The organism is Streptomyces sp. NPDC054796, assembly GCF_053611545.1.
The window spans coordinates 1-43349 of sequence record NZ_JBSHAO010000065.1 but is presented as its reverse complement, the minus strand read 5'-3'; the positions used below and the strand labels follow the sequence as shown (position 1 = coordinate 43349).

The following is a 43349-nucleotide window of genomic DNA, read 5'->3' as shown; positions in this document are numbered from 1 at the left end:
ACCGCCTTGCCCTGGTCGTCCATCTTCATCAGCTCGGTGCGCGAGGCCGAGACCACAAGACGCGTCTCGTTGTCCGCGATCGGCACCCCCCGCGCGTCCAGGATCGAGCCCCGCGTGGCGGGCTGCACCACCTGCTGCACGTGGTTGCCCGCCGCCTCCTTCTGGTACTCGTCGCCATTGCGCACCTGGAGGTACCACAGCCGCCCGCCCAGCGTCAGCAGCAGCGACATGACGAGAACCTGTATCCCCACTAACCGGATCGTGACCCGGGGCGTACGCCCGGTCTCCGGAATGTTGCTCACTCCGCCCCCGCCCTCCACCCTCGTCCTCAACCCCTTGCCCCCAGGCAGAGGTTATGCGTCCCAGGAGGTCACGGGACAGGTTCGCAAGGACGTGCGGGGGAAGGTTTAAGCCTTTTCTCATCGGGCCTCGTCAGGCCCACCACCAGGGCTACCCTCGCGCCGTGACCACCCTTCACGAGACCTGGGACCCCACCGCCACCGGAGTGCTGCGCCTGCCCTCGGGCAGGCTCGTGCGCGGCAGGGGGCTGCGCAAGCCGCTGCCGGAGGGGCCTGTGCCCTCCTTCGCGCTCCATCTACTGGGCCATGAGCCGCCCGCCGCCGACTGGGAGACGCGGTGGCTCCGCTGGCCCGACTTCCGGCTGCCGGCCGACCGTCGGGCGGCGGCCGAAGCGCTGCGCGAGGTCTGGGAGCGGGCGCGGACCGAGCGCGTCGAGGTCGCCTGCGGCGGTGGCTACGGCCGTACGGGCACGGCCCTGGCCTGTATCGCGGTGCTGGACGGGGTGCCGGGCGGCGAGGCGGTGGCCTACGTCCGGGCGCACTACGCCGCACGCGCCGTCGAGACGCCCTGGCAGCGCCGCTACGTCGCCCGCTTCCCCGGCTGACGCGTGAACGCCGCCCCGCCGCCCGCCCTCCTTGGCGACGCGGTGGCTCGGTGGCTCAGAGCGGGACGAGCGTGACCTCGGTCGCCTTGACGCTCGTCCAGACGGCGACCCCGTCGGCGAGGCCCAGCTCGGCGGCGGCCCCCGGGGTCACCTCCGCGATCAGGTCGGGGGCCCGTTCGGAGGCGACCAGTACGCGCAGGCGGCTGCCCAGCGCGGTGATCTCCCGGACGGTGCCAGGCCACACGTTACGGGGGCTGCCGCCCGGCTTGTCCCGGTGCACCGAGACGGCCTCGGGCGCGATGACCGCCAGCGCCTCCGTCCCCTCCTCCAGCGCGTCGGCGACCACGAGACGGCCGCCTCCCGTGAGCGCGAGGCCGCCTCCGGAAGCGGTTCCGGGCCACGCGTTGCTGCCGAGCATGCGGGCCACCCACGGGGAACGGGGGTGCCGCGTGACCTCGGCGGGCGGCGCGTCCTGGAGCGTGCGGCCCTCGTCGAGGACGAGGACGCGGTCGGCCAGCGAGACGGCCTCGACCGGATCGTGGGTGACGATCAGGCAGACCCCGCCGAAGCCGTCGAGGTGGGTGCGCAGCGTGTGCCGCACCTGGGCGCGCGTCGTCTGGTCGAGCGCGGCGAGCGGCTCGTCGAGCAGCAGCAGCCTCGGCCGCGCCGCCAGCGCGCGTGCCAGCGCGACGCGCTGCGCCTGGCCCCCGGAGAGCTGGGCCGGGCGGCGGCGCGCGAGGTGGCCGACGCCGAGGCGGTCGAGCCACCCCTGCGCGGCCCGGCGCGCCTCGGCACGCGGCACGCCCTGCGCCCGCAGCCCGTACGCCGTGTTCGCGAGGGCGGTCTGACGGGGGAACAGCGCGCCGTCCTGGGGCACCCAGGCCACCCCGCGCCGGTGCGGGGGCAGCGCGGTGACGTCGTCGCCGCCGAGCCGGAGCGTGGCGCGGGCGCGCGGAGTGAGGCCGAGGAGGGCGCGCAGGAGGGTGGTCTTTCCCGCGCCGTTCGGGCCGACGACGGCGACGGTGGTACCGGCGTCGGCGTCGAGGGTGAGCGTGGTGAAGCCGGTGACGTCGGTGTGGAGGGGCCAGCGGGAGGGGGCGGCGGGGAGCGCGTAGGCACCGTCGCGGGGTTCCGCTTCCGCCTCCGCTTCCGGTTCCGGCCCCGGTCCCGGACCGTGCGGCGGGCGCCGGGACGGGGGCGCGGAGTCCGCCGGTGCCGCCTCCGGCCGCCGGGGACGGGTGCCCCGGGTGCTCTCCGCTGCGCTTCCCGTCCACCGTCCGCGCATGCCGATCAGGACGGCCATGGCGATGGCGAGCAGCAGCAGGGAGACGGACGTGGCGGCCTCGGGCTCCTCCTGGAGGAGCAGATAGACCTGGAGGGGGAGCGTCTGCGTGGTCCCGGACAGGTTGCCGGCGAAGGTGATGGTCGCCCCGAACTCGCCGAGGGCCCGCGCCCAGGTGAGCGCGGCGCCCGCGGCCAGCCCCGGGGCGACCATGGGCAGCGTGACCGTGAAGAACACCCGCACGGGCGAGGCACCGAGAGAGGCGGCGGTCTCCTCGTAGCGCGGCCTGAGCCCGGCCAGGGTGCCTTCGAGGCTGATGACGAGGAACGGCATCGCGACGAACGTCGCGGCGACGACGGCGCCCGAGGTGTGGAACGGGAGCGTGACGCCGAAGGTGTCCTCCAGCCAGGGTCCCAGCAGCCCGCGGCGGCCGAAGCCCAGGAGGAGGGCGACACCGCCCACCGTCGGCGGCAGCACCATGGGCAGCAGCACCAGCGAGCGCACCAGCGCCTTGCCGGGGAAGCGCACCCGCGCGAGCAGCCAGGCCAGCGGCACCCCCAGTACGAGAGAGAGGGCCAGGGCCCAGCAGGAGACGACCAGCGAGAGGCGCAGCGCCTCGGTGACGCCGGGGCTGGTCAGCTGGCCGCCCAGCCTCGACCACGGGGTACGGGCGAGGATCCCGAGCAGCGGCAGCAGCAGGAACCCGATCGCCAGCAGCGCGGGCACGGTCAGCGCCAGGGGAGCCCGGGCACCGGGGACACGGGGACCGCGGCGGCCGGAGCCGGGGATACGGAGGCTTCTCATCGGGGTCCCTGGGTGGGGCGTACGGGGGGCATGGCCGGGAGTGAGGGGGCCGGGGTCAGGGCTTCTGGAAGCCGCCGTCCCGGAGGATCTTCTGGGCCTCGGACGAGCCGAGCCACGCCACGAACTCCTTGGCCTCCTTCTCGTGCTCGGAGGTCTTGAGGGGCGCTGCGGGGTAGGAGGCGACGGCGTTCTGGTCGTCGGGGACCGTGACGGCCTCGACCTTGCCCGGCGCGGTGGCGGCGTCCGTCTTGTAGACGATGCCCGCGTCGGCCTCGCCCAGCTCCACCTTGCTGAGCACGGCGCGGACGTTGGCCTCCTCGGAGACCGGCTTGACGTCGATCTTCTGCGCGTCGAGCACCTGCTTGCTGTAGCGGCCGACGGGCACCTCGGGCGCCGCGAGCACGACCTTCAGCTTGCTGTCCGCGAGGTCCTTGAGGTTCTCGACCTTCTTCGGGTTGCCCTTGCCTGTGGCGATCACGAGGCGGTTCTTGGCGATGACCTCCGGGCTGCCGGTGTCGGAGGAGAGCCCGTCCATGGTCTTGGTGTCCGCCGTGACCAGCGCGTCGGCGGGGGCGCCCTGCTTGACCTGCGCCGCGAGTTCCTGAGATCCGGCGTAGGAGAACTTCACCTTCGTGCCCGGGTGCTTCTTCTCGTACGCGGCGCCCGCTGTCTTGAACACATCGGTGAGGGACGAGGCGGCGAGGACGGTCAGTTCGACCTTGGGCGCGTCACCGGAGGCGCCGGACTCCGCGCCGCTGTTCCGCCCGCCGTCGTCGCCGCTGCCGCAGGCGGCCAGCGGGGTCAGGAGGGCCGCGGTCACGAGCGCGGCAGCGGTGCGTCGTCCGGTGGAGGCGAAGGACATGGGGCGGGGGCTCCTCGGGGTGGTGCGGGCCGGGGCTTGCCGGTCGCGACGGATGGGACGGACGGTCGCGGGCTTGGACGGACGTGGGCTGGGACGGTCGCGTGCTGGGGCGGCGACGCCGCGGCGGGGCCTGATCAGGGCCGGTCGATGTGCACGCTGGTGGACTTCACCCTGGCGGTGGCCTGCATGCCGACCTCCAGACCCAGTTCCTCGACCGCCTCGCGGGTCAGCAGCGACACGAGCCGGTGCGGCCCCGCCTGGATCTCCACCTGCGCGGCGACGTCGCCCAGCTTCACCGCGGTGACGATGCCGGGGAAGGCGTTGCGCGCCGAGGTGTACGAGGCGTCCTCCTCGCCGTTCCCCGCCTGGCCGACCTCGACGGAGAAGGCGGCGAGGTCCCGGCCGTCGATGAGGCGGCGCCCGCTCTCGTCGCGGTGTGTGGCGACCCGTCCCGCGTCCGCCCAGCGGCGGGCCGTGTCGGGGCTGACGCCGAGCAGGCGCGCGGCCTGGCCGATCGTGTAGGACTGCATGTGCGACAAGGTATGCCGGTTTACCTGGCATGTGCAACGCATTGGGGGATGCTACGCAGCAGATGCGACCCCTCTTGGAGAAAGGAACAGGGCGCCCGCGTGCATACTCGCGGGTAGCAACAGCCGTGTACGTCGCACCGCATGCGTCGGACCGTGACGTCGGGACGGCGCGAGCCGAGCAGGGGAGAGAAGCATGAGCCAGGGCCAGAAGACCGCCGAACGCTTCCGGGGCGCCGTCGAGAAGCGGGACCTCTCCGCGCTGACGGACCTGTTCACCGAGGACATCCGCTTCTACAGCCCGGTGAAGTTCACCCCGTTCGAGGGCAGGGACATGGTCCTCGGCCTCTTCGGCGTGCTGCTGCGCACCTTCGAGGATTTCCGCTACGTCGGCAGCTTCGAGGGCGCGGCCGAGACGAGCCGCGACGGTGTGGAGACCCCGGCGGAGATCCTGGAGTTCCGCGCGACGGTGAACGGCAAGCAGATCCACGGCATCGACCTGCTGCACTTCGACGAGGCGGGCCTGATCAAGGAGTTCACCGTGATGGTCCGCCCGCAGTCCGCCGTGCGGGCGCTCGGTGACGCGGTGCTCGACGGACTGGTCGCGGACGGCCTGGTGCCCGCGCCCTAGGCTCCGTTCACGGCCGGCGCGCGGTGAGCCGGTGGCGGGCCGCCTCATGGGACCCGCCCATGGGGCCCGCCCGCCCGTCCAGCCCCGTTCAGTCGCGTACCAGCGCGGGCCGCTTCGCGTCGAACCGCCAGTCGGGGACCAGGAACCGCATGGCCGCCGCGTCGTCACGGCCGCCCAGGCCCAGCGAGCGGTACAGCTCGTGCGCCTCCTCCACCCGCTCCATGTCGAGTTCGACGCCGAGGCCCGGGCGTTCGGGGACGGTGAGGGTGCCGTCCTCGATGCGGAAGGGCTCGGCGGTCAGGCGCTGTCCGTCCTGCCAGATCCAGTGGGTGTCGATCGCGGTGATGTCACCGGGCGCGGCGGCTGCCACGTGCGTGAACATCGCGAGCGACACGTCGAAGTGGTTGTTGGAGTGCGAGCCCCAGGTCAGCCCCCACGCGTCGCACAGCTGGGCGACGCGCACCGAGCCGTGCAGGGTCCAGAAGTGCGGGTCGGCCAGCGGGATGTCGACGGCGTCGGCGCGCACCGCGTGGCCCAGTTGCCGCCAGTCCGTCGCGACCATGTTGGTGGCCGTCCGCAGTCCCGTCGCGCGGCGGAACTCGGCCATGGTCTCCCGCCCCGAGTAGCCGCCCTCCGGGCCGCACGGGTCCTCCGCGTAGGCGAGGACGTCGCGCAGTTCCCGGCCCAGAGCGATCGCCTCGGCCAGCGGCCACGCGCCGTTGGGGTCCAGGGTGATGCGCGCGTCGGGGAAGCGCTCGGCCAGCGCGCGCACCGCCCGCGCCTCCTGCGGGCCCGGCAGTACGCCGCCCTTGAGCTTGAAGTCCTGGAAGCCGTACCGGCGCTGGGCCGCCTCCGCGAGGCGCACGACGGCCTCGGGCGTCAGCGCCTCCTCGTCGCGCAGCCGCAGCCATTCGTCCTCGGCGCCGGGGTCCGAGCGGTAGGGCAGGTCGGTACGGGTGCGGTCGCCGACGTAGAAGAGGTACCCGAGCACGGGGACCCGCGTGCGCTGCCGCCCCTCGCCCAGCAGCGCGGCGACGGGCACGCCCAGGTGCTGGCCGAGCAGATCCAGCAGCGCCGCCTCGACGGCCGTCACCGCGTGCACGGTCACCCGCAGATCGAAGGTCTGCGCCCCCCTGCCGCCCGCGTCCCGGTTCCCGAAGCGCTCCCGCAGCGACCGCAGCACGGCGTGGAGGTCGCCGACGGCCGCGCCGACCACCAGGTCCCGCGCCTCCTCCAGTGTCGCCCGTATGGGTTCGCCGCCCGGCACCTCCCCGACGCCGGTGCGGCCCTCGGAGTCGGTCAGCACGACGAGGTTGCGGGTGAAGTGCGGGGCGTGCGCGCCGCTGAGGTTCAGCAGCATGCTGTCGTGCCCCGCGACGGGGATCACCCGCATCGCGGCGACGGCCGGACGGTCGGCGGACACGGGAGCGGAGGCGGGGACGGGGGCGGTCGCGGCCATGCGGAGTCCTTCGGTGCGTACGGACAAGGCGGGACGGAGAGGGGACGGGCGGAGTGCTCAGGAGGCGGGGTGCGGCGAGGCGGGCCCCGCCTCGGGACCCGGCCGGGACTGCGGGGCCTCCGGGGCCTCCGAGGGCGGCGTCGGCCCGATGAGGGAGCGGTCGCGGCGCACCAGCAGCACCAGCGCGGCCCCCACCAGCGAGGAGAGCGCCAGCGCGTACAGCCCGTACGTCACCTGCCCCGTCGCCTCCTTGACGAGCCCGAAGCCGTACGGCGCGACGAAGCCGCCGAGGTTGCCCAGCGAGTTGACCAGCGCGATGGCCGGGGCCAGCACGGCCGGGTGCATCGTGCCCTGCGGGATGGTCCAGAACAGCGGGCTCGCGCTCTTGAAGCCCATCGCGGCGACGCACAGGAATACCAGGGCGACCACGGGCGAGGCGATGGCCGCCAGATAGGTGCCGCCGGCGGCGACCAGCAGGGAGAAGATCAGCAGCGGCTTGCTGCGCCCCATGCGGTCCGAGGCCCGCCCGGCCAGGTACATGGCGATGACCGCGCAGATCCAGGGGAGCGAGGAGAGCAGGCCGACGGTGACGTCGTTCGTGCCGTCGATGCGCCGCACGATGCTGGGCAGCCAGAAGGTGTTGGCGTAGATCGAGAGCTGGATGGCGAAGTAGATCCCGCAGAACACCAGCACCTGCGGGTGCAGCAGCAGCCGCCACCGCGACACCGAGGCGGCCTTGGCGCCCGCCTCCGCACGCCTGGCGTCGTCCTCCAGCCGCACGCTGGCCGACAGGGCCTCTTGCTCGGGCGCGTTGAGCCACTTGGCGTCCTCGATCTTCGAGTCGAGCAGCCGGTAGGCCACGCAGCCCACGACGATCGACAGCAGCCCCTCCAGGCCGAACAGCCACTGCCAGCCCGCGAACCCCATGAACCCGTGCAGGGAGAGCAGCGGCCCCGAGACCGGGCCCGAGACGGCGGCGGCGATCGATGAACCGGCCACGAACATTGCGGTGGCCCGGCCGCGGTGCGAACCGGGCAGCCAGCGTGAGAAGTAGAAGATGATCGCGGGGAAGAAGCCCGCCTCGGCCACGCCCAGCAGGAAGCGCAGCACGTAGAACATCTCGGGCCCGTTGACGAACGCCATCGCGGCGGACACCGCGCCCCAGCTGACCATGATCCGGGTCAGCCAGACCTTCGGCCCGTACCGCTCCATCAGCACGTTGCTGGGGAGTTCGAAGATCGCGTACGCGACGAAGAAGAGCCCGGCGCCCAGCCCGTAGGCCGCCGCGCCGATGCCGACGTCCGTCTCCAGGTGCGTCTGGGCGTAGCCGATGTTGGAGCGGTTGAGCTGATTGCAGATCAGCATCACGACGAACAGGGGGACGACGCGGCGGAAGACCTTGGCGACCGCGCTGTCCAGGGGGGAACCGGAGCGCGGGACATGAGCGGAGGGCATCGGCGACCTCTCTCCTCATCGGGCACCTCGCGGGTGCGGCGCGGCCAGGCTGTCCGCCCGGCCGGAGCGGGAGCCGCACGCGTGCCGTCAGCGCTCGTACGAGGCCCTGACCAGGGGCACCGTCGCGACTCCTGCCTCACAGGAAGCTAGAAGTGATGCGCGGTCAGGTCCAACACTCATTTCGTATGGTCCGATGCCGGAATTGAATCGATGACTCCGCTACGGGCGCCCCTACGGGCGGGGGTGCCGCTACGGGCGGCGCGAGGCGTCCTCGGGGGCGCGGTAGCGCAGCCCGTCCAGCAGCAGATCGAGCAGCCGGCGCGCCTGCTCACGCTGCTCCGGCCGCCCCGCGGCGAGCGAGACACCGCTGAGCGCGATCAGCACGTCGACGGGATCGACGTCCGGGCGCAGCGCACCGGTCCCGGTGCCCGCTTCGAGGAGCAGGGTGATCGCGGCGGTGAGCTGTTCCCTGCTGTGCGCGAACGGGTTGCCGCCGGAGGCGATGACGGCGTGCAGCGCGTCGGCCATGCCGCGCTTGGTCGTCATGTACTCCAGGCAGCGTTCCATCCACGCGCGCAGCGCCTCGTCGGGTGCGTGCTCCTCCAGGAGCCCGGGGACGGCGCCGCACAGGCGGGACAGCTCGTTGCGGTACGTCTCCTCGATCAGCGCCTCGCGCGTCGGGAAGTGCCGGTAGAGGGTGCCGATGCCGACGCCCGCCTCCTTGGCGATGGCCTCCAGCGTCGCCTCGGGCCCGTCCTCGGAGAAGGCGCGCAGGGCGGCGGCGAGCAGACGGTCGCGGTTGCGCTGGGCGTCGGCGCGCAGCGGTCGGGGGCCGGTGGCCGGCACGTCGTTCTCCCTCGGGGCGGGGTCGCTTGCAAAGCGGAGGATCCTCCGGTTACCGTCGGGGTGAACGGAGGGCCCTCCGTTTCTCATTCTACGGGCGCGGCCCATGCGCCGCGCCATCGAGACGGGAAAGAGCCATGACCTCCACCGAGCGCATCACCACACCCTTCGGCGCCACCTCCACGGCCGCCGAGGTCATCGACGGCATCGACCTCACCGGGCGCCGCGCCCTCGTGACCGGCGCGTCCTCCGGCATCGGCGTCGAGACGGCCCGCGCCCTCGCGGGCGCCGGGGCCGAGGTGACCCTCGCCGTGCGCGACACGGCCGCCGGCGAGCGCACGGCGCGCGACATCTCCGCCACCACGGGGAACGCGAACCTCCGCGTCTCCCGCCTCGACCTCGCCGACCCCCGGTCGGTCGCGGCCCTCACCGGCGCGTGGGACGGGCCGCTGCACATCCTCGTCAACAACGCGGGCGTGATGGCCGCGCCCGAGACTCGCACCCCTCAGGGATGGGAGTCGCAGTTCGTCACCAACCACCTCGGCCACTTCGCGCTGGCCACGGGGCTGCATGGCGCGCTCACAGCGGCTCAGGGAGCCCGCGTCGTCTCCGTCAGCTCCAGCGGGCACCTGCGCTCGCCCGTCGTCTTCGACGACATCCACTTCCAGGAGCGCCCGTACGACCCGTGGTCGGCCTACGGGCAGTCCAAGACGGCCAACGTGCTCTTCGCCGTGGAGGCCACCAAGCGCTGGGCGTCCGACGGCATCACCGTCAACGCGCTGACGCCGGGATCGATCGCCACCAACCTCCAGCGGCACGTCTCGCAGGAGGACCTGGAGCGCATCCGGGCCCAGGCGGGCGCCACGGGACTCACGCGCAAGACGCCCGAGCAGGGCGCGGCCACATCCGTGCTGCTCGCCGCCTCGCCGCTCCTCCAGGACATCGGGGGCCGCTACTTCGAGGACTGCGCCGAGGCCCTCGACCACCAGGGGGGCTTCCTCTCCGGCGTCGCCCCGTACGCGCTCGACCCGGAGGCGGCCGGGCTGCTGTGGCAGGTCTCCGAGGACACGCTGGCCTCGGCACGCTGACGGGGCACGTGTCGGCGCGCCGCGCGTGGGGGAGTGGGGAGGTGGGGGTGAGGGAGTGCTCACGACACCGCTGTGCACGACGCTGGGCATCGAACTGCCGGTCATCCAGGCCCCGGTCGGCTCCGCGACGACGCCCGCGCTGGCCGCCGCCGTCACGGAGGCGGGCGGCATGGGAACCCTCGCGCTGACGTGGGACACCCCCGCACGGGCCGTGGCGAGGATACGCGAGGTACGACGGCGCACGGCCGGGACGTTCGGCGTCAACCTCGTGCTGGACTTCCCCGTCGAGGAGATCCTGACGGCCTGTCTCGACGAGGGGGTGCCCCTCGTCTCCACCTTCTGGGGCGACCCGGCGGGACTGCCCGACCGCGTGCACGCCGCGGGCGCGCTGCACTTCCACACCGTCGGCGGCGTCGAGGAGGCCCGCCGCGCGGCGGAGGCGGGGGCCGACGCGGTGGTGGCCCAGGGCTGGGAGGCCGGGGGCCACGTCAGGGGAGAGGTCTCCACCATGGCGCTGGTGCCCGCCGTGGTGGACGCGGTGCGGCCCCTCCCGGTCGTCGCGGCGGGCGGCATCGGCGACGGCCGGGGGCTCGCCGCCGCGCTCGCGCTCGGCGCCCAGGCGGGCTGGCTCGGCACGCGCTTCCTGACGGCGCTGGAAGCGGACACCCACCAGCGGTACCGGGCCCTGCTGCGGGACGCGACCGAGGCGGACACGGTGCACACCCGCTGCTTTGACGGTGGGTGGCCGGACGCGCCGCACCGGGCGCTGCGCAATGCGACGTCGCTCCGCTGGGAGGACGCCGGGTGTCCACGTGGTCCCGGTCGCCCCGGCGAGGGCGAGGTGGTGGCCACGGACCGGCACGGCCGTGACCACCTCCGCTACGCCGACATGGTCCCCACCGCCGACGCGACGGGGAACGTGGACGAAATGGCCCTCTACGCGGGCCAGTCCGTCGCCCTCACCACCGGCCCCCCTGCCCCGGCCGGGCGACTCGTCTCCACCCTCATCAAGGAGGCCGAAACCGCACTGGGCCCCCTCCACTGAACGCCCAGTCGGGGCGCGTACCCGGGGTGCCCTTTCGGGGTTTCGTTCGCGGCTGCGGCCCGGTGGCCGGGTTGTGCCCACCCTCCCCCAGCTACCGCTGGGAGGTGCCCCCTCGCCATGCGGAACGCCTGCCCACAACAGTGGTGGCCGGAGCCCCTCCGGCACGGTGCCGGGGCGGGTCCACGGTGCTGGCGAAGTGCCGTCCACAGCGTGGGAACAACCGGCACCGGCCACCGGCCGGGAGTTGGTCACCGGGTGGGAGGCGACGTGGTGGGGTGTCCCCGCAAGTGGTGGCGACGAGTGCCGGGGGAAACCCGTAAACGAGACCCGCCCTTGTCGCCGCCCGAGGAGACACCCCACCACGGCACCGACCCCCACCACACAGCACCCCACACGCCCACCGGCCGAAACCCGGAACCACGCGGCGCCAGCCGCGAACGCACCGCCACCACACGCCGCGCCGAAGCCACCCACCCGCACCCGAAGAACGGCGCCCCGCCACCCCACTGCGTGCAGCGGCACAAAAACCAGCGCGGGACCCTACAGCACCCACCACACCGGCCGACCGTCCCGCGCAACACCCCCGTGAAGAGGGCAACCCACCCAACGGCGAACCGCCCAGCGCAGCGCCTCAGCCGCGTGCCTGCCGCGCCGGGTCACCCTGCGAACCGGACGCGTCCAGGCCCGGCGCCGCGCGGCGGGGCAAGCGGCCCTGGGTCGCCGCCAAGGCCGCGCCCGACAGAAGCACCAGCGCCCCCACAGCCTGCATAACCCCGAACGTCTCACCGAGCAGCAACGTGCCGCACACCGTGTTGACCACCGGCACCGTGAACATCATCAGCGAGGCCGAAGCGGGGCCCACGGCGTGCACGCCGCGGTAGTAGAGGAGGTTGGCGAGGGCGGCGGCGCCCACGGCAAGGTACGCCGCGTTCGCCCAGACGCTCGCGGGCAGTTCACCCCAGCGCACGGCGGGCAGATCGGGCGCGGCGACCAAGCCGAGGAGCACCGCACCCGCGCAGGTCGCGTACGTCGTGGCGCGCAGCGGATCCGTACCGGCGAGCACACGCGGCCCGGCGAGCGTATAGGCGGCCCAGCAGACCGCGGCGAGCAGGAACAGCGCGTCCCCGGCCAGCCGGGCCGGGCTCCCGTGCGTGCTGCCGCCCGCGCCGAGGAAGAAGACCACGGCTCCCGTGACCCCCAGTCCCAGCCCGGCCAACCGCGCCCGCGAGGCCCGCTCCCGGCCCGTCACCAGCAGGAAGGCGCTCGTGAGCACCGGGCTCATGACGGGGATGAGGATGCCCGCGTCCAGGGAGGGAGCGAGGGAGAGGCCCCAGAAGAACAGGCCGTTGTACGCGAAGACCCCCAGCACGCCCGCCAGCGCCGCACGCGCCCCCGCACCCGCACCGCCGCCCCCACCCGCGCCCCCACCCCCGCGTCCGCGCCCGAAAAGCGCCAGCGCCACGAGGAGGGCGAGGGCCGCGCCTCCGAACCGCAGCAGCGCGGCCACCGGGTGCGGCACGTGCTCCACCACGGACTTGGAGCTGGAGAAGGCGCTCCCCCAGAGCACCATCGTCACGGACAGCATCAGATACGGGCTGTTCAAGCCCCTCTTCGTCGCCATGGCCCGACTCTGGCGCCCCGGACATCCGCCCGTCTTGAACGCTGGTGCGGGAGCGATAATGCGCCCATGGGATCGTCGGACGCGAGCCTGGACACGGGCCCGGACGCGGGCGGCTGGGTGCGCTACTGGCGGGACGGCGCGCGCCCCGTCGAGGCCATGCACGCGCACTTCCTGGACCACGTCTATCCGCCGCACAGCCACGACACGTACTCCTTCGGCATCACCGACGCCGGTGCCCAGCGCTTCCGTTGCCGGGGCGCAGCGCACACCAGCGGCGCCGGGATGGTGATGGCCTTCAACCCGGACGAGGTCCACGACGGGCAGGCCGCAGCCGAACTGGGCTACCGGTACCGCATCGTGCACCTCGGCCCCTCCGTGGTGAGCGAGGTGCTCGGCGACGCGACGGGCGGGCGCTCCGGCGGACTGCCGCTGTTCCGGCAGCCGGTGCTGACCGACCCCGTGCTCGCCGGTGCCCTCGCCCGCCTGCACGCCGTGCTGACCAAGGACGCGCCCGCGCTGGTGCGGGACGAACGGCTCACGGCGGCCGTCACCGCCGTCGCGCGCCGTGCCGCCGTCACCGCGCCCACCGGCCTGCTCCGGGCCCCGTCCGAGCGCGCGGGGCGCCAGGCGGCCCGCCGGGCGCGGGCGTTGCTCGACGAGACCTGTCCTGAGCCGGTGACGGCCGAGAGTCTGGCGGAGGCGGCCGGGTGCAGCCGGTTCGCGCTGTACCGCGCCTTCCGCGCCGCGTACGGCCTCGCGCCCAGCGACTACCAGCGTCAACTGCGCCTGCGCCACGCCCGTACGCTGCTCGCGGCGGGCACCCCGCCGTCCGAGGCGGCAGCGGTCACCGGCTTCGCCGACCAGGCCCATTTCAGCCGCTGGTTCCAGCGCGTCTACGGGATCACGCCCGGCACGTTCCGGCGCGCCTGAGCGGCGTCGGAGCCACGTCGGAGCACCCTCAGCGCTCCTTGCACATGCCCCTTTCGGGTCCGAGTCGGCGGCAAGGGGGTGCACAAGCGTGCGCGGGCCCCGATAGTGGGACGAGGCTCTGGGGTGCTGGACGGTGACCCCCCGGAGCGAGCGGGCCGCCGCCGCGCTCATCGGCGGCGGGCCGCGGCGAAGCCGGTTCCGCCCCCCGCCTCCGCCCTCCGTCTCCGCCCCCGTTTCCGGCCCCCACGTCAGACGACGCCCTGCGCGAGCATTGCCGCCGTGACCCGTTCGAACCCCGCGATGTTGGCGCCCAGCGCGTAGTTGCCGGGGGAGCCGTACGCCTCGGCCGTCCCGGCGCATGTGTCGTGGATGCCGTGCATGAGGTCGGCGAGCCTCTTCTCGACCTCGGCGAAGGGCCAGGTCTCGCGCCCCGCGTTCTGCCGCATCTCCAGCGCGCTGACCGCGACCCCGCCCGCGTTGGCGGCCTTCCCCGGGCCGAAGGCCACCCCGGCCTGGTGCAGCATCCGCACGGCCTCGGGCGTGGCGGGCATGTTCGCGCCCTCGGACACCGCCCGCACCCCGTTGCGGACGAGGGTGACGGCGGCGCTGGCGTCCAGCTCGTTCTGCGTGGCCGAGGGGAGGGCGACATCGACGGGCACGTCCCAGACGCTGCCGTTCGGCACATACCGCGCCGCGCCGCCGCGCCGCTGCGCGTAGTCGCTGATCCGGCCGCGTTCGGTCTCCTTGATCTGCTGGAGCAGGGGGAGGTCGATGCCCTTCTCGTCGAGCACGTAGCCGCCGGAGTCGGAGGCTGTGATCACCTGGGCGCCCAGTTCCCGCGCCTTCGCGATCGAGTGGAGTGCCACGTTCCCCGAGCCGGAGACGGAGACCCGGCTGCCCTCGAAGGACGCGCCGCGTGCCTCCAGCATGCGCGCGGCGAACAGCACGTTCCCGTAACCGGTGGCCTGTGTGCGCACGGCGGAACCGCCCCACGCGGTGCCCTTGCCGGTGAGGACGCCGGACTCCCAGCGGTTGGTGATCCTGCGGTACTGGCCGAAGAGGTAGCCGATCTCCCGGCCGCCGACGCCGATGTCGCCTGCCGGGACGTCCGTGTGCTCGCCCAGGTGCCGGTGCAGTTCGGTCATGAACGACTGGCAGAACCGCATCACTTCGGCGTCGGAGCGTCCCCTGGGCGCGAAGTCGCTGCCGCCCTTGCCGCCGCCGATGCCCAGCCCGGTGAGGGCGTTCTTGAAGATCTGCTCGAAGCCCAGGAACTTCACGACGCCCAGATCCACCGAGGGGTGGAAGCGCAGACCGCCCTTGTACGGGCCGAGCGCGCTGTTGAACTCCACGCGGAAGCCCCTGTTGACGTGTGTCGTGCCGGAGTCGTCCTGCCACGGCACGCGGAAGATGATCTGCCGTTCGGGCTCGGTGAGACGCTCGATCAGTCCCGGCTCGGCGAACTCCGGGTGCCGCTCCAGCACCGGCGCGAGCGACACCAGGACCTCGTGCACGGCCTGGTGGAACTCGCTCTCCCCGGGGTTGCGGCGCTGGATCTCCGCGTACAGGTCCTTGAGGCGGGAGTTCCGGGCGCGGGGGACGGCGGGGGCGGCGGGGGCTTCGGGGGTGAGGATGGGCATGGGCCTTCCTTCTGTGGAGCGAGCCTTCTGCGGGGAGCGGGCGGGCCGGAGGCTTTTGCGCTGCGCTGCGCTGCGCTGCGCTGCGCCGCACCGCACCGCACCGGAGCGCCCCTGCCTTCTTGCCCTCCCTCCGATTCAACAACGGAGTACGCGGCGCCGGCCGCGTCATGGTCGCCGCGGGTGATGAAGCGCGTGAAAGGGCGGCGGTGCGCGCCTCGGCAAGGGCGCCGCTCAGCCGCGGTGGTGGAGCGCGGACGCCGCCGCGCGGTCGAGAAGCTGCTCGGCCGCGCGTACCTGGCGGAACGGGGCCAGCAGTTGACGCAGCCGCTGGAAGGCGGAGTCGGCCGTGCCGGAGCGCAGGGTCGGGTAGTGGTCGAGGAACTTCCGCCAGGAGCCGCAGGCTTCCTCCACGTGCCCCGTCGCCACGAGGATCTCCGCCTTCCGCGCGTGGCTCAGGGCCAGCCCCCTGCGGTCCTCGGCGGGCCGTCGCGCCAGGGAGCGGGACAGCGCCTCGCGCGCGGCGGGGACGTCGCCCGTCTCGCGCAGGACCGCCGCGCTCTGGTACTCCAGCGCGGCGCGGGAGTAGCGCTCGAACGGGCCCCGTGCGCGCGCGTTCTCCTCCTCAGCCGCCACGGCGCTCTCCGCGCGGGCCAGGGTCTCGCGCGCCGCTGTCTCCATGCCGCAGGTCGCCTGCGTGACCGCGAGCTGCGCCAGCAGATAGGCGCTCGGCCTGCCGTACTCGCTCCCGCCGGTCTCCGCCGCGGCCACGGCCGCGTCCAGCGCCGTGCGGCGGTGCCCGAGGGCGAGGGCCTGTGCGCTCATGCCGCGCAGGGCGATGCTGCTGGCCGTGGGGTCGCCGGACTCCTGCGCCAGGCGCAGGGCCGTGAGGAAGTGGCGCTGCGCCAGCCCGTGCACCTCCGTGTCCTGATACATCCTGGCCAGCAGGAACGAGAGGTGCGACGCTTCCACCAGCAGGCCCCGGCGCACGTCCTCGCCCCTCAGCTCGCGCAGCCGGGGCGCGATGTCGTCGGCGAGATAGGCGGAGAGCGCTGAGCGCGCGTTGCCGCCGCCGTGCGCGTCGAAGGAGGCCGCGTAGAAGCGCACGGCGTAGCGCACGATGCCGAGTTCGCCGGGGGCCTCCCCGTTCTCGTTCCCGTACAGGTACAAGTACCCGTTCGTGTTCCCGCCGCCGCCCTGCCCGTTGCCGTTCCTGTTCCCGTTGACCCGCCCGTTCGTGTTGTCGCCGCCACGGCCGTGCCCCGGGGCCTTGTACGGCCGGGAACGGGGCGCGGGGACCCGGCGGCACGGCCTGATCTTCAGCGCCTCGACGAGGTCCGCCTCGCGGTAGGGCTGCTGCTGGGAGGTGAGCCTCTGGGCGGGGTCGGCGTCCGCCTCGCACAGCTCCTGAAGGCTCGTCTCGGTCCGCTGCGCGCCCATCGCGTACAACTCGTGGGGCGCGGAGGGCGTGCCGGAGCCGAATCCCGCCGCCGCGGGGGCGATGGTCCGTCCCAGGCGCCTGGTCAGCGCCTCCGCCACCAGCTCGGGCACCGGGGGGTTGGGCTGGGTGCCGCTGAGCCAGTGCGCCACGGCGGTGCGGTCGTAGCTCAGCTCCATGTTGACCTCGGACGCGAGCGCGTTCACGGCTCGTGCGAGCGAGACCTGGGTCCAGCGGGCCTCGGCCAGCAGGGTCCGTAGCCGGGTGTTGGGACGTCGGGGTGACGGCACTGTTGCTCTCCTGGGGGAACGGCTGTGGGGGACGCGTACGGGGAGGCCGTACGTCCGCTTTCCGTGACGGCGCCCCGTCACGCGGTATCGGCGAAGAGAGCGGGGGAGGCCGGCGGAGGGCGACGCTCCGGGTACCTTCCACCGCTTCCCGCTCCGGATATGCGCGTGGGACCCGTATGCGGGAGAGAGAGTGTGGGCACCAGTGAATTCCTGTGAGTCGCTTGAATGTCAGCAGCTTGCGCACCACGTGACGGGGCCCAGGAATTCCCCCGAGGTTTCTGCCGTGAGCGGCGGGGCGCCGGAGCGCCGAGAGCCGGATCATCTGTCCGGCTCGGAACCGTCGGCCCCCACTGGCGTATTTCACGGGAGAGGAGGGCGAAGTCAGCGGTTCCATCAACGCAATCACGAATCAAGGGGATTGGGAACCACGCCTGGGGGGCGGGCTGCGTGAAAGCGTTGAATTTTGCGGTTCTCCGTCGGGTTACCCGCTCGGTCGCCGTCGGTTCTCCGGCCTCTTCCGACGGGCGCTATGGGTCAGTTCACGGACGGCGGCGCGAAGGAGGCGCGCAGGTAAGAGGCGTCCAGCGGGCGGGGTTCGGGGGCGCCCAGCGCCGTGCACCGGCTCCTGTCGTAGGTGCGGTGCAAACACGCGTAGGCGGCTACACCGGCGCTCTCCCGCATCAGCGCGCGCTCCAACGAACTTCTCCGCGCGCCCCCTGCACGCCCGCGCCCTTCGTACCCCCGTTCCCGCCCCTCGCCGTCGAGCCGCAGCCGCAGCCACGGCGTGTGGTGCGTCAGCGCCTCCAGCAGGCTCTGGACGGGGGTCTGGCGCGGATGGACCACGTGATACGTCGTCACTCCGCCCCCGCCTTCGCCCCGGTCCGCGCCCCCGGCGCGGGAGGCGGCGGCCTGGCCGAGGCCGATGTGGAGCATCGTCTCCGCCGCGTCCTGCACCGGCAGGATGTTCATGTGCGCGTCCGGATCCCCGGGCATGCGGGCCGTCAGCACGCCGTCGCGCACCGCACCGGAGCGCGCGGCGGGAAGCGCCGGCAGCCTTCGGCCCAGCATGGCCAGCCTGGCCGCCAGCACACTGTGCGGGCCCCGTGGCGCGCCCGGCCGCGGGGGTCTGTGATCCGTCAGCACGCTCGGGCGGAAGACGGTGACGCCGCCGCCGACCTCCTTGGCCAGGCCGCGCACCAGCCGCTCGGCGCGGTGCTTGGAGCCCTCGTACTCCGTCAGAAAGCCCTCGCCGCCCCCGATGTCGTCCTCGGCCACGTGCCCGTGCGTCAGCGCGCCCGCCACATAGGCGGTGCTGGTGTGCAGCAGGTGGGGGCGGCGCGGGGCTGTCGCCGCGAAGCGCAGCATGTGACGGGTGCCCTCCACGTTGACGCGGTCCAGCGCGGAGGGGCGGTGCACCAGGCGGATGTCGCCCGCCATGTGCCATACGGAGTCGGCGTGCCGCGCCAGTTCGCGGTAGGCGCGAGAGGACAGGCCCAGGTGCGGGTCGGTGAGGTCGGCGCGCACGGTGCTGACCCGTTCGCGCAGGTCACGGGGCAGCGGTACCCCCGTGGCCCGCAGCGCCGTCGCCAGCCGGGCCGCCGCGAGGCCGGGCTCCTGGCGGGTCAGCGCCACCACGGAGGTGTTCGCGTTCCGCAGCAGCATTCCGGCAAGCACGTGTGAGCCGAGAAAACCGGTGGCACCCGTCATCACCACAGTCCCGGAGGCGCCGTTCGTCGTTCCGGTGTCCCGCATGCGCGTTTCCCCTCTTCCCCTCTTCGTCTCTTCGTCGCCCCTGTGGCAGAAGTGCTGCTGAGGATTGATCGGCGACAACACGCTGTCAAGCAGGAGAAAGCGCGCAACAGAGGTATGGAGGAATTCACTCCAGGGAAATTCCGGCCGTCCGTGGAAAGCGTGGTACGACCGGCCCACGCGGGTGCGTGTCTTGGCCGTCGAGGACTTTCCCGCTGCTAGTTTCGCTGTTGGCGGCGCGATCTTTCGTTCCGTCGTAATCCCGTGCGTCCAGGAAATGTGGAGTTCGCGATGGTGGACATGTACCGCACGCTGGAGGAGCAGATCACCCAGCACTTCAACGTCCCGGCGGAGGAGCTGAGCCCGCAGACCACGCTCGTCGAGGCGGGTCTCGATTCGCTGGCGCTGCTGGAGCTGATGACGATCCTGGAGAGCGAGTACGGGCGCTCGGTGGCGATGGAGGACGACGCTCCCGGCCCCCACAGCACGCTGGGCGAGGTGGCGGCCTGGCTGGAGGAGGCGTTCGCGCCCGAGGAACTGGGCGGCCTCGAATTCGTCCCGGCCCCCGCGGCCGGTGCCGAGCAGACCGCTCCGTGAAGCGGGACGCCGTGGTGGTCACCGGGCTCGGCCTGGTGACCCCCGCCGGGACGGGCGCCGAGGAGAACTGGCACACCCTGTGCGCGGGGGTCTCCACGGCGCGCACCGACCCGCTGCTGGCGGGCATGCCCGTCGGCTTCTCCTGCCAGGTACCGGACTTCGACCCGGTGCGCGACGTGGGGCGTGCCGCCTGGCGGATGGACCGCTTCGTCCAACTGGCGGTGTGCGCGGCGCGTCAGGCCGTCGCCGACGCCGGCCTGGACACCGGCTCCTGGGACGGCACCCGCGTGGGCGTCGTCATCGGGGTGGGCGCGACGAGCATGGAGACCTGGCGCGTGGAGTTCGCGCACCTGGAGGCGGGACGGCTGCGCCGGGTCTCCCCCCTCGCGATGCCGCGCAGCGTGCCGAACATGGCGGCCGGCGAGGTGGGCATCGACCTGGGCGCGCAGGGCCCCAACCTGGCGGTCAGCACCGCCTGCGCCTCGGGCGCCACCGCCATCGGCACGGCCAAGGCCCTTCTCCAGGCGGACGCCTGCGACATCGTCATCGCGGGCGGCAGCGAGTCCCCGCGGAACAGCGCCATGACGGGGCTCTGCTTCTCGCGGATGACGGCGCTGTCCGCGCGCGGGGACGATCCGGCCACCGCCTCCCGTCCCTTCGACGCGGACCGCGACGGCTTCGTCCTCGGCGAGGGCGCCGGGCTGCTCGTGCTGGAGCGCGCGGAAGGGGCACGCGCGCGCCGCGCGCCCGTACGGGCCAGGCTGGCCGGGTACGGGCTGTCAGCCGACGCGCACCATCCCACCGCACCCGAGCCGCGGGGCGAGGGGCTGGAGCGGGCGCTGCGCGCGGCGCTCGGCGACGCCGGGATGACCCCGGCCGACATCGGCCACGTCAACGCGCACGGTACGGCCACGCGCACCAACGACGCCGTCGAGGCCAGGGTGCTGAGCCGCGTCTTCCCCGCCGCGCCGCCGGTCACCGCGTCCAAGAGCGTCATCGGGCACGCCATCGGCGGCGCGGGGGGCATCGAGGCGGCCTTCAGCGTGCTGGCCCTGGAGCACCAGCTCGTGCCGCCGACCGCCAACCTCGACCGCCTCGACCCGGACATGGACCTCGACGTCGTCGCCAAGGCGCCCCGGCCGGTGCGGATGGAGGCCGTCGCCTCCAACTCCCTCGGCTTCGGCGGCCAGAACGCGGCCCTGGTCTTCTCCGCGCCCTGACCCCGGCTGTGCCGATGCCGGTGGCTGGGCCGGTCGCTACGAGGTGTAGTCCGCGTTGACGCGGATGTACCCCTCTGTCAGATCGCAGCCGTAGACGGTGCAGGTGGCGTCGCCGAGGCCGAGGGAGACGGTGATGTCGACCTCGTCCCGCCGCATGGCGGCGACGAGCCGGTCGAGGGTGTCGGCGCCGGGTTCCTCGGGATAGACCTCGGTCTCCCCGAAGGACACGGTCACCAGGCCGGGGTCGATGTCCATGTCGTCGGTGTTCTTGCCGACGGCCATGACGACGCGGCCCCAGTTCGGGTCGGCGCCGTGCACCGCGGCCTTCACCAGGGGCGAGTTCACGACGCTCTTCGCGACGCGCCTGGCCTGCTCCGCGTCCCTGGCCCGGCCGACCGTCACGCGCAGGAGCTTGGTGGCGCCCTCGCCGTCGCGGGCCAGCTGGGTGGTCAGGTCCAGGCACAGGCCGGCCAGCGCGTCGGCGAACTCCGCCTCTTCGACGGGTCCCGCGGCGCCGTTGGCGATCAGGGCCACGGTGTCCGAGGTGGAGGTGTCGGTGTCCACGCTCAGACAGTGGAAGCTCTTGTCGACGGCTGCACGGAGAGCGGCGTCGGACTGGGCCGGGGACAGCTCCGCGTCGGTGAAGACGTAGGCGAGCATGGTGGCCATGTCGGGCTCCAGCATGCCGACGCCCTTGGCGACGCCGACGACGCGGGCGCGGCCCACGGTCCGCACGGCCGTCTTGGGCCGGGTGTCGGTGGTCATCATCGCGCGGGCCACGTCGAGGGGCCCGGCGTCGAACGCCGAGGGGCCGCGCCGCGTGGCCTCGTCCAGATGCGTGCGGAGCGCTTCCATCGGCAGCGGGCGCCCGATCACGCCCGTCGAGCCGAGCAGCACCTCGTCCTCCGGTATGCCGAGGATCCCGGCGATGCGGTGCACGACCTCGGCGGCGTTCTCCTCGCCCTGGCGCCCCGTGGCGACGTTGGCGTTCTGCGCCAGCGTGCCCAGCGCCCTGACGCGCTGCCCGGCGGCGTTGACGCGGCCGAGCCGCACGGCGGGGCCCGCGAAGCGGCTCCGGGTGAACATCGCGGCGCTGACGGCGGGCCTGTCCGACGCCACGACCGAGACATCGTCCCCCTGGTCGCGCAGCCCCGCGTGCCCCGTGTAGGCGCGGAAGCCCTCCGGCCAGGTCAGTGGGGGTTCGTCGGGTGATGCTGCATGAGTATGTGACATGTGGAATAGATTTACAGTGGGGCTCGTGGCGTGTCCACTCTTTTTCATGTGACCGGGCCAGACCGGGCCAGGGGAGGGGGAGTGGACGGCACGGTAATGAACGGGCGTCACAGGGGCACCGTGCTGGTAGGAATCGGCCGGGGTGCCGCAGGGCACCGGCGCGCGGAGCGGATGCGGAGGACGCGAGGCAGATGGGTGTGAAGAACGAGAGGGAAGCCACGGCAGGGGAGCACGGCGCGTACGGCGTCGGCGGGCCGCTGTCGGGATGCGTCGCGCTGGTGACGGGTGCCTCCAGCGGCATCGGAGCCGCCACGGCCTCCGCGCTCGCCCGCCAGGGCGCCACCCTGGCGCTGGCGGCGCGGCGCACGGACCGGCTGGAGGAGCTGACCGGTGTGCTCAGCGGCCAGGGCGCCACGGCCGTGCCGCTCACCGCCGATCTGCGCGACGCCGGGCAGGCGCGGCGGGCCGTCGCGGAGACCGTGGAGCGCCTGGGGCGGCTCGACGTGCTGGTGAACAACGCGGGTTACGGGGCGCGCAGCGCCGTGGAGGAGAGCGACCCGGAGGACTGGGACAGGATGGTCGACCTCAACCTCAAGGCCGTGCTGGCCACGTCGCGAGCCGCCCTTCCCCATCTCCTCGGCGCCGTCGCCGACGGCCCGCGCGGGGTCGCCGACCTCGTGACCGTCAGCTCGGTCGCGGGCCGCGTGCCACGCAAGAACAACAGCGTGTACTCGGCGACGAAGCACGCGGTCGGCGCGTTCAGCGAGGCGCTGCGGCAGGAGGTGACGACGCGCGGGGTGCGGGTCGGCCTCGTCGAACCGGGCATGACCCGGACCGAGATGACCATGGGAGCCGCCTCCTCGGCCTCGGCCGCGCGCGGCATGCCGGAGGAGACATGGCTGAGGGCCGACGACATCGCGCGAGCCGTCCTCTTCATGGTCACCCAGCCCGCGCACGCGGCGGTCAACGAGATCATGGTGCGCCCGACGGCCCAGGAGCACTGACCGCCCCCCCGCTGGAGCGCCGGAGCGCCGGGCCGCTGTCCGAGCGGCCCGGCGCCCCGTGTGCTTCCGGCCCCGACGCAGGTCAGCGGCTGCTGTGGAAGGGCGTGCGGCGGCCCCCGTCGGCGTGCGGGGGAGCGGCCGGGGCGCCATCGGCCGGTGCGGCACCGGAGCCCCTCGCCGGGTTCCCCTCCCCGCCCTCCAGGGCGCTCCCGGCCTCGCGTCCCTCGCGTCCCTCGTGCTCGGGTTCCCGCAGCGCCCCGTTCGCCCCGTTCGCGCCGTCCGTACGGCGGACCGACACCGGGCAGACCATGCGGCGCCCGTACCCCACCCTCCGCTCGGGCCCGGTGAGGCGGAGCGCGAGCCGCCGGCGGACGTCGGCGCTGGAAGCCGCGAGCCGCAGCTCCAGCGCACCGGGCTCGACGACGCGGTGCCCCTCGCGCACCGTGTACGAGGCGAGGTCGGGGTGGAAGGCGAAGCGCACCTCGGCGGACTCGCCGGGGGCGAGCGGGACCCGCGCGTAGCCGACGAGCCGCTGCACGGGGCGGGCCGTGCGGGCCACCGGGTCGTGCAGATAGAGCTGCACGACCTCGGTGCCCGCGCGCTCGCCCGTGTTCGTGACGGTGACCCGCACCGTCGCCTCCTCGTCCGTGTCCAGCGGCACTTCGCCGACCGCTTCACCCCGTACGCGCCCGCTCTCGCTCTCGCCCTCGCCGCCGTCCGATTCCGGCGCGACGACGGCCGCGTCCCGCCAGTGGAAGTCGGTGTAGGACAGGCCGTGCCCGAACGGGTAGAGCGGGGTCGGGTCGAGCGAGCTGGCCTCGCCGCGGTGGCCGAGCGGCGGGGCGAGGTACGTCCACGGCTGCCCGCCGGGCCCGTACGGCACGCTGACCGGCAGCCTGCCCGACGGGTTCACGCGTCCGGCCAGCACACCGGCCAGCGCGGTGCCGCCCTCCTCGCCGGGGAAGAACGCCTGCACGACCGCGGCGGCACCATGGCCCGCGCCGCGCCCCGCGCCCTGCTCCGTAGCCGCCGCGTACCGGCCCAGCGCGTAGGGACGGCCCGACAGCACGACGAGCACGAGCGGCGTACCGGTGGCGAGCAGCGCCTCCACCAACGCGCCCTGGCTGCCCGGCAGGTCGAGGTCGGGCGCATCGCAGCCCTCGCCCGAGGTGCCCCGCCCGAAGAGCCCGGAGCGGTCCCCGACGACGGCCACGCACACCTCGGCCTCACTGGCCAGCGCGACGGCCTCGGCGAGCTGTCCCGCGGCGGCGTCCGCGTCCGGGCCTGGCGCGGCGGAGGCATTGCCCGTCGCGGGGCCCGGCGGCGGGCAGCCCGGCGCGTGGGTGATCTCCGCGTCCGGCAGCGCGTCCCGCAGGGCGGCGAGCAGCGTCGGGATCTCCACGCCCAGTGGCAGTCCGGGGTGCTCGACGCCGACGTGACGGGGGAAGGTGTAGCAGCCGAGCATCGCGGCGGGGTCGTCGGCCTGTGGCCCGATGACGGCGATGCGGCTGCCGGGGCGCGCGGTCAGCGGCAGCACACCGCCGTCGTCGGCGAGCAGCACCACGGACTCCTCGGCCAACTGCCGTGCCACGTCCCGCATCTCCGCCGGATCCAGGTCCAGGTCCGCGTCCGCGTCCGCGTCGGAACCGGGGTCGGCCCCGGACGCGACCCCGGGGCGCGGGTCCCAGCCCGGATCGAGCATGCCCAGCGCGCACTTCTGGCCGAGCACCCGCGCCAGCGCGCGGTCCACCAGGGCCTCCGCCACCTCGCCCGCCCGTACCGCCTCCCGCAGCGGTTCCCCGTAGCAGCGCACGGCGGGCAGTTCCACGTCCACGCCGGCCGACAGCGCGAGCGCGGCGGCCTCGCGGGGCGATCCGGCCACCCCGTGGGCGAGTTCGAGGAAGGAGACGCCGAAGTAGTCGGCCACGACCGTGCCGGTGAACCCCCACTCCTCGCGGAGCAGCCCCGTCAGCAGCGAGGGGTCGGCGGCGGCGGGGACGCCGTCGATGTCGTTGTAGGCGTGCATCACGGAGCGGGCGCCGCCGTCGCGCAGGGCGAGTTCGAAGGGCGGCAGCACCACGTCGGCCAGCTCGCGCGGGCCTGCCGCGACGGGCGCGTGGTTACGGGCGCCGCGCGAGCCCGCGTACCCAGCGAAGTGCTTGAGCGTCGCGATGACACCGCTGTCCTCCAGGCCCCGCACATACGCCGTGCCGACGGTCGCGACCAGGTACGGATCCTCGCTGACGGACTCCTCCGTACGGCCCCAGCGGGGGTCGCGCACCACGTCGAGCACCGGCGAGAGGCCCTGGTGGACGCCGGCCGCGCGCAGCGAGGCGCCGATCAGCCCGGCGGCCCGGCCCACGAGTGCGGGGTCGAAGGAGGCACCCCAGGCGAGCGGGGTGGGGAAGACGGTCGCGCCCCAGGTGGTGAAGCCCGTGAGGCACTCCTCGTGGGCGATCGCCGGAATGCCGAAGCGGTTCCCGGCCATGACGCGGGCCTGGGTGGCGGCCAGCGCGCGCACGCCCTCGGCCGCCGTCACCGGCGCGGTGCCGAACGGGCGCGTCAACTGGCCCAGCCCGTGCGGGAGCAGCGCGTCGAGCCCGCCGTGCGGGGAGGCGGCCGTCACCTCGTGCTGGAGCGGCGCGACGTCCTCGCCCTCCGCGTCGGCGCCCGGCCACACGCTGGAGAGCTGGGCGAGCTTCTCCTCCAGCGTCATCCGGGAGATCAGGTCGCGGACGCGGTCGGCCGCGGGCTGCGAGATGTCCCGCCAGGGGCCGTCGGTCTCGTGGTGCATGGGACTCCTGTCCGGCTGGTTTCGCGCGGTTTTCCCGCTCTTCCCGCTCATTTGCCGCCGACGCCCATCAGGCCGCTGACGAGCTGGCGGCGGGCGAAGAGGTAGACGGTGAAGAGGGGCACGATGGAGAGGACGACGGCGGCGAGCAGTGCCGGGATGTCCACCCGGAACTGGCCGACGAAGTCGTACAGGCCGAGGGTCAGCACGCGGGTGCCGGGCGACTGGGTGAGGATGAGGGGGAAGAGGAAGTTGTTCCACGCCTGGAGCGCCGCGTAGACGCCGACGGTGGAGATCCCGGACCGGCACAGCGGTACGACCAGTTGCCACAGGATCCGCGCGGGACCCGCGCCGTCCAGGGCCATCGACTCGTACATCTCCTCGTCGATGTCGCGCATCGTGCCCGTCAGGACGAGGACGCTCACCGGCAGCGAGAACGCGGCGGTGGGCAGGATGACGGCGAGCAGGCTGTCGTACAGGTGCAGTTGGGTGATGACCAGGTACACGGGCACGATCACGGCCTGTGCGGGGATCGCGAGGCCGAGCAGGAAGACCTGGAAGATCCGCCGGGAGAAGCGGCTCCTGTTGCGCACCACGGTGTAGCCCACCGTCACCGCGAGCACGAGGACGATCGCGACGGAGGCGGCGGTGACGACGGCGGTGTTGGCGAGGTAGCGCAGGAAGTCGCTGCCGAGGACGCGCTCGTAGTTGTCGAGCGTGGGGTCGCCCGGCAGGGAGAGGGGGCCGTTGTCGAGGTAGTCGTCGCGGCTGCGGAAGGTGGAGCCGACGAGCGCGTACAGCGGCAGCCCGACGATCCCCAGCCACAGCAGCGCGCCGATACCCGCCGGGATGTTGGGACGGCTCCGGCGGGGGCCTCGGCGTCGGCCTCCGCGGGTGCCGGGCGGCGTGCCGGAGCCGGGTGGCCGGGCGTCCTCCGTACGGGCGGCGCGGTGCAGCACGTCGGTCACATCCCCTCCCGGGTGCTGCGCATGGCGCCGAAGCCGGTCAGCCGCACGAGGAGCAGCGAGACGCCGGTGGCGACCACGACCAGGGTCGTGGCGACGGCGCTGGCGTAGCCCATGTCGAAGGCGTCGAAGCCGGTCTTGTACATGAGGTAGGGCACGATCGTGGTGTCCGTTCCGGGGCCGCCCTGGGTGAGGATGAGCACGGTGTCGAAGAACGTCAGCGCGCCGACGACCATCAGGACGGACGAGGTGATCACGGTGTTGCGCAACTGGGGCAGCGTGATGTGGAAGAACTGCCGCACGGTGCCCGCCCCGTCGATGCGCGCAGCGTCGTAGAGGGACGCGGGGATCTGGCGGGTGCCGCCCTGGTAGAGCAGCGTGTGGAACGGGATGAACTGCCAGGACGCGACGAAGAGCACCGCCGCGAAGGCGCCCTGCGGATCGCCCAGCAGATCGCCGTCGGCGAAGCCGATCCAGGGCCCGATGTCCCCGATGATCCCGAAGTTGGGGTCCAGCAGCGACTTCCACAGCAGGGCCAGCGCGACGGAGGAGGCGAGCAGCGGCAGGAAGAACACCGCGCTCAGCACGGCGCGGGCCCGCTGCCGCCCCGCCGCCCAGACGCCGAGCAGCAGGGCCAGCGGCGTCTGGACGAGCCAGGAGAGCGCGGTCAGCAGCAGGCTGAGCCAGACGGCCTGACGCATCGTCGGGTCGTTCCACAGCCGGGACCAGTTGGCGCCCCCGCTCCAGGAGGGCACGCCGATCCCGTCCCAGGAGGTGAGGGAGAGCAGAGCCACCAGGCCCATCGGCAGCATGGCGAACAGGGTGAAGAAGACCAGCCCCGGCAGCGCCCACAGGGTGCCGGGGCGCCCCGCGCCACCGGGGTGCGCCACGACGGCGGGAAGCGGCATCACAGGCCCTTCATGGCGGTGACGAACTCCCGCGCCGTGGACTGTCCGTTGAAGAGCTTCTGGATCTGGGTGAGCATCGCGCTGGACTGCTCGGCCGGGAGCGCCTGGTCCCAGGAGAGGGTGAAGTGCGGTGCCTGGTCGACCATGTCGTACTGGAACTGCGCGTACCCCGGGTTCTCGTGGGCGCCGAGCCGGGAGCCCGCGTCCCGGGTGGTCGGCACGTCGCCGTTGGCGATGAGGTCGTCGGCGTACTTGTCCTCGGCCGCCATCTTGACGAAGTCGAGCGCGGCCTCGCGCTCCTCGGCCTTCTTGTTGACGGACCAGTAGTTGGTGGGGTTGCCGACGACGTTCTTCGGGTCGCCCTCTCCTTCGGGGTAGGCGGGGAAGGAGGTCCAGCCGAGCCCGGACTTGGCGAACTCGGGCTGGTTCGCCTTCTGGTTGGCGTACTCCCAGCTCCCCATGAGGTGCATGGCGGCGCGGTCCTTGGCGAAGAGGGTGGAGGCGCCGTCGGCGGTGTAGTTGACGGAGGAGAAGTTCTTGCCGAACGCGCCCCGGTCGACGAGGTCCTCGATGGTCTGCGCGGTCTTGAGCACCGCCGGGTCGCCCCAGCCGCTCATGTCCCCGTCCTGGATCTTCTGGAAGACCTCGGGCCCGCCGATGCGGTCGAGCAGGTACTCCACCCACATCAGCTCGGGCCAGGCTTCCGAGCCCGCGAGCGCGAACGGGGTCACGCCCTCCTTCTTGAACGTCCCGATGAGGGAGATCAGGTCGTCCCAGGAGCGGGGCGGTTCGGCGTCGGCCTTCTTGAAGACGTCCTTGTTGTAGAAGAGCATCACGGGCTGCATGCCGCGCATCGGCACGCCGTAGAGCTTCTTGTCCACCTTGCCCGCGTCGAGGATCGGCTGGAGGAACGCGTCCTTCAGCTCGGCGTCCTTGGCCAGTTCGGGGCCGAGGTCGACGAGCATGTCCTTGTCGACGAAGCTGGCGATGCTGCCGCCGCCCCAGTTGAAGAACACGTCGGGAGCGTTCGGGGTGCCCATGGCGGTACGCAGCTTGTCCTGGTAGTTGTCGCCGGGCACCTTGGTCAGTTCGGCCTTGACGTCGGAGTGCTTGTTGAAGCGCTTGACGACTTCCTCCTGCACCTTGGCCGAGGCGTCCCCGTAGACCCAGACGTCGAGCTTCCCCTCGCCGCCGGCCCCCGCGGGACCGCTGCTGCCGCAGCCCGCCAGGGCCGAGGCGCTGAGAAGCGCCGCCGTGAGCACGGAGAGGCCCCGTCCGCGCCGTCGAGACAGATTGGTCCGCATGCCAGCACACCTTCCGGAAGAATCCCGAGAATTCTCGGTCGATGCCGCTGGAAGTTACGGAGAGGCGCGGGAGTTGTCAACGCTTAGGACGTGATCGGGCCGCGCGGGGCACGTGAGGCCACGCGGGGCGCGGGGCAGGGGTGGACGCGAAAGCGGCGCGGGGCGCGCCGTCGCCCGGCGCGGACACGGGCCGACGGGGCCGAGGCGCGCCGACGTGACCCGGGCACGCCGACGCGGCCGCCGACCGTGCGCGGGCGGTCCCGGCCCAGGGGCGCGGTGTGGTGCGGTGTGATCCGGGGCGCGGTCCGTACGAGGCGGCGCGCCCGTCGCGCCTCCATCTGCCGGTCCCGGCCCTCCCCGCCGGGCGTGGGTCAGCCCGCGGGCGGCGCCGAGCTGGCCCGTACGATCAGTTCGGTCGCCAACTCGACCCGAGGGGAGTCCAGTTCCTCCTCACGGGCCAGCCGCAGCACCGTGCGCGCCGCCACCTTGCCCATCTCCGCGAGCGGCTGACGCACCGTCGTCAGCGGCGGGGACGCCCAGCGCATCTCCGGCAGGTCGTCGAACCCCACGACGCTGACGTCGTCCGGCACCCGCAGCCCGCGGCGGCGCAGCGCCTCGATCGCGCCCATGGCCATCTGATCGCTGGACGCGAAGATGGCGGTGGGCGGGTCCGCCAGGTCCATCAGCTTCTGGCACCCGGTGAACCCGGACTCGTGGTAGAAGTCGCCGCGCACCACGAGCGCGTCGTCCGCGCTGATCCCGGCCGACTCCAGCGCCGTGCGGTAGCCGTCGGCGCGCGCCCTGCTGCACAGCAGCCGCTGCGGCCCCGCGACGAGCCCGATGCGCCGGTGCCCGAGGCCCAGCAGATGCTCCGTCGCGGCGAGGCCGCCCGCCCAATTGCTGGCCCCGACCGTCGGCGCGTCCAGCGAGGGCGAACCCGCAGGATCCACGACCACGATGGGCACCTCCAGGCGCCGCAACTCCCGCTGGTGCGGGGGCTCCAGGGCCGACGTCACCAGGATGACCCCGTCGGAGGCCCGGTCCCGCAGGTTCTCCAGCCACTGCCGCGTGGCACCGGCGCGGCCGTGCGTCGCGGAGACCACCGTGCCCATCCCGGACGCGTGCGCGACCTCCTCCACACCGCGGATGATCTCCACGGCCCAGGGGCTGTCGAGATCGCTGAAGACCAGGTCGAGGAGTCCGGCCCGCTCGCGCGCCGCGGGTGCGCGGCGCCGGTACCCGTGCAACCGCAGCAGGTCCTCGACCCGCGCGCGGGTCTCGGGCGCCACGTCGGAGCGGCCGTTGACCACGCGCGAGACCGTGGGCACCGAGACCCCGGCCTCCTGCGCGATCGCGCTGATCGTGACCTTGGGCCGCGACTGTCCGGTCTCCTCGACCGCCATGGAACCTCCTCGCACCGCACGCCGACACCCGTCGACGGGCTTCCCTGCCGCCCCTGCCTTGCCATTTCCGGCGCACCCTCCGATAGCTTGCGGCAGTGTTCCGGAACATCCGGTGCCAAGTGAAGCAGAGAGGGAGCAGCACGAATCTACTGCGCGCCGGGTACGGGCCGCCGCGACGGCTCCCCGGCCCGGGCGCCTCGCTGTGCGGAGGCGTCGGCCGGTGACCGCAGGACCCGGGCCGCGCAGGCCGCGACGACGCAGAAGGCGACGGGCAGGAGAAAGGTGAGGTTGAGCGGGACGAGGTGGGTGAGCGGGCCGATGACGGTGGGGCCCGCGAGCATGCCGAGGTAGCCGAGCCCCGCGACGCGGGAGACGTTGACGCCCGCGGCCTGCGGGTCGGCGTGGCCCGCCGCGCTGAACAACTGCGGGACGCACCCCGAGAGGCCGACGCCGAACACCGTCCAGCCCACCAGGGCCAACGGAATCCACGGGGTGAGCGCGGCGGCGGTGAGGCCCAGCGCGGCGAGAGCCGCGCCGTAGCGGACGATCGCGACGGGGCCCCAGCGCGCGGCCACCCGGTCGGTGAGCAGGCGGCCGACGGTCATCGCGGTGGCGAAGGCGCCGTAGGCGAGCGCGGCGGTGGCGGGCGGCGCGGCCAGGACGTCGCGCATGGCCAGCACGCTCCAGTCGTTGGCGACGCCCTCGCAGAGCATGAGCATCAGCGCGAGCACGGCCAGCGCCCAGATGCGTCCGGGTGTGCGACGCCGGGCCACCGCCGCCTCGGGTGTCCCCTCGGCCGTCCGGGACGCCCCCTCGCCCGTGGACGCGGCGGCGTCCCGCGCGCGGCGTCCGGCCGGTCGCAGCAACGCGGGCGCGGCGAGCCCGGCGACGAGCACGCCGAGGACGCTCACCAGCCCCAGGGCCGTCGCCGCGCTCCAGCCCCAGGTGAGCGTGCGGGCGCCGACCAGGGCCGCGAGCACGCCGCCGACCGAGAACACGGCGTGGAACGCGGACATGACGGGCCGTCCGTAGCCGCGCTCGACCTCGACGGCATGGGTGTTCATGCTGACATCGAGGCAGCCGTTGCCGAAGCCGAGCACCAGCAGCGCCGCGCCCAGTGACCAGGGCCCGGCGGCCAGGCCGGGCAGCACGAGCGCCGCCGCGCACAGCGCCGCGCCGAGCGGGACGGCCTTGCGCGCGCCGAAGCGGTCGGTGAGCGGCCCGGCCAGCCGCATGCCTGCGAAGGCGCCGCCGCCGAGCAGCAACAGCAGCCAGCCCAGCACCGCGTGAGTGATTCCGGCGCGGTGTTCGACGATGGGGATGTGGACGATCCACATCCCCATCACGAAGCCGTTGAGGGCGAAGTAGATGAACGTGGCCAGCCGGGCGGCCCGCAGCGATCTTTCCATGACCGCGAACCTAGCGAACAGATAACGTGTTCGTAAGATGGCAATACGCGCAGATGTGGTGTTCAATCGCATCCATGCCGAGCACCGACCGTCTGAGAACGATCACGGAAGCCGTCCGCGAGGCCGGGGAGTTGAGCGTCGCGGAACTCGCCGCGCGCACCAGCGCCTCGGAGATGACGATTCGCAGGGACCTCGAAACGCTGGCGGGGCAGGGCGTGCTGGAGCGCTACCGGGGCGGTGCCAGAAGCCTGCTGCTGCGCGGCGAGGAGCCGCCGTTCGCGCTGCGCGCGGGGGAGAGCGGGGAGGCGAAGCGGCGCATCGCCGCCGAGGTCGCGGAGCTGCTCGCTGACGGCGAGTCCGTCGTCCTGGACAGCGGGACCACCTGTCTGGAGGTCGCGCGCCTGCTGGTCCACCGGCGGCTGACGGTGATGCCGCTGTCCCTCCACGCGGTCAACGCGCTCACGGGGGCCGCCCGGCTGAAGCTCGTGCTGCCCGGTGGTGAGCCGCGTCCCGGCGAACTCGCGCTGACCGGCCCGCTGACCGAGTCGTCGCTGGCCGCGCTCCGCTTCGACACGGCCGTCATCGGCTGCTGCGGCCTGAGCGCGGACGACGGGCTCACCGCCTACGATCTGGCCGACGCCGCCGTCAAGCGTGCCGCGATCGCCTCGTCCCGCCGCGTGATCGCCGTCGCCGACGCGGGGAAGTTCTCCCGCACGGCACTCGCCCACGTCGTGCCTGTCACCGCGCTCGACGCGGTGGTGACGGAGGAGTCGGCCCCCGAAGACGCCACCGGCGCGCTGACGGCGGCGGGCGTGACGGTGCGGATGGCGGTGTGACGGTGTGACGGCGCGCAGCGTGTGATGGTGCGCAGCGTGTGACGGTGCGGGCGTCGCGTCCCGCGCACGGCGCCACCGCGTCGGACGGGGGCGAGGGCAACCGTGCCGGGTCGGGGACAATGGAGGCTTGTCCCGCGCGCGGCCCGAGGCCGCGCCCCCTCGCGGCAGGAGCGCACGCACGGTGTCCCAGAAGTCCCCCGCCCCCTCTGGTCCCGACGCGGGTCCCGCACCGGGCCCCGCCACCCCGGACAGCGCAGACCGTTCCGCCCTCCAGGCGGACTGTGCGAACTGTTTCGGCCTGTGCTGTGTCGCGCTGCCCTTCGCCGCCTCCGCCGACTTCGCCGTCGACAAGAAGGCCGGACAGCCCTGCGGGAACCTGCGCGAGGACTTCCGCTGCGGCATCCACGCGCGGCTGCGCGAGGAGGGCTTCCCCGGCTGCACCGTCTTCGACTGCTTCGGCGCGGGCCAGAAGGTCTCCCTGACCACCTTCGGCGGGCAGGACTGGCGGCAGGCCCCGGACACGGCGCGGCAGATGTTCGACGTGTTCCCCGTCATGCGCCAGCTCCACGAGCTGCTCTGGTACGTGACCGAGGCGCTGGCACTCACCGCGGCGCGCCCCCTGCACGGCGAGCTGCGCGAGGCGCTGGAGAACACCGAGCGGCTCACCCTCGCCGACGCGGCGACCCTCGCGGCCACGGACGTCCCGGCCGTACGTGAGGAGGTCAACGCGCTGTTGCTGCGCGTCAGCGAGCTGGCGCGGGCCGGTGTCCCGGGCCGCAAGAAGAACCGCAGGGGTGCCGATCTCGTCGGCGCCCGGCTCAGGGGTGCCGACCTGCGGGGCGCCAATCTGCGCGGGGCGCTGCTCATCGCGGCCGATCTCCAGGGCGCGGACCTGCGTGGCGCCGATCTCATCGGCGCGGACTTCCGGGACGCCGATCTGCGCGGCGCCGACCTCACCGGGAGCATCTTCCTCACCCAGGCCCAGATGAACGCGGCCAAGGGCGACGCGGCGACCGTCCTGCCCCGGGACCTCGCCCGCCCCGCGCACTGGTAGGTGGGGAGGGCCCCTAGGGGATGGCGGGACGGCCGGATGGCCGACGGGCTGACCCGGGGTGGTCGGCCGGAGTACGCCCGGTGAACGTACGAGCGGTGCCGGGTCAAGTTCGCTCAAACGATCAGCAAGGGGGGTTCCCAGGGCCCTCATGATCCGTAAGGGTCGGATCATGGACGACCGCACCACCCACGCCCACGCCCACGCGCCCGCCACCACCGCACCCGCCCGTTTCCCCGCGCAGCGCAACACCGAGAGCTGGACGTTCCTGACCGAAGCCGTGCGGGACTTCCGTACCACCGGGGCGATAGCCCCCAGCAGCCGCCGTCTGGCGGGGCTGCTCACCGACGGGCTGCGGGAGCGGACCGGCCGCCCCCTCACCGTGCTGGAGGCGGGCGCGGGCACCGGTTCGGTGACCCGTACCCTCATCCCGCTCCTCGGCCGCGAGTGCCACCTGGACATCGTGGAGGCCAACGAGCGTTTCGCCGCCCGCCTGCGGCACCTCGTGCACGGCCACCCCCATCTGTCGGACCGGCCGGGCGGGGCAGGGCGGGTGCGCGTCCACCCCACCCTCGTCGAGGAGCTGGACACGGGACGGCGCTACGACGTGATCGTCTCCGGGCTGCCGTTCGCCAACCTGGAGCCGGACCAGGTCGAGACGATCATGGACCGCTATCTGGAACTGCTGCGCCCTGGCGGGACCCTCGCCTACTTCGCCTACCTCGGCACCGGAGCCGCCCGTACGCTGCTGGCGCCGCGCGCCGAGGCCGCCCGGCACCGCGAGGTGGAGTCCGTCCTGGAGCGCTACCAGCGGCGCTACGCCACCGGCTGCTGGAAGGTGTGGGGGAACCTGCCCCCGGCCAAGGTCTGGCAGCTCAGCTCCCCGAGGACCCCCGCGGCACCCGCACCGGCCGCCGCCGCGACCGTCTGAGGGAAGCCCGGGTGGTGGAACCCGCGTCAGGGGTCGGCATCAGGGAGGAACCGGGGGTTTTCCCCATGGCAGCGCCCGCGCGGCCTGCCGTAATCTCGTCGCGAATGGTCAGGAAAGCACCTGTGACCAGCGCATTCTCGACGTGACGGGGGAACTCATGAACCGGCGGCTCCGCATTCTCACGGCCTTCGCGGCGGCCGGTATCGGCGTGGGCGCGCTGAGCGCCTGCGCCCTGGGGCCCGCCTCGACAGCCGAGGACGATGCCTCGGTCACCGAGAAGATCACCTCGGTGCGTCTCGACAACAGCTCCGGCGGGGTCGAGCTGCGGGGCGAGCGGGGCAGGGCCGGCGCGTCGGTGCACCGCAGGCTCGAGTACCAGGGGGACAGGCCCGAGGGCGCCACGCACCGCGTCGAGGACGGCGTCCTCGTCCTCGGCGGCTGCGGCGACGACTGCTCGGTCACCTACACCGTCGAGCTGCCCGCAGGTCTCCCGGTGTCGGGCAAGACCTCCTCGGGCGAGGTCGCCCTCTCCCGGGTCGGCGCGGTGGACGTGGCCACGGACTCGGGCGGCATCGAGCTGGACGGGGTCGCGGGCGCGGTCGAGGCGCGGACCAGCAACGGCCGCATCGAGGGGCGCGGCCTGCGGGGCGGGCACGTCAGGGCCGAGACCAGCAACGGCGGCATCGATCTCGCCCCGGCGAAGGCGCAGGACGTCACCGCGAAGACGTCCAACGGCGCCATCGAGGTGACCGTCCCCGCCGGGGCCTACGAGGTGTCCTCGCGGACCAGCAACGGCGAGAAGGACATCGGCATACGGGACGAGCGGGGCGCCCCGCACCGTCTCGACCTGGTCACCAGCAACGGGGACATCACCGTCGGAACCTCCTGAGAGCCGCCGCCCGCGTCTCCCGCTCCCGGTGGGCCGCACCGTTCGCGCACCGTTCGCGCACCACTTGCGCGGCGCTGCCACGGCGCATAAGTTACCGCTTAGTAATCCGTACGGAAGCCCGCTCGCCGACGTCGGGAAGCGGTACCCACGTGCCACGGCCGTGCCCCGCCCGACCCGGCTCCGCCCGCCCGCCCGAGTCCGAGGGAGCCACCAGCCACCATGCCCGCACTCGACCGCCATGACGACGTCTTCGTCCTCGACATCGGCGACAGCGAGAACCGCTTCCACCCGGACTGGATCGCCTCCGTCAACGCCGCGCTCGACGAGGTGGAGAACGCCGAGGGCCCCCGGGCCCTGGTGACCGCGGCCACGGGGAAGTTCTTCTCCAACGGCCTGGACCTGGACTGGCTGTTCGCCCACGCGGACCAGCACCAGGACTACGCCGTCTCCGTCCAGGAACTGCTCGCGCGGGTGCTGGCGCTGCCCGTCATCACCGTGGCCGCACTCCAGGGGCACACGTTCGCCGCTGGCGCGATGTTCTCGCTGGCCCACGACTTCCGCGTCATGCGTGCCGACCGCGGCTACTGGTGCCTCCCCGAGGCCGACATCAACATCCCCTTCACCCCCGGCATGTCCGCGCTGATCCAGGCCCGGCTCTCGCCGCAGACCGCGCACACCGCCATGACCACGGCGCGCCGCTACGGAGGCCACGAAGCCCTCGCCGCCGCCGTCGTCGACCACGCCGTGGACGAGGACGCCGTGCGCGCGACCGCGGTGGAGATCGCGGGGTCGCTGACGGGCAAGGCGGGGCCCACCCTCGGCACCATCAAGGCCCGCATGTACGCGCCGGCCCTGGCAGCGCTGCGGGACAAGGACAACCCCCTCGGCTGAGACCGGTGAGACCGGCGCCGGGCCGGGTGACAGGACCGTCCGGGGTCGCCTCCGCACACGGCGGCCCCGGCACCCCCTTGCCCGGACTACCCGCGCGCGCCGCGCCCCGCCGCGGTGGCCGGAGCCGATGCGGAGGCCGAGGCCGGGGCGCACAGTTCGGCGAACAGCCGCTCCCACCGCGGATGCACGGCCTCGGGCGCGTACGCGCGCGCGGTCTGGAGCGCGGCGGCCCCCATGTCGGCGCGCAGCCCCTCGTCGTTCATGAGCTGGCCCATGGCCTCGGCCAGCGCCTCGATGTCCTCGGGCGGGACCAGCAGTCCCTCCTTGCCGTCGCTGATGACCTCGGCAGGACCGGTGGGGCAGTCGTAGGCGACGACGGGGAGGGCGAGGGACATGGCCTCGATCATGACCATGGGGAGCCCTTCGAAGCGGCTGCTGAGCACATAGAACGACGCCTTCGACAGCTCCGCGTCCAGCGTGGTCGAGTGGCCCATGAGGAAGATGTGGTTGTAGAGGTGGTGCTCGTTGATGAGCGCACGCAGCTCCTCCTGCTTCTCCCCGGTGCCGAAGATGCGCAGCTCCCAGTCGGGGTGCGCCTCCACCGCCTTGCCGAAGGCGGGGATCAGCAGGTCGAAGCCCTTCTGCGCGAAGAGCCGCCCGGCCGCCGCTGCCACGTGTGACGCGTAGGTGGTGTGCTGCCGCGCCTTGGTGTGAACGGCGTTGGGGATGCGCACGATCCGCGCGCCGGGCAGGAGCCGCTCGTAGTCCTGCTGATCGTTCCGGGTGAGGACGGCGATGGCGTGGAAGCGACGGTAATAGCGCGCGATGGCAGCGCGTACGTCGGACCGGTGCACGCTCAGGTTCATGTGTTCCTGGGCGACGAGGGTGACGCCCTCGGGCGCGAAGCGCGCGGTGAGGATGTTCAGCCCCGGCCGGGTGGGGACGAGTATGCCGTCGCGCAGGCCCTTCAGATAGCGGATCACCTCCCGCTCGACGTACCGGTCGAAGTAGCGGATCCCGAACTCGCCGTGCGGCACATAGCGTGCGGCACGGCTCGCCAGCCGCTCGGAGCGCCGCGTACCGGGGCGCCGTGTACCGGAGTTGCGGGACGGGCCGCCCGGTTCCGGCGTCCGCTCCCGGTCACCGTTCTTCCTGTCGTCGACGAGCGTGGTGATCGTCACGCGCGGGTCGAGCGGGAAGCGCGGGGTCGTGCCGCGCCGCAGGACGCTGACGATCTCCACGTCGTGTCCAGCCGCGGCCATCGAACCAGCCTGGTTGAAGACCGTGCGAATGGTGCCGCCGGTGCCGTAGGCGTGCAGCAGCAGGTAACGGATCTTCATGAGGTGCGTGGCACCTCGCTGTCCGAGGCGGAGGCAGTGGCGGTGGCGGTGGCATCGGCGGCGGGGGCGCACTCGATCGAGAGGTTGTTCTTGACGGTGTAGTACGGGCGCACCAGCGCCGCCCCGGCGCGCTTCCCGGCGGTCTGCGCCGGAAAGACCATGACCTTCTTCTTGTTCTCGATGTCGTCGAGGTGCCGCCCGAGCCGCAGCCGTGCCTCGCCGTCCGCGGTCTTCGTCGTGAGGTGGACGTCCCACTCGGCGGGTACGGGCGGCCGGGGGCCCTCGGTCAGCAGGTCGGCTACGGGGAAGTCCACGTCGAAGTGCGTGCCGTCCAGCGTGACGTCATAGGACAGCTGCTTCTCCTCGTGCCCCCTGGGGGTGAGGACCAGCCGCCACGGGGCGTCCGCGGAGGATCCCGGGGAGTCCGAGGAGCCCGGCGCGCCCTGTGTGCCGCCCCGCCAGCCGTGGAGGGCGCCGACCAGGCGGATGCGGCCCTCGCGCGGCCACACCTGCGAGATCTCGGCGTGCGCCTTGCGCTTGGCGCGCGGCTTGGCGCCCTCCTTGCGGCCGGTGTAGCCCCAGGCGGCGCTGATCTCCCGCAGCGGAGCGGGGATCTCCTCGGGGGAGGGCAGCGACCTGCCCTCCTGGACCTTTCCCGCGCGGATCTTCTCCTTCCAGTCGCCGAGTCCTTTGTGCAGCTCACCCTCGGTCTTGGACCCGTAGTCGAGCATGCCGGGCTCCCAGTCCACGCCGAGATAGGCACAGATCCCCTGGAGCACCGTGGCGGGGTCCTCGGTCAGGTCCTCGTAACGGACGGTGTGGCCGTCCAGGTTCTTACGGGCCCGCTCCACGGCTCGCATATAGCGGAGCGCGTCGAGCGCGGCCTCCTCGGGGTTCCGCTTCTCGGGGTCGGCCTCGTGCCATGAGGTGGCGATGGAGGCGGGGTGCCGCAGCAGGAAAAGAAAACGAGCGTCCGGCCAGCAGGCGGCCAGACGTTGGTAGGCGAAGGCGTTGCTGGGGGTCTTCTCCACGAGGATCCGCTTCCCCGAGCGGGTCAGTTCGCGGTGCATCACCCGGTCCCAGAGGAGGTGTTCCAGGTCCCCGCGATCGAGGCCGAGGGCCTCCATGGAGCGCTCGGCGAGCTTGGTGCTGTAGCCGACCTCCAGTCGGCGCACGTGGAGTTCGTGCGGGGAATGGAGCTGGGAGTGGGCGTTGAGAAGCAGTCTGAGCAGGGTGGATCCGGAGCGGACCGGGGAGATCACGAAGACCGGACATCGCAGCAGCCGGTCGGTCTCCGGGTCCTGCGGCGGACGGAAGGCCGTGTGCGGAGAGGCGGGCCGGGCCGCGGCGGCCGCTTCGGAAGCGCTCCCCGCTCCCGTGGCGGCCGTGGCCCCGGCACCGGGCACGCGCCGCGGGACCCTGCGTATCTGAAAGCCCGTGAGAGAGCCCAGTCCTCTGTTCAGTTGCCTGAGGGGATTCATGCCCGCCGACGCTAGCGGGATTGGATGAGAGCGGCTACGGAAGACTTTGAGATTTCCGTTAATGGCGGGGGGTCCGGACGGAGACGTCCAGTGAACGGTTGGACAGTGGCAGCCGCTTCGTCTCGGCCCCCGCCGCCGTGCGGGGCACGGGCCCGGGGTCGGGGCCCCGGGCCGTCGTGCGCACCTGGCCGGTCGGACGGCCAGATGGGGTGGGGGTGGAAGGGGGGTCAGTGCCAGGTGCCGCGGGCAGCGGCCACGGTGAAGCCGGGGCCGAAGGCCACGACGAGGCCCTCGGCGCCCGCGGGGGGTGGCGTCTGGTGGGTGCGGCGCAGGATGTCGAGGACGGCGTTGCCGCCCAGGTTGCCGTTCTCCGTCAGGGAGGTGTGGGAGTGGTGGGCGTCCTCGGGTGTGAGCCCGATGCCCCGTGCGGTGTCGTCGATGATGCGGGGGCCTCCGGGGTGGACCACGGCGAACTCGGGTCGCCAGGTGCCCAGCCACTCCTGGAGGTGGGGCAGCGCGTCCGCGGGTGCGGAGACGGCCTTGCGGGACGAGTCGAAGTGCAGGCCGGCGGTGTCCAGCCGTCCCCAGTAGCGGTCCTGCGAGTCGGGGAGGACGAACTCGAAGGTGTCCTCGATCGCGAACCCCGGGCCGAGCGGGGCATCGGTGACCAGGCAGGCTCCGGCGGAGTCGCCGAAGAGCGCCTTGTAGATCATGCTCTCGATGCTGTCCTCGTCGCGGTGGTAGACAGCCGACAGAACCTCGGAGACGACGACGAGGACCTTCGCTCCGGGGCGTGACCGGACATAGTCCGTGGCCCGTATGAGGGACTGGACACCGCCCGCGCAGGCCAGGTTGGTCTGGGCGAGGCGTGAGACGCCGGGGCGCAGCCCGAGCCTTTCGATCAACTGGATGTCCAGGTTCGGCACCGCCCACGAGGTGCTGTGGCTGGTGATGACGGCGTCGACCTCGTGCGCTTCGACCCCGTGCGCCTCCAGCGCGTGCCGGGCGGCGTCCTCCGCCATGGCGCAGGCGTCCTCGAAAGCGGTGCGGATGCGTTCCAGCAGCCCCTTGGCGGCCACGGCCTCGGTCAGCGGCCGGGTGAAGAAGCGGCTGGTGACCCCGCAGCCTTCCACGACGCGTAAGGCGACGCGCAGACGCGGGTGGTGGGGGTGGTGATCGCGGATGTCGTCGGAGATCTCAGCCGTGGTGATCTTGTGTGCGGGCAGGACTACAGAAGGTCGGGTGACGTAAGCCGACATGGCCGCTCCAGAAGTTTTGGATGCAACATGACTGAAAAAGTAGAGCAATAGTTAGCGCTTGCCCACCCCATATTTTCTTCCCCTCGGGTCGAGAAGGTCGGTTTACCAGCAGGTTTCCCGTGAATCTTCAAGGTGAAGACGACTCCGCGTAACCGGCCAGCGGGTTTGTTTCTGCTTCCCGGTCACATGTGGGCACGTTGATCCGGCCGCCTTTGGTCAACGTCCTTCAGGTGGTCGCCTAAAACCTGGCCTGTGCGGCTCGGGGTGATCTTGAAGGTGTTCTTTCCTGTTTCTTCCGGGGCTCTGTCTGGCCCTTCACATCCGTACTACTGTAATCCGCGATGACGCCTATTGGCCTGGGAGGGGCGCCCTTGACAGTCCAACTGAGATCCAGCAAACATACGGTGGCTGGTACACCCTTCACGTCCGTCCCGTCCGTCACGCTTCCGGCTCCACCGAAGAAATGCGCGGATGCTTCCCTTCCGAGATCCCGACTTGCTGCTGTATACGACCCCGCGGTCATTTCTGGGAACTTCGTAAACGTTCTCGGAGCGCGGGGATTATTCATGGAATTCTCAGATTGCTGAGGTTTCCCGAATGGTGACGAGAGGAACGAGCGCCATGCACCGCACAGATCCGACAGCAGCACGGGCGACGGCGGGGAGACCGCGGGGACGGGGCCGCCCACCGGCGTGGCAGGGCACGGTGCGGGCCCGATGTCGTGCCCGCTGTCGTCACGCGCCGGAGTGATCACCATGAACGGGAAGCCTGATCCTTTACGCGACCGCCCATGCGGTGGCGATCTTGAGTCGAGCTTTCCCCGGGACGGCCGCGCGCTCGGGAGCGGACCGGCCCCGGAGCGGTATCCGGAACGTGAATGTTCCATTCCGCAACGAGGGGGCGGGGAGAGCGGAGCCGCCGAATTGACGGGCCCGGACGGTGCCCCCGCAGGCGGCCTTTTCCGCTGCGCGGAGAGAACTCTTCTCCGTGCGCTCCGGCAGTACGAGAAGAACCTTCACGGACAACCGCTCGATGTCGCCGGACGAGCGATGCCGGGCGGATATCGGCACGCCCTCACGTCAGGCGAAGGAGGGGAATGCGGAGGCAGAGCCGAAAGGAAACGGCTCTCCGTGTCCCCCGCGCCGAGGGTGAAGTCGACCGGCCCACCGCGACGCCGTAGAACCCCTCACAGGGCCCGTGAGAAGGGCTTTTGTGCGGTGGTCCAGGATCGGTGGGCACAGCAGGTATGTGGCGGCACGGCTCTCGCCAGATCGAGGGAGCGTGCCGGGTGCGGGTGAATCCGTTCGGATGCGGTGACCCCCACGGTTTTCCGCCGCAGGAATTTCTTCATGTGCCTCCCTACCGTTACGGGAGGCCATCGAGAGGAGAATTCGTTTTGCCGCGCGCAGAGTTCACACAGAAGCAAGGGCCGAGAAGAGCGCTGCCTGGCCGGTGGCGTGCTGGAGTCGTCACCGTGACCGCGCTGACCGGTCTCACGGTCGCGGGCGCCCCACCGGTGGCCGCCGGGACCGACGCGGCGGACGCCACCGCCGACGCCACGGCCGGCGCTCCGGAGTACGTCACCCGCCCCGACCTCACGCCCCCGGACATCACGGTCAAGGGCGACAGCCGCAAGTCCGCTCCGGGCTACACCCTGATAGCCCCCAAGATGGACGCGACCGTCGGGCAGCCCCCGCCGGGCGGCCCGGGCGGCCCGCCCAGCCCGCCCGAGCAGTCGCCGCACCAGGGCGCGTTGGTGGCGGACAACAAGGGGGAGCCCGTCTGGTTCCTCCCGGCGAAGGCGGCGCATCCCCTCGAGGGCCAGAACCTCCAGCGGCAGACGTACAAGGGCAAACCCGTTCTCACCTGGTACGACGGCGAGGGCGGCGACAAGGGGAGCTGGGTCATCGCCGACGAGTCCTACAAGCCCATCGCCAAGGTACGGGCGGGCAACGGGATCACGACCACGGACCCTCACGAATTCAGGATCACTCCCCGGGGCACGGGGCTGCTCTACGCCAACGTGGGCGTCGAGGGCGAGGTGGACGGCGAACCGTCCATGATCATAGACAACGTCATCCAGGAAGTGGACATCGCCACGGGCAAGGTGCTGTGGGAGTGGAGGGGCCTCGATCACCTCGATGTCTCCGAGTCCTACGCGCGGCCCGACGCCGAGGGGCCGGGGCCGACCTTCGCACAGGACGCCTTCGCGCCCATGGCCGACGACCCCATGCGGGCGTACGACTACCTGCACATCAACTCGATCTCCCTCGACACCGACGGCAACCTCCTCGTGAGCGGACGCCACACGAACGCCGTCTACAAGATCGACCGCAAGACCGGTGAGGTCATCTGGCGCCTCGGCGGGAAGAAGAACGACTTCGCGATGGGGGAGGGCGCGGCCTTCGCCATGCAGCACGAGGCCGAGCGCGAGCGTGACGGGTCGATCTCCGTCTTCGACAACAGCGCGGACAGGAAAGAGGGAAGCGTCTCCCGCGGTCTGCTGCTGGACGTGGACACGAAGAAGATGACCGCCAAGGTGAAGGGCGCCTACCCGAACCCGGACGGTCTGGTGTCGGTGACCCAGGGGAGCACGCAACTGCTGCCCAACGGCAACGTGCTGGTGAACTGGGGCGACGTGGGCGCCTACACGGAGTTCTCCCGCAGGGGCAAGATCCTCGTCGACTCCGCGTTCCCCGACGAGGAACTGAACACCTACCGTGCCATCCGCGCGGACTGGAAGGGCTCTCCCGACGAACTGCCCGCGGTCGCGGGGCGTGACGCCGGGCGCGGCATGAAGGTCTACGCGAGCTGGAACGGCGCGACCGAGGTCGCCGCCTGGAAGGTCAGGGCGGGGAAGGACCCGGATCATCTGAAGCCCGTGGGCCTCGCCCGTAAGAAGGGCTTCGAGACCACCGTGCCGGTCAGCAAGGACAGCGAGTACGTGGCGGTCCAGGCCCTGGACAAGAAGGGGCGGGTACTGGGCACTTCGAAGGCCGTCGAGGTGGAGTAGGAGGACCAGGATCCGACGGTCCGGCCGCCCGCGGGACGCAGTCGCACCGCGCGGCCGTATGCGCGGGACGCGCCCGTACCGTCGAACTATCGCACCATCGCACCGCGAGGCCGTACCGGCCGGGAGACGGGACGCCGCCGCCCGGCCGGTACGGCGGTGTCCCGCCCCGTTATGTTTTTCGTGGTCCTGTAAGAGGGCCGCTGGCCTCCGGGCCCGGCATGACTTTTGCCCCCTGTCGCACGGATGACCTGGGGGGTGG

34 protein-coding genes and 1 pseudogene are annotated in these 43349 nt (G+C 72.7%); 14 read left to right on the top strand and 21 right to left on the bottom strand.

Going from position 1 to position 43349, the window contains the following annotated elements; genetic code table 11:
- Window positions 1-302, bottom strand: a pseudogene (locus tag ACWGJ2_RS34815) (penicillin-binding protein 2); the annotation flags it as partial.
- 161 nt (window positions 303-463) lie between these two features.
- On the opposite strand from ACWGJ2_RS34815, the gene ACWGJ2_RS34810 reads away from it, so the two are divergent.
- A complete protein-coding gene (locus ACWGJ2_RS34810) occupies window positions 464-904 on the top strand; it encodes a protein-tyrosine phosphatase family protein (RefSeq protein ID WP_453350347.1) in 441 nt (146 codons plus the stop codon).
- A 55-nt stretch (window positions 905-959) separates the two neighbouring features.
- Here the strand turns inward: ACWGJ2_RS34810 and ACWGJ2_RS34805 are convergent, their stop codons facing one another.
- From ACWGJ2_RS34805 to ACWGJ2_RS34795, 3 genes are all read right to left on the bottom strand, one after another.
- On the bottom strand, window positions 960-2990 hold the full coding sequence (locus tag ACWGJ2_RS34805; RefSeq protein ID WP_453350346.1) for an ABC transporter permease: 2031 nt from the start codon (window positions 2988-2990) through the stop codon (window positions 960-962).
- 55 nt (window positions 2991-3045) lie between these two features.
- The gene (gene modA / locus ACWGJ2_RS34800) at window positions 3046-3852 is read right to left on the bottom strand and encodes a molybdate ABC transporter substrate-binding protein (protein ID WP_453350345.1); all 807 of its coding nucleotides are present in this window, start codon (window positions 3850-3852) and stop codon (window positions 3046-3048) included.
- A gap of 134 nt (window positions 3853-3986) precedes the next feature.
- Window positions 3987-4382, bottom strand: a complete 396-nt coding sequence (locus tag ACWGJ2_RS34795; RefSeq protein WP_453350344.1) for a TOBE domain-containing protein — start codon at window positions 4380-4382, stop codon at window positions 3987-3989.
- Window positions 4383-4575: 193 nt separating this feature from the next.
- Here ACWGJ2_RS34795 and ACWGJ2_RS34790 point away from each other — a divergent pair, with 193 nt between their 5' ends.
- Window positions 4576-5010 (top strand): nuclear transport factor 2 family protein, encoded by a 435-nt coding sequence (locus ACWGJ2_RS34790; protein WP_453350343.1) that lies wholly within the window; start codon window positions 4576-4578, stop codon window positions 5008-5010.
- A gap of 88 nt (window positions 5011-5098) precedes the next feature.
- Here the strand turns inward: ACWGJ2_RS34790 and gudD are convergent, their stop codons facing one another.
- From gudD to ACWGJ2_RS34775, 3 genes are all read right to left on the bottom strand, one after another.
- Complete coding sequence (gene gudD / locus ACWGJ2_RS34785) at window positions 5099-6469, bottom strand: glucarate dehydratase (RefSeq protein WP_453350342.1); 1371 nt, start codon at window positions 6467-6469, stop codon at window positions 5099-5101.
- A gap of 57 nt (window positions 6470-6526) precedes the next feature.
- Entirely contained in the window at window positions 6527-7924 is a 1398-nt protein-coding gene (locus ACWGJ2_RS34780; protein ID WP_453350341.1) for an MFS transporter, read from the bottom strand.
- Between the two features lie 249 nt (window positions 7925-8173).
- Entirely contained in the window at window positions 8174-8770 is a 597-nt protein-coding gene (locus ACWGJ2_RS34775) for a TetR/AcrR family transcriptional regulator (RefSeq protein ID WP_453350340.1), read from the bottom strand.
- A gap of 134 nt (window positions 8771-8904) precedes the next feature.
- Here ACWGJ2_RS34775 and ACWGJ2_RS34770 point away from each other — a divergent pair, with 134 nt between their 5' ends.
- Complete coding sequence (locus tag ACWGJ2_RS34770) at window positions 8905-9855, top strand: SDR family NAD(P)-dependent oxidoreductase (RefSeq protein WP_453350339.1); 951 nt, start codon at window positions 8905-8907, stop codon at window positions 9853-9855.
- Between the two features lie 55 nt (window positions 9856-9910).
- A complete protein-coding gene (locus tag ACWGJ2_RS34765) occupies window positions 9911-10900 on the top strand; it encodes an NAD(P)H-dependent flavin oxidoreductase (protein WP_453350338.1) in 990 nt (329 codons plus the stop codon).
- 631 nt (window positions 10901-11531) lie between these two features.
- Here ACWGJ2_RS34765 and ACWGJ2_RS34760 read toward each other — a convergent pair.
- Complete coding sequence (locus ACWGJ2_RS34760) at window positions 11532-12521, bottom strand: DMT family transporter (RefSeq protein ID WP_453350337.1); 990 nt, start codon at window positions 12519-12521, stop codon at window positions 11532-11534.
- Between the two features lie 66 nt (window positions 12522-12587).
- Here ACWGJ2_RS34760 and ACWGJ2_RS34755 point away from each other — a divergent pair, with 66 nt between their 5' ends.
- Window positions 12588-13451 (top strand): AraC family transcriptional regulator, encoded by an 864-nt coding sequence (locus ACWGJ2_RS34755; RefSeq protein ID WP_453350336.1) that lies wholly within the window; start codon window positions 12588-12590, stop codon window positions 13449-13451.
- 248 nt (window positions 13452-13699) lie between these two features.
- Here ACWGJ2_RS34755 and gdhA read toward each other — a convergent pair whose 3' ends face one another.
- From gdhA to ACWGJ2_RS34740, 3 genes are all read right to left on the bottom strand, one after another.
- On the bottom strand, window positions 13700-15091 hold the full coding sequence (gdhA, locus tag ACWGJ2_RS34750; RefSeq protein ID WP_453350335.1) for an NADP-specific glutamate dehydrogenase: 1392 nt from the start codon (window positions 15089-15091) through the stop codon (window positions 13700-13702).
- 231 nt (window positions 15092-15322) lie between these two features.
- Window positions 15323-16816, bottom strand: a complete 1494-nt coding sequence (locus ACWGJ2_RS34745) for a tetratricopeptide repeat protein (RefSeq protein ID WP_453350334.1) — start codon at window positions 16814-16816, stop codon at window positions 15323-15325.
- 534 nt (window positions 16817-17350) lie between these two features.
- A complete protein-coding gene (locus ACWGJ2_RS34740; RefSeq protein WP_453350333.1) occupies window positions 17351-18568 on the bottom strand; it encodes an SDR family oxidoreductase in 1218 nt (405 codons plus the stop codon).
- A gap of 288 nt (window positions 18569-18856) precedes the next feature.
- On the opposite strand from ACWGJ2_RS34740, the gene ACWGJ2_RS34735 reads away from it, so the two are divergent.
- Together ACWGJ2_RS34735 and ACWGJ2_RS34730 are read left to right on the top strand one after the other, a co-directional pair.
- Window positions 18857-19162 carry an acyl carrier protein gene (locus ACWGJ2_RS34735; RefSeq protein ID WP_453350332.1) on the top strand — a complete coding sequence of 102 codons (306 nt, stop codon included), beginning with the start codon at window positions 18857-18859 and terminating at the stop codon, window positions 19160-19162.
- A complete protein-coding gene (locus ACWGJ2_RS34730; RefSeq protein WP_453350331.1) occupies window positions 19159-20382 on the top strand; it encodes a beta-ketoacyl-[acyl-carrier-protein] synthase family protein in 1224 nt (407 codons plus the stop codon). Before ACWGJ2_RS34735 ends, ACWGJ2_RS34730 begins: the two co-directional genes overlap by 4 nt.
- A 36-nt stretch (window positions 20383-20418) precedes the next feature.
- Here ACWGJ2_RS34730 and argJ read toward each other — a convergent pair whose 3' ends face one another.
- A complete protein-coding gene (gene argJ / locus ACWGJ2_RS34725) occupies window positions 20419-21615 on the bottom strand; it encodes a bifunctional glutamate N-acetyltransferase/amino-acid acetyltransferase ArgJ (RefSeq protein WP_453350330.1) in 1197 nt (398 codons plus the stop codon).
- A 191-nt stretch (window positions 21616-21806) separates the two neighbouring features.
- On the opposite strand from argJ, the gene ACWGJ2_RS34720 reads away from it, so the two are divergent.
- Entirely contained in the window at window positions 21807-22619 is an 813-nt protein-coding gene (locus ACWGJ2_RS34720; protein ID WP_453350329.1) for an SDR family oxidoreductase, read from the top strand.
- A gap of 82 nt (window positions 22620-22701) precedes the next feature.
- Here ACWGJ2_RS34720 and ACWGJ2_RS34715 read toward each other — a convergent pair whose 3' ends face one another.
- The 6 genes from ACWGJ2_RS34715 to ACWGJ2_RS34690 all read right to left on the bottom strand — a co-directional run bounded on the left by ACWGJ2_RS34715 (window position 22702) and on the right by ACWGJ2_RS34690 (window position 31399).
- Entirely contained in the window at window positions 22702-25413 is a 2712-nt protein-coding gene (locus ACWGJ2_RS34715) for a beta-xylosidase/alpha-l-arabinosidase (protein ID WP_453350328.1), read from the bottom strand.
- A 47-nt stretch (window positions 25414-25460) separates the two neighbouring features.
- Window positions 25461-26378 carry a carbohydrate ABC transporter permease gene (locus tag ACWGJ2_RS34710; protein ID WP_453350327.1) on the bottom strand — a complete coding sequence of 306 codons (918 nt, stop codon included), beginning with the start codon at window positions 26376-26378 and terminating at the stop codon, window positions 25461-25463.
- Complete coding sequence (locus ACWGJ2_RS34705) at window positions 26375-27283, bottom strand: carbohydrate ABC transporter permease (RefSeq protein ID WP_453350326.1); 909 nt, start codon at window positions 27281-27283, stop codon at window positions 26375-26377. Before ACWGJ2_RS34705 ends, ACWGJ2_RS34710 begins: the two co-directional genes overlap by 4 nt.
- Window positions 27283-28587: an ABC transporter substrate-binding protein gene (locus tag ACWGJ2_RS34700; protein ID WP_453350325.1), complete on the bottom strand. Its 1305-nt coding sequence runs from the start codon at window positions 28585-28587 to the stop codon at window positions 27283-27285. The genes ACWGJ2_RS34705 and ACWGJ2_RS34700 overlap by 1 nt, the downstream gene beginning before the upstream one ends.
- Before the next feature lie 371 nt (window positions 28588-28958).
- On the bottom strand, window positions 28959-29990 hold the full coding sequence (locus ACWGJ2_RS34695) for a LacI family DNA-binding transcriptional regulator (RefSeq protein WP_453350324.1): 1032 nt from the start codon (window positions 29988-29990) through the stop codon (window positions 28959-28961).
- A gap of 146 nt (window positions 29991-30136) precedes the next feature.
- Complete coding sequence (locus tag ACWGJ2_RS34690) at window positions 30137-31399, bottom strand: MFS transporter (RefSeq protein ID WP_453350323.1); 1263 nt, start codon at window positions 31397-31399, stop codon at window positions 30137-30139.
- A gap of 74 nt (window positions 31400-31473) precedes the next feature.
- Between ACWGJ2_RS34690 and ACWGJ2_RS34685 the strand changes: the two genes are divergently transcribed.
- From ACWGJ2_RS34685 to ACWGJ2_RS34665, 5 genes are all read left to right on the top strand, one after another.
- The gene (locus ACWGJ2_RS34685) at window positions 31474-32235 is read left to right on the top strand and encodes a DeoR/GlpR family DNA-binding transcription regulator (RefSeq protein ID WP_453350322.1); all 762 of its coding nucleotides are present in this window, start codon (window positions 31474-31476) and stop codon (window positions 32233-32235) included.
- Window positions 32236-32416: 181 nt separating this feature from the next.
- A complete protein-coding gene (locus ACWGJ2_RS34680) occupies window positions 32417-33289 on the top strand; it encodes a pentapeptide repeat-containing protein (RefSeq protein WP_453350321.1) in 873 nt (290 codons plus the stop codon).
- Between the two features lie 169 nt (window positions 33290-33458).
- The gene (locus tag ACWGJ2_RS34675; protein WP_453350320.1) at window positions 33459-34217 is read left to right on the top strand and encodes a class I SAM-dependent methyltransferase; all 759 of its coding nucleotides are present in this window, start codon (window positions 33459-33461) and stop codon (window positions 34215-34217) included.
- A gap of 157 nt (window positions 34218-34374) precedes the next feature.
- Window positions 34375-35106: a DUF4097 family beta strand repeat-containing protein gene (locus ACWGJ2_RS34670; RefSeq protein WP_453350319.1), complete on the top strand. Its 732-nt coding sequence runs from the start codon at window positions 34375-34377 to the stop codon at window positions 35104-35106.
- Window positions 35107-35325: 219 nt separating this feature from the next.
- Window positions 35326-35997, top strand: a complete 672-nt coding sequence (locus tag ACWGJ2_RS34665; protein ID WP_453350318.1) for an enoyl-CoA hydratase-related protein — start codon at window positions 35326-35328, stop codon at window positions 35995-35997.
- Window positions 35998-36083: 86 nt separating this feature from the next.
- Here ACWGJ2_RS34665 and ACWGJ2_RS34660 read toward each other — a convergent pair whose 3' ends face one another.
- The 3 genes from ACWGJ2_RS34660 to ACWGJ2_RS34650 all read right to left on the bottom strand — a co-directional run bounded on the left by ACWGJ2_RS34660 (window position 36084) and on the right by ACWGJ2_RS34650 (window position 40077).
- The gene (locus ACWGJ2_RS34660; RefSeq protein WP_453350317.1) at window positions 36084-37337 is read right to left on the bottom strand and encodes a glycosyltransferase family 4 protein; all 1254 of its coding nucleotides are present in this window, start codon (window positions 37335-37337) and stop codon (window positions 36084-36086) included.
- The gene (locus tag ACWGJ2_RS34655; protein WP_453350316.1) at window positions 37334-38743 is read right to left on the bottom strand and encodes a sulfotransferase family protein; all 1410 of its coding nucleotides are present in this window, start codon (window positions 38741-38743) and stop codon (window positions 37334-37336) included. The genes ACWGJ2_RS34660 and ACWGJ2_RS34655 overlap by 4 nt, the downstream gene beginning before the upstream one ends.
- Window positions 38744-39045: 302 nt before the next feature.
- The gene (locus tag ACWGJ2_RS34650; protein WP_453350315.1) at window positions 39046-40077 is read right to left on the bottom strand and encodes a PhlD; all 1032 of its coding nucleotides are present in this window, start codon (window positions 40075-40077) and stop codon (window positions 39046-39048) included.
- Between the two features lie 1474 nt (window positions 40078-41551).
- On the opposite strand from ACWGJ2_RS34650, the gene ACWGJ2_RS34645 reads away from it, so the two are divergent.
- Entirely contained in the window at window positions 41552-43090 is a 1539-nt protein-coding gene (locus ACWGJ2_RS34645) for an arylsulfotransferase family protein (RefSeq protein ID WP_453350314.1), read from the top strand.
- Window positions 43091-43349 lie beyond the last annotated feature (259 nt).

Coding starts and splice junctions, on each gene's coding strand:
- gudD (WP_453350342.1), bottom strand. CDS start 6,469: ATGGCCGCGACCGCCCCCGTCCCCGCCTCCGCTCCCGTGTCCGCCGAC.
- ACWGJ2_RS34660 (WP_453350317.1), bottom strand. CDS start 37,337: ATGAAGATCCGTTACCTGCTGCTGCACGCCTACGGCACCGGCGGCACC.
- ACWGJ2_RS34705 (WP_453350326.1), bottom strand. CDS start 27,283: ATGCCGCTTCCCGCCGTCGTGGCGCACCCCGGTGGCGCGGGGCGCCCC.
- argJ (WP_453350330.1), bottom strand. CDS start 21,615: ATGTCACATACTCATGCAGCATCACCCGACGAACCCCCACTGACCTGG.
- ACWGJ2_RS34690 (WP_453350323.1), bottom strand. CDS start 31,399: ATGGAAAGATCGCTGCGGGCCGCCCGGCTGGCCACGTTCATCTACTTC.
- ACWGJ2_RS34795 (WP_453350344.1), bottom strand. CDS start 4,382: ATGCAGTCCTACACGATCGGCCAGGCCGCGCGCCTGCTCGGCGTCAGC.
- ACWGJ2_RS34735 (WP_453350332.1), top strand. CDS start 18,857: ATGGTGGACATGTACCGCACGCTGGAGGAGCAGATCACCCAGCACTTC.
- ACWGJ2_RS34760 (WP_453350337.1), bottom strand. CDS start 12,521: ATGGCGACGAAGAGGGGCTTGAACAGCCCGTATCTGATGCTGTCCGTG.
- ACWGJ2_RS34670 (WP_453350319.1), top strand. CDS start 34,375: ATGAACCGGCGGCTCCGCATTCTCACGGCCTTCGCGGCGGCCGGTATC.
- gdhA (WP_453350335.1), bottom strand. CDS start 15,091: ATGCCCATCCTCACCCCCGAAGCCCCCGCCGCCCCCGCCGTCCCCCGC.
- ACWGJ2_RS34715 (WP_453350328.1), bottom strand. CDS start 25,413: ATGCACCACGAGACCGACGGCCCCTGGCGGGACATCTCGCAGCCCGCG.
- ACWGJ2_RS34770 (WP_453350339.1), top strand. CDS start 8,905: ATGACCTCCACCGAGCGCATCACCACACCCTTCGGCGCCACCTCCACG.
- ACWGJ2_RS34755 (WP_453350336.1), top strand. CDS start 12,588: ATGGGATCGTCGGACGCGAGCCTGGACACGGGCCCGGACGCGGGCGGC.
- ACWGJ2_RS34665 (WP_453350318.1), top strand. CDS start 35,326: ATGCCCGCACTCGACCGCCATGACGACGTCTTCGTCCTCGACATCGGC.
- ACWGJ2_RS34650 (WP_453350315.1), bottom strand. CDS start 40,077: ATGTCGGCTTACGTCACCCGACCTTCTGTAGTCCTGCCCGCACACAAG.
- ACWGJ2_RS34790 (WP_453350343.1), top strand. CDS start 4,576: ATGAGCCAGGGCCAGAAGACCGCCGAACGCTTCCGGGGCGCCGTCGAG.
- ACWGJ2_RS34685 (WP_453350322.1), top strand. CDS start 31,474: ATGCCGAGCACCGACCGTCTGAGAACGATCACGGAAGCCGTCCGCGAG.
- ACWGJ2_RS34720 (WP_453350329.1), top strand. CDS start 21,807: ATGGGTGTGAAGAACGAGAGGGAAGCCACGGCAGGGGAGCACGGCGCG.
- ACWGJ2_RS34695 (WP_453350324.1), bottom strand. CDS start 29,990: ATGGCGGTCGAGGAGACCGGACAGTCGCGGCCCAAGGTCACGATCAGC.
- ACWGJ2_RS34805 (WP_453350346.1), bottom strand. CDS start 2,990: ATGAGAAGCCTCCGTATCCCCGGCTCCGGCCGCCGCGGTCCCCGTGTC.
- ACWGJ2_RS34740 (WP_453350333.1), bottom strand. CDS start 18,568: ATGCGGGACACCGGAACGACGAACGGCGCCTCCGGGACTGTGGTGATG.
- ACWGJ2_RS34675 (WP_453350320.1), top strand. CDS start 33,459: ATGGACGACCGCACCACCCACGCCCACGCCCACGCGCCCGCCACCACC.
- ACWGJ2_RS34780 (WP_453350341.1), bottom strand. CDS start 7,924: ATGCCCTCCGCTCATGTCCCGCGCTCCGGTTCCCCCCTGGACAGCGCG.
- modA (WP_453350345.1), bottom strand. CDS start 3,852: ATGTCCTTCGCCTCCACCGGACGACGCACCGCTGCCGCGCTCGTGACC.
- ACWGJ2_RS34700 (WP_453350325.1), bottom strand. CDS start 28,587: ATGCGGACCAATCTGTCTCGACGGCGCGGACGGGGCCTCTCCGTGCTC.